Origin of the sequence: Alloalcanivorax gelatiniphagus (genome assembly GCF_005938655.1) — a bacterium.
GTDB lineage: Bacteria > Pseudomonadota > Gammaproteobacteria > Pseudomonadales > Alcanivoracaceae > Alloalcanivorax > Alloalcanivorax gelatiniphagus.
The window spans coordinates 1-57,671 of record NZ_VCQT01000029.1; the positions used below are offsets into that span (position 1 = coordinate 1).

General features: G+C 65.0%; 47 protein-coding genes (1 of these 47 running past the window's edge). 25 read left to right on the forward strand and 22 right to left on the reverse strand.

Annotated elements, in window-relative coordinates; all coding sequences use genetic code 11:
- The first annotated feature begins 190 nt into the window (after nt 1-190).
- Nucleotides 191-751, forward strand: a complete 561-nt coding sequence (locus FGS76_RS09065; RefSeq protein WP_138772317.1) for an acyloxyacyl hydrolase — start codon at nt 191-193, stop codon at nt 749-751.
- 30 nt (nt 752-781) lie between these two features.
- Here the strand turns inward: FGS76_RS09065 and FGS76_RS09070 are convergent, their stop codons facing one another.
- Nucleotides 782-2,662 carry a sigma-54-dependent Fis family transcriptional regulator gene (locus tag FGS76_RS09070; RefSeq protein ID WP_138772318.1) on the reverse strand — a complete coding sequence of 627 codons (1,881 nt, stop codon included), beginning with the start codon at nt 2,660-2,662 and terminating at the stop codon, nt 782-784.
- Between the two features lie 221 nt (nt 2,663-2,883).
- On the opposite strand from FGS76_RS09070, the gene FGS76_RS09075 reads away from it, so the two are divergent.
- The 5 genes from FGS76_RS09075 (at nt 2,884) to FGS76_RS09095 (ending at nt 12,207) form a co-directional block, all read left to right on the forward strand.
- A complete protein-coding gene (locus FGS76_RS09075; RefSeq protein WP_138772319.1) occupies nt 2,884-5,028 on the forward strand; it encodes a PQQ-dependent dehydrogenase, methanol/ethanol family in 2,145 nt (714 codons plus the stop codon).
- A 1-nt stretch (nt 5,029) separates the two neighbouring features.
- On the forward strand, nt 5,030-6,544 hold the full coding sequence (locus FGS76_RS09080; protein WP_138772320.1) for an aldehyde dehydrogenase family protein: 1,515 nt from the start codon (nt 5,030-5,032) through the stop codon (nt 6,542-6,544).
- A gap of 110 nt (nt 6,545-6,654) precedes the next feature.
- Nucleotides 6,655-8,349: an AMP-binding protein gene (locus FGS76_RS09085; RefSeq protein WP_138772321.1), complete on the forward strand. Its 1,695-nt coding sequence runs from the start codon at nt 6,655-6,657 to the stop codon at nt 8,347-8,349.
- Nucleotides 8,342-9,961, forward strand: coding sequence for an AMP-binding protein (locus tag FGS76_RS09090; protein WP_138772322.1), 1,620 nt, complete (start codon nt 8,342-8,344; stop codon nt 9,959-9,961). The genes FGS76_RS09085 and FGS76_RS09090 overlap by 8 nt, the downstream gene beginning before the upstream one ends.
- A 155-nt stretch (nt 9,962-10,116) precedes the next feature.
- Nucleotides 10,117-12,207 carry a TonB-dependent receptor family protein gene (locus tag FGS76_RS09095; RefSeq protein WP_138772323.1) on the forward strand — a complete coding sequence of 697 codons (2,091 nt, stop codon included), beginning with the start codon at nt 10,117-10,119 and terminating at the stop codon, nt 12,205-12,207.
- A gap of 194 nt (nt 12,208-12,401) precedes the next feature.
- Here FGS76_RS09095 and FGS76_RS09100 read toward each other — a convergent pair whose 3' ends face one another.
- The 4 genes from FGS76_RS09100 to FGS76_RS09115 form a co-directional block, all read right to left on the reverse strand.
- Nucleotides 12,402-12,830 carry a host attachment protein gene (locus FGS76_RS09100; protein ID WP_138772324.1) on the reverse strand — a complete coding sequence of 143 codons (429 nt, stop codon included), beginning with the start codon at nt 12,828-12,830 and terminating at the stop codon, nt 12,402-12,404.
- A 100-nt stretch (nt 12,831-12,930) separates the two neighbouring features.
- Nucleotides 12,931-13,419, reverse strand: coding sequence for a PaaI family thioesterase (locus FGS76_RS09105; RefSeq protein WP_240692484.1), 489 nt, complete (start codon nt 13,417-13,419; stop codon nt 12,931-12,933).
- A gap of 17 nt (nt 13,420-13,436) precedes the next feature.
- Entirely contained in the window at nt 13,437-14,243 is an 807-nt protein-coding gene (locus FGS76_RS09110; protein WP_138772325.1) for an IclR family transcriptional regulator, read from the reverse strand.
- A gap of 163 nt (nt 14,244-14,406) precedes the next feature.
- Nucleotides 14,407-15,195, reverse strand: a complete 789-nt coding sequence (locus tag FGS76_RS09115) for an SDR family NAD(P)-dependent oxidoreductase (protein ID WP_138772326.1) — start codon at nt 15,193-15,195, stop codon at nt 14,407-14,409.
- A gap of 320 nt (nt 15,196-15,515) precedes the next feature.
- On the opposite strand from FGS76_RS09115, the gene FGS76_RS09120 reads away from it, so the two are divergent.
- Together FGS76_RS09120 and FGS76_RS09125 are read left to right on the forward strand one after the other, a co-directional pair.
- Nucleotides 15,516-16,943, forward strand: a complete 1,428-nt coding sequence (locus tag FGS76_RS09120) for an aldehyde dehydrogenase family protein (protein WP_138772327.1) — start codon at nt 15,516-15,518, stop codon at nt 16,941-16,943.
- A 13-nt stretch (nt 16,944-16,956) separates the two neighbouring features.
- The gene (locus FGS76_RS09125) at nt 16,957-17,805 is read left to right on the forward strand and encodes a crotonase/enoyl-CoA hydratase family protein (RefSeq protein ID WP_138772328.1); all 849 of its coding nucleotides are present in this window, start codon (nt 16,957-16,959) and stop codon (nt 17,803-17,805) included.
- A gap of 36 nt (nt 17,806-17,841) precedes the next feature.
- Here FGS76_RS09125 and FGS76_RS09130 read toward each other — a convergent pair whose 3' ends face one another.
- From FGS76_RS09130 to FGS76_RS09160, 7 genes are all read right to left on the reverse strand, one after another.
- A complete protein-coding gene (locus tag FGS76_RS09130) occupies nt 17,842-18,762 on the reverse strand; it encodes an SMP-30/gluconolactonase/LRE family protein (RefSeq protein ID WP_138772329.1) in 921 nt (306 codons plus the stop codon).
- Between the two features lie 187 nt (nt 18,763-18,949).
- Nucleotides 18,950-19,750, reverse strand: coding sequence for an SDR family NAD(P)-dependent oxidoreductase (locus FGS76_RS09135; protein WP_138772330.1), 801 nt, complete (start codon nt 19,748-19,750; stop codon nt 18,950-18,952).
- A 123-nt stretch (nt 19,751-19,873) separates the two neighbouring features.
- Nucleotides 19,874-20,653, reverse strand: coding sequence for an SDR family NAD(P)-dependent oxidoreductase (locus FGS76_RS09140; RefSeq protein WP_138772331.1), 780 nt, complete (start codon nt 20,651-20,653; stop codon nt 19,874-19,876).
- A gap of 137 nt (nt 20,654-20,790) precedes the next feature.
- The gene (locus FGS76_RS09145) at nt 20,791-21,558 is read right to left on the reverse strand and encodes an SDR family oxidoreductase (RefSeq protein ID WP_138772332.1); all 768 of its coding nucleotides are present in this window, start codon (nt 21,556-21,558) and stop codon (nt 20,791-20,793) included.
- A gap of 104 nt (nt 21,559-21,662) precedes the next feature.
- The gene (locus tag FGS76_RS09150; RefSeq protein WP_138772333.1) at nt 21,663-22,694 is read right to left on the reverse strand and encodes a phosphotransferase; all 1,032 of its coding nucleotides are present in this window, start codon (nt 22,692-22,694) and stop codon (nt 21,663-21,665) included.
- 119 nt (nt 22,695-22,813) lie between these two features.
- On the reverse strand, nt 22,814-24,022 hold the full coding sequence (locus FGS76_RS09155) for an acyl-CoA dehydrogenase family protein (protein ID WP_138772334.1): 1,209 nt from the start codon (nt 24,020-24,022) through the stop codon (nt 22,814-22,816).
- Nucleotides 24,023-24,073: 51 nt separating this feature from the next.
- Nucleotides 24,074-24,751 carry a histidine phosphatase family protein gene (locus FGS76_RS09160; protein WP_138772335.1) on the reverse strand — a complete coding sequence of 226 codons (678 nt, stop codon included), beginning with the start codon at nt 24,749-24,751 and terminating at the stop codon, nt 24,074-24,076.
- A 175-nt stretch (nt 24,752-24,926) separates the two neighbouring features.
- On the opposite strand from FGS76_RS09160, the gene FGS76_RS09165 reads away from it, so the two are divergent.
- Nucleotides 24,927-25,706 carry an enoyl-CoA hydratase/isomerase family protein gene (locus FGS76_RS09165; RefSeq protein WP_138772336.1) on the forward strand — a complete coding sequence of 260 codons (780 nt, stop codon included), beginning with the start codon at nt 24,927-24,929 and terminating at the stop codon, nt 25,704-25,706.
- 91 nt (nt 25,707-25,797) lie between these two features.
- On the opposite strand, the gene FGS76_RS09170 is transcribed toward FGS76_RS09165, so the two are convergent.
- Nucleotides 25,798-26,424 carry a TetR/AcrR family transcriptional regulator gene (locus FGS76_RS09170; protein WP_138772337.1) on the reverse strand — a complete coding sequence of 209 codons (627 nt, stop codon included), beginning with the start codon at nt 26,422-26,424 and terminating at the stop codon, nt 25,798-25,800.
- A gap of 271 nt (nt 26,425-26,695) precedes the next feature.
- On the opposite strand from FGS76_RS09170, the gene FGS76_RS09175 reads away from it, so the two are divergent.
- The 7 genes from FGS76_RS09175 (at nt 26,696) to FGS76_RS09200 (ending at nt 35,985) form a co-directional block, all read left to right on the forward strand.
- Nucleotides 26,696-27,880, forward strand: a complete 1,185-nt coding sequence (locus FGS76_RS09175) for an acyl-CoA dehydrogenase family protein (protein ID WP_138772338.1) — start codon at nt 26,696-26,698, stop codon at nt 27,878-27,880.
- 10 nt (nt 27,881-27,890) lie between these two features.
- Complete coding sequence (locus FGS76_RS09180) at nt 27,891-28,976, forward strand: acyl-CoA dehydrogenase family protein (RefSeq protein WP_138772339.1); 1,086 nt, start codon at nt 27,891-27,893, stop codon at nt 28,974-28,976.
- A gap of 24 nt (nt 28,977-29,000) precedes the next feature.
- A complete protein-coding gene (locus FGS76_RS09185; RefSeq protein WP_138772340.1) occupies nt 29,001-29,468 on the forward strand; it encodes a MaoC family dehydratase in 468 nt (155 codons plus the stop codon).
- A gap of 96 nt (nt 29,469-29,564) precedes the next feature.
- The gene (locus tag FGS76_RS09190; RefSeq protein WP_138772341.1) at nt 29,565-30,485 is read left to right on the forward strand and encodes an SDR family oxidoreductase; all 921 of its coding nucleotides are present in this window, start codon (nt 29,565-29,567) and stop codon (nt 30,483-30,485) included.
- Nucleotides 30,486-30,503: 18 nt separating this feature from the next.
- Nucleotides 30,504-31,706, forward strand: a complete 1,203-nt coding sequence (locus FGS76_RS09195; RefSeq protein WP_138772342.1) for an acetyl-CoA C-acyltransferase — start codon at nt 30,504-30,506, stop codon at nt 31,704-31,706.
- Nucleotides 31,707-32,567: 861 nt separating this feature from the next.
- On the forward strand, nt 32,568-33,551 hold the full coding sequence (locus FGS76_RS19890) for an Ig-like domain-containing domain (protein ID WP_377899728.1): 984 nt from the start codon (nt 32,568-32,570) through the stop codon (nt 33,549-33,551).
- A gap of 241 nt (nt 33,552-33,792) precedes the next feature.
- Nucleotides 33,793-35,985, forward strand: a complete 2,193-nt coding sequence (locus tag FGS76_RS09200) for an Ig-like domain-containing domain (RefSeq protein WP_377899738.1) — start codon at nt 33,793-33,795, stop codon at nt 35,983-35,985.
- A gap of 72 nt (nt 35,986-36,057) precedes the next feature.
- On the opposite strand, the gene FGS76_RS09205 is transcribed toward FGS76_RS09200, so the two are convergent.
- A complete protein-coding gene (locus FGS76_RS09205) occupies nt 36,058-37,116 on the reverse strand; it encodes a sensor histidine kinase (RefSeq protein WP_240692485.1) in 1,059 nt (352 codons plus the stop codon).
- An 11-nt stretch (nt 37,117-37,127) separates the two neighbouring features.
- Nucleotides 37,128-37,892, reverse strand: a complete 765-nt coding sequence (locus FGS76_RS09210) for a response regulator (protein ID WP_240692486.1) — start codon at nt 37,890-37,892, stop codon at nt 37,128-37,130.
- A gap of 104 nt (nt 37,893-37,996) precedes the next feature.
- Between FGS76_RS09210 and FGS76_RS09215 the strand changes: the two genes are divergently transcribed.
- Genes FGS76_RS09215 through FGS76_RS09225 form a run of 3 tightly spaced genes read left to right on the forward strand, consistent with a single transcriptional unit; the run spans nt 37,997 to nt 43,730 of the window.
- Nucleotides 37,997-39,157, forward strand: a complete 1,161-nt coding sequence (locus FGS76_RS09215) for an efflux RND transporter periplasmic adaptor subunit (protein ID WP_138772346.1) — start codon at nt 37,997-37,999, stop codon at nt 39,155-39,157.
- Nucleotides 39,158-39,175: 18 nt separating this feature from the next.
- Nucleotides 39,176-42,322 (forward strand): multidrug efflux RND transporter permease subunit, encoded by a 3,147-nt coding sequence (locus FGS76_RS09220; protein ID WP_138772347.1) that lies wholly within the window; start codon nt 39,176-39,178, stop codon nt 42,320-42,322.
- Between the two features lie 4 nt (nt 42,323-42,326).
- Complete coding sequence (locus FGS76_RS09225) at nt 42,327-43,730, forward strand: efflux transporter outer membrane subunit (RefSeq protein WP_138772348.1); 1,404 nt, start codon at nt 42,327-42,329, stop codon at nt 43,728-43,730.
- 43 nt (nt 43,731-43,773) lie between these two features.
- Here the strand turns inward: FGS76_RS09225 and FGS76_RS09230 are convergent, their stop codons facing one another.
- The 6 genes from FGS76_RS09230 to FGS76_RS09255 all read right to left on the reverse strand — a co-directional run bounded on the left by FGS76_RS09230 (nt 43,774) and on the right by FGS76_RS09255 (nt 50,108).
- On the reverse strand, nt 43,774-44,997 hold the full coding sequence (locus FGS76_RS09230; RefSeq protein WP_138772349.1) for a branched-chain amino acid ABC transporter substrate-binding protein: 1,224 nt from the start codon (nt 44,995-44,997) through the stop codon (nt 43,774-43,776).
- 168 nt (nt 44,998-45,165) lie between these two features.
- Nucleotides 45,166-45,861 carry an ABC transporter ATP-binding protein gene (locus tag FGS76_RS09235; RefSeq protein ID WP_138772350.1) on the reverse strand — a complete coding sequence of 232 codons (696 nt, stop codon included), beginning with the start codon at nt 45,859-45,861 and terminating at the stop codon, nt 45,166-45,168.
- Complete coding sequence (locus FGS76_RS09240; RefSeq protein ID WP_138772351.1) at nt 45,861-46,607, reverse strand: ABC transporter ATP-binding protein; 747 nt, start codon at nt 46,605-46,607, stop codon at nt 45,861-45,863. Before FGS76_RS09240 ends, FGS76_RS09235 begins: the two co-directional genes overlap by 1 nt.
- A complete protein-coding gene (locus FGS76_RS09245) occupies nt 46,604-47,854 on the reverse strand; it encodes a branched-chain amino acid ABC transporter permease (RefSeq protein ID WP_240692487.1) in 1,251 nt (416 codons plus the stop codon). The genes FGS76_RS09240 and FGS76_RS09245 overlap by 4 nt, the downstream gene beginning before the upstream one ends.
- A gap of 20 nt (nt 47,855-47,874) precedes the next feature.
- Nucleotides 47,875-48,816 (reverse strand): branched-chain amino acid ABC transporter permease, encoded by a 942-nt coding sequence (locus tag FGS76_RS09250; RefSeq protein ID WP_138772353.1) that lies wholly within the window; start codon nt 48,814-48,816, stop codon nt 47,875-47,877.
- Nucleotides 48,817-48,887: 71 nt separating this feature from the next.
- Nucleotides 48,888-50,108 carry a branched-chain amino acid ABC transporter substrate-binding protein gene (locus tag FGS76_RS09255; protein ID WP_138772354.1) on the reverse strand — a complete coding sequence of 407 codons (1,221 nt, stop codon included), beginning with the start codon at nt 50,106-50,108 and terminating at the stop codon, nt 48,888-48,890.
- 790 nt (nt 50,109-50,898) lie between these two features.
- On the opposite strand from FGS76_RS09255, the gene FGS76_RS09260 reads away from it, so the two are divergent.
- Both FGS76_RS09260 and FGS76_RS09265 read left to right on the forward strand, forming a co-directional pair.
- On the forward strand, nt 50,899-52,530 hold the full coding sequence (locus FGS76_RS09260) for a long-chain fatty acid--CoA ligase (RefSeq protein WP_138772355.1): 1,632 nt from the start codon (nt 50,899-50,901) through the stop codon (nt 52,528-52,530).
- A gap of 17 nt (nt 52,531-52,547) precedes the next feature.
- The gene (locus tag FGS76_RS09265) at nt 52,548-53,522 is read left to right on the forward strand and encodes an alpha/beta fold hydrolase (RefSeq protein WP_138772356.1); all 975 of its coding nucleotides are present in this window, start codon (nt 52,548-52,550) and stop codon (nt 53,520-53,522) included.
- Between the two features lie 12 nt (nt 53,523-53,534).
- Here the strand turns inward: FGS76_RS09265 and FGS76_RS09270 are convergent, their stop codons facing one another.
- Complete coding sequence (locus tag FGS76_RS09270) at nt 53,535-54,506, reverse strand: OmpA family protein (RefSeq protein WP_138772357.1); 972 nt, start codon at nt 54,504-54,506, stop codon at nt 53,535-53,537.
- A gap of 448 nt (nt 54,507-54,954) precedes the next feature.
- On the opposite strand from FGS76_RS09270, the gene FGS76_RS09280 reads away from it, so the two are divergent.
- The 4 genes from FGS76_RS09280 to FGS76_RS09295 form a co-directional block, all read left to right on the forward strand.
- Entirely contained in the window at nt 54,955-55,923 is a 969-nt protein-coding gene (locus FGS76_RS09280; protein WP_240692488.1) for a formate/nitrite transporter family protein, read from the forward strand.
- Nucleotides 55,924-56,010: 87 nt separating this feature from the next.
- The gene (locus tag FGS76_RS09285; protein WP_138772358.1) at nt 56,011-56,520 is read left to right on the forward strand and encodes an RNA polymerase sigma factor; all 510 of its coding nucleotides are present in this window, start codon (nt 56,011-56,013) and stop codon (nt 56,518-56,520) included.
- A gap of 21 nt (nt 56,521-56,541) precedes the next feature.
- On the forward strand, nt 56,542-57,477 hold the full coding sequence (locus tag FGS76_RS09290; protein WP_170214443.1) for a FecR family protein: 936 nt from the start codon (nt 56,542-56,544) through the stop codon (nt 57,475-57,477).
- 150 nt (nt 57,478-57,627) lie between these two features.
- Nucleotides 57,628-57,671: the 5' portion of a TonB-dependent receptor gene (locus FGS76_RS09295; protein WP_240692489.1), read on the forward strand. It continues 2,344 nt past the right edge of the window; only the first 44 of its 2,388 coding nucleotides appear in the window; the start codon lies at nt 57,628-57,630; its stop codon lies beyond the right edge, outside the window.

The following is a 57,671-nucleotide window of genomic DNA, read 5'->3' on the forward strand; positions in this document are numbered from 1 at the left end:
GAGGATGCACAGCCACGACAGGCCTGCGCGTAAGGGGTCGGCGGCAGCAGCAGATGTAGATAAGAAACAGGCCTACGGCTACCGGGACAGCGACTACTTCTTCCTCAAGATCAAAGCCGCCTTTCCCGGGAATCCGCGATGAACCTTTTTTTTGCTTGTCCTTTGGATTGTTTGGTTAGGAATACGCACCATGCTGATGGCGATGCGCGGCTGGAAAAGCCGCTCCTTGCTGGTCCTGTCGGCCCTGCTCTGGCAGGCCCCGGCCAGCGCCTCCCCCAATGATTCCCGCGTCGGCGTGCGGATCGGCGGCGGCGAGGGACTCGATTACTACAGTCTGTTCATGCTCTGGCCGTCCGACTGGCTGCAAAGCCGGGTGGTGGACCGCTGGCTGGACGGTGACCTGATCCGCGCCTACTGGGACCTGTCCGTGGAGCGTTGGGAAGGCACCGGCGCGGATGGCCGGGACAACGCCACCGAGGTGTATATATTCGGCCCGGTGGCACGCATTAACTGGCCCAGCCAGCGCTTCCATCTGCTGCTCGGCGTGCAACCTTCGTACATGAGCCATGCCCATATCGACGACGACGACATGGGCGGCAATGTGCAGTTCACCAGCCACGCCGGGCTGGTGTTCGAGGTGACGCCCCGGCTGGCGGTGGGGTTCCGGGGCCAGCACACCTCCAACTCCCGGCTCTATCGGCCCAACCCGGGCATGAACCTGGCATCGGTGACCCTGGCTTACCGGTTCTGAAGGCCGGGCGGCTGACCCCGGCAGGGCCATCTAAACACGGTCCGGGAGACCATCCCCTGCCTGGCGGCTCAGGCCGAAGCGTCGCATCTTGCGATAAAAGGTAGCCCGGCCGATGCCCAACCGGCGGGCGGCGGCGGAGACGTTGCCGCCGCTGGCGGCCAGTGCCGCCAGCATGGCCTGCCGGGTCTGTCCGTCCAAGGTGCCGGCCGGCGGCTCGGCGGCGGTCTCGGCGGCGTCCTCATGCGGCACGGCGGGCAGGTGCTCCAGCTCGATCCAGCCGCCCTCCGCCAGCACCGCCCCCAACCTCAATGCCTGTTGCAGCTCGCGGATATTGCCCGGCCAGGAATGGGCCATCAGCGCCCGGCGCGCCGCCGGCGACAAGCGGGGCACCGGCGTGGAGGGCGATACCTCTTCAAGCAGCGAATCCATCAAGGCGGCCAGGTCGGCGCGCTCGCGCAGCGCCGGCAAGGCCACCCGCAGGCCATTGATGCGGTAAAACAGATCCTCTCGAAAACGGCCCTCGGCGATGGCCCGGTCCAGGGGCTGCAGGGTGGCGCACAGCAGCGAGAACGACACCGGCCGCACCCGGCCACCACCGAGACGGGTCACCTCCCGGTCCTGAAGCACTCGCAACAGGCGGGCCTGCAGGGTAAGCGGCATGTCGCCGATTTCATCCAGAAACAGAGTGCCACCGTCGGCCTGCTCGAACTTGCCGGCCATGCCGCCACGGCGGGCACCGGTAAAGGCCCCTTCCTCGTAGCCAAACAACTCGGACTCGATCAGCCCCTCGGGAATGGAGGCACAGTTGACCGCCACGAACGGGCCCTGGCCGGCGCCGCCCCGTTCGTGCAACCAGCGCGCCAGCCGGTCCTTGCCGGTGCCGGTTTCGCCGTTTATCAGCACCGGCACGCCACCCCGAAAGGCTTTCAGGGCCCGTTCATAAAGCGGCCCGGCAATCGCCTCCCCGGCGTCTCGACGGGGCATGGCCACCGTCGGGCGGGGAGCGCTTTCCACCCGCACATAGAGCTGCCCGCCGTCCTGGCAGGCCAGCGCCACCGGTTCCCCGGCGCCGCGCCGCAGTGACGGCAGCGCGCTGCCCCATAGCCGCTCCAGGGTCACCGGCCGGCCCTCGCCTTCCAGCCGCGCCAGATCCAGCAACTGGCGGGCAACCGGGTTGGCGCCCAGCAGGCGCCCGTCGCGGTCGAAATGGATCAGGCCACGCACCGGGGAGTCGGTCAGCTCGGAACGGTAATGGACGGCCAGGCGCAGGTCCCCGGCCAGGTTTTCCACCATGCGGTTTTCCACCTCCCGGGCGGCCAGCGCCAGGGGCTCAAGCACGCCCATGGCGCGCCCGTCGTGGCGCCGCGAGGCGTTGAGCACGCCGGCCAGCTCGCCATCCGGCGCGAACAGGGGGACGGCGGCGCAGATAAAACCGCCGGCCTCTTCCAGAAAATGCTCGCCACCGGTGACCACGCTGGGGCAGCGCTCGGTAAGCGCGCAGCCCGGCCCGGTGGTGCCGGCCACGGTTTCGTCCAGGTTGCCACCGGCGCGCAACGCCCGGCCCAGGTCCGGGCAGGCCCGGTCGCCGGTCATCGAGCGGACGATCCAGCCCTCCGCCTCCAGACAGGCCAGCACCCAGTCGGTGCCGCGCAACGCTTTGAACAGCCGCTCCATCTCCGGCTCCACATAGTGCAGGAGCTGGTCGCGGTATTCCTGGAGGCGACGCAACGCATGTCGGGAAACGGGAGAAAAAATACGGTGGTCATCCGGGGCCAGGCCGTACTCCCGGGAGCGCTGCCAGGAGCGGATCACCTCACCGCGCACCCAGCCCGAAGGCACTTCCCTGCCTTCTCGAAACAATCGCCGGGCTTCCAGCAATTGGCGGTCCATTTGCAAACCGGTCGCGTGCATCTTCGTCTCCGACAAAGTGTCTTGTTGTTATACAGCCGACCGGGGCAAAGCTGTCTCACTACGAGACAGAAGGTGTTACCCGAGCGCCCTCGGCCCTCTCTAATTAAGACTTAACTCTTTGTTTTTAAACGATTTTGTATCTTTTTTCCGGGTTTTCCAAAGTATGGCACGCCCCCTGCGAAGGCACAACCGACGTCAACTTTTCTAATAAGGACAACATCATGACGAATCACACCCTCCTCGCGGGCCGCGGCGCCCGTCTGTCGGCGGCACTGATCGGCGCCGCGCTGTTGCTGCCCGGCGGCGCCCAGGCCGCAAAGGCGGACCAGCACGCGGTCGCCACGGTGGACGCCCGCCACATCATCGACAACCGCGACAGCGGCCAGGACTGGCCGGCCCACGGCTTCGACTACCAGGAAACCCGCTTCAACCCCCTGGATCAGATCGACACCGGCAACGTGGACCAGCTGCGCCTGGCCTGGACCTACGACCTGAACAGCCGCCGTGGCATCGAATCCACGCCCATCGTGGTGGACGGCATCATGTACGTGACCGCCTCCTGGAGCGTGGTGCACGCGGTGGACGCCCGCACCGGCAAGGCGCTCTGGACCTTCGATCCCGAGGTACCCCGGGAAGTGGGCCAGTCGGCCTGCTGCGACGTGGTCAACCGGGGTGTCGCCGTTTATCAAGGCAAGGTCTACGTGGCCAGCCTGGACGGCCGCCTGATCGCCCTGGACGCGGCCACCGGCAAGCCGCTGTGGCGCCGCGACACCATCGTCGACCATGATCACGCCTACACCGTCACCGGCGCGCCCCGGGTCTTCAACGGCAAGGTGATCATCGGCAACGGCGGCGCAGAGCTGGGCGTGCGTGGCTATATCACCGCCTACGACGCGGACACCGGCAAGCAGGCCTGGCGCTGGTTCACGGTGCCCGGCGACCCGTCCAAACCGTTCGAGAACAAAGCCATGGAGCGGGCGGCGAAGACCTGGGACCCGAGCGGCAAGTACTGGGAAACCGGCGGTGGCGGCACGGTCTGGAACAGCATGGTGTTCGATCCGGAGCTGAACCTGATGTACATCGGCACCGGCAACGGCTCGCCCTGGGCCTACTCCAAGCGCAGCCCGGCGGGCGGCGACAACCTCTATGTGGCGTCCATCGTCGCCATTAACCCGGACACCGGCGAATACGTCTGGCACTACCAGGAAACCCCGGGGGACAGCTGGGACTACACCTCCACCCAGGACCTGATCCTGGCCGACCTGAAAATCGACGGCAAACTCCGCAAAGTCATCCTGCACGCTCCCAAGAACGGCTTCTTCTTCGTGATCGACCGCACCAACGGCAAATTCATCTCGGCGGAAAACTACGTGGATGTGAACTGGGCGGACGGCTACGACGAGAACGGCCGGCCCCGGGTGGTGCCCGAGGTGCGCAGCACCGACAAGGCGTTCGACATCATCCCCGGCCCCTTCGGCGGCCATAACTGGCATTCCATGTCATTCAACCCGAACACCGGGCTGGCCTATTTCCCGGCCCAGAACGTGCCCGTGAACCTGGCGGTGGACCCGGACTGGGACGGCTACGGCAGCAACAAACCGGGCCAGCCGATGAGCGGCGTGGGCTGGAATACCGCCTCACAGATCAACAGCGAGCCGCCGAAAAGCGCTCCCTTTGGCCGCCTGCTGGCCTGGGACCCGGTCAAGCAGAAGGAAGCCTGGCGCCATGAACTGCCGTCGCCCTGGAACGGCGGCACCCTGAGCACCGGCGGCAACCTGGTGTTCCAGGGCACCGCCGACGGTCGCCTGCTGGCGCTGAACGCGGAGAATGGCGACCTGCTGTGGGAGACACCGCTGGCCACCGGCGTGATCGCCGCGCCGGTCACCTACAGCATGGATGGTGTTCAGTATGTCTCCATCGCCGCCGGCTGGGGCGGGGTCTATGGCCAGACGCAAAGGGCCACCCCCAACCGCGCCAACCCGGGCATCGTTTACACCTTCGCCCTGAAGGGCAAGGCCAAGACCCCGCCACGGCCCGGGGCGGCGGACAAGACCCTGGTGCAGGGCGTCTCCTATGACCCGAAGCTGGTGGAGGAAGGCACCGGCCTGTTCGTCAGCAACTGCGTGTTCTGCCATGGCGTGCCCGCCGTGGATCCGGGCGGCAACCTGCCCAACCTGGGCTACTCCGACCAGAAGGTAATCGCCGATCTGGACAAGTTCGTGTTCGACGGCCCGTTCATGTCCCGGGGCATGCCGGACTTCACCGGCCGCCTGAAAAAAGAGGACGTGGAGAAACTCAAGGCCTTCATCCAGGCCACCGCCGACGCGGTGCGCGCCCAACAGCAGCAGCAACAAAAAGGAAAATAACATGAGCCTGAACAACGACCAGATGCGGATGCTCGACGAGCGCACCCGCCGCTTCCTGGAAAAAGGGCAACAGCAAATGCTGATCGGCGCCGAGTGGCGCGATGCCCGGGACGGCGGCCGCCTGCAAGTGATCAACCCGGCCGACGAACAATCCCTGGGCAGCGTGCCCGCCGCCGGCGAGGCGGATGTGGACGACGCGGTGATGGCGGCGCGGGCGGCGCTGGAAGACGGCCCCTGGGGCCGGGCCCGGCCCGCCGGCCGCGAGCGGCTGCTGCTGAAACTCGCCGACCTGATGGAGCGCGACGCCCGGGTGCTGGCGCAGCTGGACTCGGTGGACAACGGCAAGTCCGCGCAGATCGCCGAGGCGGTGGACATCACCCTGGCCATTGCCTTCTTCCGCTACATGGCCGGCTGGGCCACCAAGATCGAAGGCGGCACCCATGAAGTCTCGGCGCTGATGGCGGCACCGGAGGCGGAGTTCTCCGCCTTTACCCGCCGCGAGCCGGTGGGCGTGGTGGCGGCCATCGTGCCGTGGAATTTCCCGCTGCTGATGGCCGCCTGGAAGCTGGCCCCGGCCCTGGCCGCCGGCTGCACCGTGGTGCTCAAGCCCGCCGAGCAGACGCCGCTGTCCGCCCTGTACCTGGGCAGCCTGATTCAGGAAGCCGGCTTCCCCGCCGGCGTGGTCAACGTGATCACCGGCGACGGCCCGGGCACCGGGGCGCCGCTGACCCGCCACCCCGGCGTCAACAAGATCAGCTTCACCGGCTCCACCGAAGTGGGCCAGATGATCGGCCGCGCCGCCATGGACAACATGGCCCGCGTGACCCTGGAGCTGGGCGGCAAGTCGCCGATGATCGTGCTCGACGACTACGACCCGGAACAGGCCGCCCAGGGCGCCGCCCAGGCGATCTTCTTCAACCATGGCCAGGTGTGTTCCGCCGGGTCCCGGCTGTATGTGCACAAAAGCCGCTACGACCAGGTAGTGGAAGGGCTGGCCCGGCTGGCCGACGGCATGACCCTGGGCCACGGGCTGGACCCGAACCATCATATGGGGCCGCTGGTGTCCCGCGAGCAGATGGAGCGCGTGCTCGGCTATATCAACAGCGGCCGCGAACAGGGCGCCGAGGTGATGACGCGGGGCGACGACGCGCCCACCCAAGGCTATTTCGTGCGCCCCACCGTGTTCGCCGGCACCGACGACGCCCTGCGCGTGGCCCGCGAGGAGATTTTCGGGCCGGTGGTGGTGGCCCTGCCCTACGACGACATCGAGGAGGTGGCCCGGCGCGCCAACGACAGCGCCTATGGGCTGGCCGCCAGCATCTGGTCCAACGACCTGTCCCGGGTGCACCGGCTGATTCCCCGTATCAAGGCCGGCAGCGTCTGGGTCAACTGCCACAACATGCTGGACCCGACCATGCCGTTCGGCGGCTACAAGATGTCCGGCTTCGGCCGTGACATGGGTCGCGATTCCTTGAATGCCTATCTGGAAACAAAATCCGTGGTAATGGCATTGTAGCTTCAGGGCCCACCGGTTCGCCGGCGGCCCGAGCCGCCGGCGCTTAGGGAGCCTCTGAATAACGCAGATCCCAACAACGAAAATTCCAACAACAATGATGCGGAGGAAACATGCCCACTCCTTCCAGCCAGCCCTCCTACACCAAGGGCCCGGACGCCGGCACCCTGTTCGAGATTCCGATTGGCGATGCCTTCGACGCCACCGTCAGCCGTCATGGCGACCGGGAAGCCCTGGTGGTGCGCCACCAGGGGCTGCGCTATAGCTGGGCCGAGCTGAGCGACCAGGTGGAACGCCACGCCCGTGCCCTGATGGCCCTGGGCCTGGCCACCGGCGACCGGGTCGGCATCTGGTCACCGAACTGCGCCGAGTGGTGCATCGCCCAGTTCGCCACCGCCAAGATCGGTGCCATTCTGGTCAACATCAACCCGGCCTACCGCCTGGAGGACCTGCGCTACGCGCTCAATCAGTCCGGCTGCCAATGGCTGATCTGCGCGGACACCTTCAAGACCTCCGACTACCATCGCATGGTGCTGGATCTGGTGCCGACCCTGGCCAACAGCGAGCCCGGGCGGCTCAACGATCCCGGCGCCCCGGAGCTGCGCGGCGTGATCAGCCTGGCGCGGCAGCCACCGGCCGGTTTCCTGCCCTGGCGGCAACTGGACGACCACGCCACGCGGGTGTCCGCCCAGTCCCTGCACCAGCGCCAGAGCGACCTGGACGTTAACGACCCGATCAATATTCAGTACACCTCCGGCACCACCGGCTTCCCCAAGGGCGCCACCCTGAGCCACCGCAATATCCTCAACAACGGCCACCTGGTGGGTGAAAGCCTGGGCCTCAACGAACGGGACCGGCTGGTGATCCCGGTGCCCCTGTACCACTGCTTCGGCATGGTGATGGGCAACCTGGCCTGCGTCACCCACGGCACCACCATGATCTACCCCAACGACGGCTTCGACCCGGAAACCACGCTGCGCGCGGTGGCCGAGGAGAAAGCCACCGCCCTGTACGGCGTGCCCACCATGTTTATCGCCGAACTGGCCAGCCCGGTGCGCGACGAGATGGATCTGTCCAGCCTGCGCACCGGCATCATGGCCGGCGCCACCTGCCCGGTGGAGGTGATGCGCAAGGTCATCGACGAAATGCACATGAGCGAGGTGCAGATCGCCTACGGCATGACCGAGACCAGCCCGGTGTCCCTGCAGACCGGCGCCGACGATGAACTGGAGCGGCGCGTCAGCACCGTGGGCCGCACCCAGCCGCACCTGGAAACCAAACTGGTCGATGAACACGGCGCCACCGTCGGGCGCGGCGAGATCGGCGAGCTGTGCACGCGGGGTTACTCGGTGATGCTCGGTTACTGGAACAATCCGGAGGCCACCGCCGAGGCCATCGATGACCAGGGCTGGATGCACACCGGCGACCTGGCGCGGATGGACGATCAGGGTTACGTGCGCATCGTCGGCCGCGCCAAGGATCTGATCATCCGGGGCGGCGAAAACGTCTACCCCAGGGAAATCGAGGAATTCCTCTACAGCCATGAATCGGTGGAGGAAGTGCAGGTGATCGGCGTGGCCGACGACCGTTATGGCGAGGAGATCGTCGCCTGGATCAAGGTGCGCCCCGGCGTCGACATCGACGGCGACGAGCTGCGCGCCTTCTGCCAGGACCGCATCGCCCACTTCAAGGTGCCACGCTGGTTCCGGCTGGTGGACGATTTCCCGATGACCGTTACCGGAAAGATCCAGAAATTCCGCATGCGGGAAGTCAGTGAACAGAGCCTCAAGGAGCATGGCCATGCGTGACTACCACACCGCCGAGCGCCAGTTCGATTTGCGCCAGGCCGCCCGGCGCGACCTGCACGGCACCCTGGATGCCCTGAACGCCTGCGTGGAATGCTGCGACCGCCACCTGGGCCACGACCGGGTGGCGCTGTATCAGGAAAGCGAGGACGGCCAGGGCGAGCAGTTCACCTTCGAGCAACTGAGCGACGCCGCCGGGCGCTTCGCCACCGTGCTGGCGGAACGGGGCGTGGGCGCCGGCGACCGGGTTGCCGGCCTGCTGCCCCGGCGGGTGGAATTGCTGATCACGGTGCTCGCCACCTGGCGGCTGGGGGCGGTCTACCAGCCGCTGTTTACCGCCTTCGGGCCCAAGGCCATCGAGCACCGGGTACAGGCCGCGGACACCCGCCTGATCGTCACCGACCGGGCCAATCGGGAAAAACTCGACGAGGTGGAAACCGGGGCGGCGGTGATCACGGTGGACGCCGAGCGCGCCGGCGACGGCGACTTCCATGCCCTGCTGGAAGCCAGCCGGGACCATCATCCGCCGGTGATGCTCGATGCCCAATCGCCGTTTCTGATGATGTTCACCTCCGGCACCACCGGCCTGCCCAAGGCGGTGCCGGTGCCGCTCAAGGCGATCCTCGCCTTCCAGGGCTACCTGCGCGACGCGGTGGGCCTGCGCCAGGACGACCGGTTCTGGAACCTGGCCGATCCGGGCTGGGCCTATGGCTTGTACTACGCCATCACCGGCCCGCTGGCCCTGGGCCACTCCACCACCTTCTACGCCGGTGGCTTCACCGTCGAAAGCACCTGCCAGGTGATCGAGAAATACGGCATCACCAACCTGGCCGGCTCGCCCACCGCCTTCCGCCTGATGATGGCCGGCGGCGCGCCGGTGGTGGCAGCGCTGCGCGGCCGCCTGCGCGCCGTCAGCAGTGCCGGCGAACCGCTCACCCCGGCGGTGATCCGCTGGTTCGCCGAGGAACTGGGCGTCACCATCCACGACCACTACGGCCAGACCGAGCTGGGCATGGTGCTGTGCAACCACCACGCGCTGCGCCACCCGGTCCGCCAAGGCGCCGCCGGCATGGCGGTGCCCGGCCATCGGGTGGTGGTGGTGAACGACCAGGGCCAGGAGCTGCCCGCCGGGGAACCGGGGATTCTGGCGGTGGACCGAAGCCAGTCGCCGTTGTTCTGGTTCGACGGTTATCCATCCGCGCCGGGCAAATCCTTCCTCGGCGATTACTATCTCAGCGGCGACACCGTGGAAGGCAACGAGGATGGCACCATCAGCTTCGTGGGCCGCGACGATGACATCATCACCACCTCCGGCTACCGGGTCGGCCCGTTCGACGTGGAGAGTGCCCTGATCGAGCATCCGGCGGTGGTGGAGGCGGCGGTGGTGGGCGTGCCGGACCCGGAGCGCACCGAGATCGTCAAAGCCTTCGTGGTCACCGGCGCCGGCCACGGCGGCGACGAAGCGTTGGCCCGGGAGCTGCAGGAACATGTGCGGCATCGGCTTTCGGCCCACGCCTATCCGCGCCGGATCGAATTCGTGGACAGCCTGCCGAAGACGCCGAGCGGCAAGATCCAGCGTTTCCTGCTGCGCCGACAGGAAGACCCGGGGCGCTGAGACCCGCCATTGGCGCGACCGGTGCGCTATCACGCAGGGACGTGCCCGCCATCAGGCACCGGTGGTCAGTGCGGTTGGCACGCAGTGCATTGAGGCGCCGGCGGTAAACCGCTAGCGTGCCGATTACATCGAAAAAGATCATACCGAGGACCTTCATGCATCGTCGCCTGCTCGCCTGGCTGGGCGGGGCCGCTCTTGCCCTGCCCGGCACCGCGCTCCCTGCCACCGCCCCTGACACCGGCCTGGCCACCGCCCCGGCCCACGAACTGGAGGCGGTGACCGTCACCGGCACCCGGCTGGAGCGGGACCTGGCCGATCTGCCCGGCGCCGCCACGGTGGTGGACGCCGCCCGGGTGCAAACCGGGCAGCCCGGGCTGCAGCTCGACGAAAGCTTGAGCCGGGTGCCCGGCCTGTACCTTCAGAACCGCTATAACTTTGCCCAGGGCCTGCGGCTTTCCAGCCGCGGGTTCGGCGCCCGGGCGCCGTTCGGGGTGCGCGGTTTGCGGCTCAATGTGGATGGCTTCCCGGAGACCCTGCCGGACGGCCAGTCCCAGGTGGACGCCATCGACCTGGACGCCCTGGAATCAATCACGGTACTGCGCGGCCCGTCCTCGGTGCTGTACGGCAACGCCACCGGCGGCGTGGTGGATATGACCACCCGCAGCGGCCGGGATCTGCAATACGACCGGCGCTTCAGCGTCGCCGGCGGCGCCGACGGTTACCGCAAGGCGCGCCTGGAACTGGGGGGCGCCGACCGCGACGGCCACCATTACCTGAGCCTCACCGGGGTGCGCCACGACGGCCAGCGCCAGCAAAGCGACCTGGAGAAATACCTGCTCAACGCCCGGGTCGGCCGGGCCCTGGCCCCGGAGCGGGATGTGGAGCTGTTCTTCACCGCCCTGGACACGCCGGTGGCCCAGGACCCGGGTGGCCTGACCCGCGCCCAGGTCGACGAGGACCGGGACCAGGCGGCGCGCTTTGCAAACCTGCTGGACGCCGGCCAGGAGGTCACCCAGCAACGGCTGGGCGTGCTCTACCGCGAGCGCGGCCTGGGCGGCGAACTGCGCCTGCGCGGCTTCGTCACCCGGCGGGACTTCCGCCAGCAACTGCCGTTCCCCGGCAGCAGCCTGATCGACTACCAGCGGCTGTTCTACGGGCTGCGCCTGGAATACACCAACCAGGCACATCTGCTCGGCCTGGACCATCGTTTCCTGGTCGGCGTGGACGCGGACCGTCAGCGCGACGACCGGGGCCGGCGCAGCGTCAACGCCGCCGGCCAGGTCACCGGCGAAACCGCCAATGAGGACCAGACCGCCACCGCCAGCGGCCTGTTCGTGCAGACCGACACCGACCTTACCGACTCCCTGGTGCTGGCCCTGGGCGCCCGCGCCGACCGGGTGCGCCTGGACATTGACGACCACCGGCTGGTGGACGGCGACCAGAGCGGCCAGCAGACCTTCAACCAGGGCAGCTACAGCGCCGGCCTCACCTGGCACCTGAATCCCCGCCACAGCGTCTACGCCACCGTGAGCAACGCCTTCGAGACCCCCACCTTCACCGAACTGGCCAACCCCTCCGGCGCCGGCGGCTTCAACCCGGACCTGGACCCGCAGAAAGCGGTGAACCGGGAAATCGGCGGGCGCGGCCAGATCGGTGAGCGGCTGTTCTACGACCTGGCCCTGTTCAGCGTGCGGGTGCGCGACGAGATCACCCCCTACCAACTGGACGGGCGCACCTTCTATGACAACGCCGCCCGCACCCGCCGCGACGGCCTGGAGCTGCTGCTTGAGCACCAGACCACGGAACGGCTCACCCTGACCCTGGCGTACACCTACTCGGACTTTGAATTCGAGGACTTCTTTGATGATCAGCAGAACCGGGACGTGAGCGGCAACCGGCTGCCCGGCCTGCCCCGCCATCACCTGTTCGCGGAAGCGGCCTGGCGCTGGTCCAACGGCGCCTTCCTGGTGGTCGACGGCGACTACAGCGGCTCCGTCTACGCGGAAAACACCAACCGGACCAAAGTGGATGACTACCTGGTGGCCGGCCTGCGCGGCGGCCGGGAATGGCGCCTGGGCAGACGATCCCTGACGCTCTATAGCGGGGTGAAAAACCTGTTCGACGAGGACTACATCGCCAACCTGCGCATCAACGCCAACAGCGACCGCCCCAACCCGGCGGACCGGGGATATTACGAACCGGCGCCCGGGAGGCAGTGGTACGCCGGGGCGTCCTATGCGTGGTAGCTGCAAGCTGCAAGCTGCAAGCTGCAAGCTGCAAGCTGCAAGCCGGGACAGGGTGGCGGTTGGGTTGTGCCGGTCAACGGGCGGTTGACAGTTGAAAGTTAAAAGTTGAAAGGTCGCGGCCGCGGGGTTTCCCCGCGGCCTTCGGCCGGGTGGGGTTGGTTGCGGCTTGTAGCTTGGGGCTTGTAGCTTGCTGCTCAGACTATTCCCGCCGCCTTCTTGATGTCCTTGACGTTCTGCTTGGTCAGATCCTTGTCCACTTCACGGATCACGGCGCGGCGGGTGGGGTCGTCGAGTTTGTCGCGCAGGGCGCCCAGGAAGCGGGGTTCGGCGATCACGATAAAGTCGTCCACGCCACCCTGGTCGTGGGCCGCTTTCATGTATTCCGCCAGTTCCTTGGCGAAGAAGGCGGCGTGCTTGTCGGAGGTGGCCTGTTGGTTGCCGGTGGCGCGGGGGTTGCCGTGCATGGCGCCGCTGCCTTCCTTACCGCCCTCGCCGGTACGCAGGTCGCCGGCGTGGGCCTGGCTTTCCGGGTGATCCAGCTGTTCAACCTCGCGCACGCGGCCCACCTGGTGGGCGAACACACGGGCGTGGGCGGCGTTACTGGCGATGATGTAGGTGGTCATAGTGGCTCCTTTCCATTGGCTGTGTCCTGTTACCCAGCCTTGAGCCAAACGCGCCTCGCTTCAACCCATCAACGCGCGGAACCGGTAAAAAGCCTTTAAATCAGCGGGTATCCAGCGGCTGACCGCGAACATCCTCCGAGCCGCTGCGCAGCCGGAAGGTGCCTTCGCCAATGATCAGAAGCCGTTCCTCGGCGTCGTACACATCCACGGTGGAGTTGAAAATGCGGCTGCCGCCGGCCCGTCGGGTGCCGATGGCGCGGATATAGCCCTTGCCGCTCTGGCCGGTGAAGGTGGTGGTCATGGACAGGGTGATGGCCTTGCGGATGCGGTCCGGGTAAGGGCACCAGGTGCCGGCACAGGCGCCGGCCACGTCCAGCAGGGTGGCCAGCACGCCACCGTGGATCAGCCCCGCCAGATTGAGGTGCCGGTCGGTGACTTCCAGGCCGAGCACCGCCCGGCCTTCCTCCCATTCCAGAAACTCAAAGCCCAACAGGGCCGGGAAGCCGTGGCTGAACTTGCGGGTGGCCGCCTCCATGGTCAGCGTTAACCCCCGGTCGCTATCGGGGCTCATCGGGTCTTGCTCATGCATTGGGTCTCTTTATGGATTCAGACTTCCCGGCCCTGCACCATCTGGCGAACCTGATCCACCACTTCCTTCAGGCGCGGGCCGAGATTCTCGATCAGTATCCGGCGGCTCAACCGGAGGGACGAGCCACCACAATTAAACGGCACCACCTGGCCACCGTTATCCAGGATCAGCGGCACGCCCACGGCGCTCACGTCCCGGTTCCATTCTCCGTCGGAGGTGACGAAGCCGTATTGCTGGTATTCCTTGATCGCCCGTTGCAGGCCCCGTTGCACCTCCGGCCAGGCGTCCGGGTTCTGGGCGCGGATCGCCTCGTAGTAAGGCTCCCGCTCGTTCTCCGGCAGTGCCGCCAGCAGCGCGCGCCCCACCGCCGAGGTACCGGTGGCCACCCGCGAACCCACGGACAGACGCAATACCAGCGGACCGGAGCCCTGGCACACCTGAATGTAGGTCATGGAGGCGCCGTCCGGCGCGCCGATGGACACCATGCAATCGGTGGCATCGGCCAGTTCCTGCATGAACGGGCGGGCGATATCACGCACGCCTTCGCTGGCCAGGTAGCGGTAACCCAGGTCCAACACCCCCGGGCCCAGGCGATACTTCTCCAGATTCTCCGCGTAGCGCAGATAGCCCAGCTGGGTCAGGGTGGCGGTCATCCGCGACACCGTGGGGCGCGGAATATTGGTGCGTTTGGCCAGTTCGGCGTTACCCAGATACTCATCGGAGGGACCAAAACAGCGCAGAATATCCAGACCGCGGGCCAGGGCGGTGACAAAATTACGGTCTTTCTCCGCGGATCCGTCTTTGCCAAGAGCGGCTCGTCGCATGGTGTTGCTTCCTTAATCAGGCTTCGGGATCGGGGTCGGGGCCCCGTTTGCTTATCAGTGTTTTTTCTTATTCGTGCTATTTATGGTTGTGTATAAAGCGGGCAAATATATCAAAAAGGCGTTTCACCGAGGAGCCCGAAAGCCCCGGCGGTGCGCCGCCCGGTCAGTGTTTCATGCCGGGCAGGTTCAGTGAGGCGGTGTTGCCGCCGTCCACCGCCAGCGCCTGGCCGGTGACATAGCTGGCGTCATCGCTGGCCAGGAACGCCATGGCGGCGGCGATCTCATGGGGGCGGCCATAGCGGCGCAGCTCGCAGCGGCTGCCCAGCTTTTCTTCCTTGTTGCGCTCCCGGGCGAAGTCGAACACCGGCTTGGTCATGCCGGTTTCAATCAGCCCCGGGCAGATGGCGTTAACGCGCACGTTGTACTGGCCCAGATCGCAAGCAGCGGTCTTGGTCAGGTTGATCACCGCCGCCTTGGAGGCACTGTAGGCGTTGCCGCCGGCGCCGGAGCGGATACCGGCCACCGAGGCGGTATTGACGATGGCGCCGCCGCCCTGCTCGCGCATATGCCGGCCCACCGCCCGGGTGAAGAACACCGGCCCCAGCAGATTCACGTTGAGGATATTGCGCCAGGTGTCGGTGTTGGTCTCGGTGATGCCGGTATAATCGCCGCCGGCGATACCGGCGTTGTTGCACAGGGCATGAATACGGCCCCGGGCCTCGATCACCTCGGCCACCAGGGCGTCCACCGCCTGCTCATCGGACACGTCCACGGTGCGCAGCATGGCCTCGCTGCCCGCCGGCAGGGCCTCGCGGGTTTCCGCCAGCCCGGCCTCGTTACGGTCCACCAGCACCAGGAAGGCGCCCTCTTCCGCGAACCGGCACGCGGCCGCCCGGCCAATACCGCTCGCCGCGCCGGTGATCAACACGGTACGCTCCTGGAATCGCTGCATGGTGCTCTCCTCGAATCACTATTGTCATTTTTAACGGCGTAATGCCTTTCCCAGGCAAGATGCCTTTTTCAAGGAAGATGACATGGGCGCGGGGGGCGGTCAAGATTTTGGAATGCCATTCCAAAAATGAGCTAGGCAGAATCGTCAGGATGTGGCACGTTGGACGGTCTTTAAAGAAGTTGAAAGTTTAAAGTTAAAACGCGAACCAGGGCCCGGTTGAACGGAACCGTCCCGCCCGCGTTCAAAGGAAAGCGTCCGACGAAAGCGCCCTTTCAACGTTTAACTTTCATCTTTCAACTCGTTTCCCAGGGAGAGCATTCATGAGTCATCTGGCACAGTTCTATATCAATGGCGGTTGGGTCGCGCCCAGCGCCGACGCCAAACCCTTCGAAGTGATCAACCCGGCCACCGAGGCCAGCGAAGGCACCGTTTATCTGGCCGGCCGTGGCGACGTGGACGCCGCCATCCAGGCCGCCCGCGATGCCTTCGAGGGCTTTGCCGCCCTGCCGCTGGAAGAGCGGCTGGGCATGCTGGAACGGCTGCTGGCCGCCTACCAGGCCCGCCTGGACGACATGGCCGACGCCATCAGCCGGGAAATGGGCGCGCCGCGCCACAGCCTGGCCGCCAAGGTGCAGGCGCCCATGGGCCTGGGCCACATCAAATCGACCCTGGAAGCCGCCCGCGACTTCCAGTTCGAGGAAACCCTGGGCCGCGCCACCGTGCGCCGCGAGCCCGCCGGCGTGGCCGCGCTGATCACGCCCTGGAACTGGCCCATGAACCAGGTGCTGTGCAAGGTGGCCCCGGCCATCGCCGCCGGCTGCACCATGGTGCTCAAGCCCAGTGAGTTCGCGCCGCTGTCCGCCATGGTACTGGCCGAGATTATCGATGAAGCCGGCCTGCCCGCCGGGGTCTTCAATATGATCTACGGCGACGGCGCCGAGGTGGGCCCGATGCTGTCCTCCGACCCGCGCGTGGACATGGTGTCGCTGACCGGCTCCACCCGCGCCGGCGCATCCGTAAGCAAGGAAGCCGCCGACACCTTCAAGCGCGTCTCCCTGGAACTGGGCGGCAAATCCGCCAATATCATTCTCGCCGACGCGGACTTCCAGAAAGCGGTGGGCCACGGTGTGCAATCCATGATGGGCAACACCGGGCAAAGCTGTAACGCCCCCTCGCGGATGCTGGTGCCGGCGGACAAGCTGGCCGAGGCGGAAGCCATCGCCGCCCAGGTGTGCGAGAAACTGGCGGTGGGTGATCCCCGGGACGAGAGCACCCGGATCGGGCCAATCGCCAACGAGCGCCAGTTCAAGCGTGTGCAATCGCTGATCGAGAAAGGCATCGAGGAAGGCGCCAAGCTGGTGAGCGGCGGCCCGGGCAAACCGGAAGGCCTGGACAAGGGCTTTTATGCCCGGCCCACGGTGTTCAGCGAGGTCAACAACCAGATGCTGATCGCCCGCGAGGAAATCTTCGGCCCGGTGCTGGTGATGATCCCCTACCAGGACCTGGACGAGGCGGTGGCCATCGCCAACGACTCCGACTACGGCCTGTCCGGTTATGTCTACGGCGCCACCGTGGAGGACGCCGCCAAGGTGGCCGCCCGGCTGCGTACCGGCATGGTGCATCTGAACGGGGCCCAGCTGGACCTGCCGGCACCGTTCGGCGGCTATAAGCACTCCGGCGTGGGTCGGGAATGGGGCGTGTACGGCCTGGAGGAATTCCTGGAAGTGAAATCCGTTTTCCATCCCTGAGCGGGAGGTCGCCATGACCTATGAAACGCTGAGCGTGTCCGTGGACGACCGGGTGGCGCTGATCACCCTGGATCGTCCCGATCAGCTCAACGCCATGAACGCGGCATTCTGGAACGAGCTGCCGGCGGCGGTGCGAGCCCTGGACGCGGACGGTGGCGTACGCGCCATCGTCATCAACGCCAACGGCAAGCACTTCACCGCCGGCCTAGACCTGGGCATGTTCGGCGCCCCGCCGGACCCGGCGGACCGCACCGCCCGGGTGCAGAAAGCGGCGCGCTTCCGCCAGCACACCGCGCTGATGCAACAGAGCTTCAGCGCCCTGGAGGAATGCCGGGTGCCGGTGATCGCCGCCGTGCACGGTGGCTGCATCGGCGGCGGCGTGGACCTGATCAGTGCCTGCGACCTGCGCTATGCCAGTGCCGACGCCTTTCTCACCATCTATGAAGTCAATGTGGGGCTGACCGCCGACGTGGGCACCTTTCCCCGGCTGTGCAAGCTGCTGCCGGAGGGCATCGTGCGCGAGCTGGCCTATACCGGCCGACGCATGGGCGCCGAGGAGGCGGAGTACCGGGGTCTGTTCAACGCGGTACTGGACGGCCGCGAAGCCACCCTCGGGAAAGCCATGGAGGTGGCCCGGGAGATCGCCGGCAAATCACCGCTGGCGGTGCACGGCTGCAAGCGCATGATCACCTACGCCCGGGATCACAACACCGCCGACGCCCTCGACTATGTGGTGACCTGGAACGCCGGCATGCTGCATGTGGAAGAAGTTCAGGCCGCCATCGAAGCGGGCAAGCAAGGTGGCGAAGGCGATTTCACGCCGCTGCCACCGCTGGCCGGTGAAGTGAAAGGCGGCGTCTGACAGGGCATCGCGGCCACCGCCGCGATGCTCCCTATTTCAAACGTTGAGAAAGTTCAGCGGCAGCCCGGGGCGCTCCCAGGGCATGGATACCAGTTTGCCGGCGCTGGACAGCGTGATGTAGGCGGTGCGCAGATCCGCGCCACCGAAACAGATATTGGTGGTCACCAGATCGTCAGTGGGCACATGGCGGATACTGGCGCCGTCCGGCGAAAAGATGGTGATGCCCGAGTGGTAGATGGTGGCCACGCAGATGTTGCCGTCGGCGTCCACCGCCAGGGAATCGAAGTAGCAGAACTCCGAGGGTTGCCCCACCAGGCGACCCGGCCGGCGCGGCCCCGGCGGTCGCGCCACCTCCCCTTCACCGATGATGTCCATGGCCCACAACCGGCCCGGCAGGGTGTCGGCCACGTAAACGGTTTTCTCGTCCGGTGACAGGCCCACGCCGTTGGCGGTGGGAATGGGGAACACCGCCTCGCGGATAAAGGAACCATCGATACGCGCGTAATACAGGCCGCCCCGGTCCTGGCTGCGCCCCCGTCCCTTGCCCAGGTCGGTAAACCAGAAACCGCCCTGCCTGTCGAACACGATGTCGTTGGGGCCCTTCAGTGGTTCGCCGTTCACTTCCGTGTACAGCACCTCCACCTTGCCGGTCTCCAGGTCGATACGCTCGATGCGCCCGCCGGAATAATCCTCCGGCATGTCCCCGGGCAACAGCAGCCCGTCCTTCTCGTGAAACTGCATGCCACCGTTGTTGCACACATAACAGGCCCCATCCGGGCCGATGGCCGCGCCATTGGGCCCGCCGCCGGGCTCGGCGATGGTCTCCTTGCGACCATCCGGATGCACGCGGGTCAAACGCCCGGCGGCGATCTCCACCACGATGACCGTACCGTCCGGCATGGCGATGGGCCCCTCGGGGAAAAGGAGCCCGTCGGTGATGACTGTGTAGTTGGACATTTTGTTCTCCTTATAAGCTGCAAGCTGCAAGCTGCAAGCTGCAAGCTGCAAGCTGCAAGCTGCAAGCTGCAAGCTGCAAGCTGCAAGCTGCAAGCCAGAACAGCGTGACGCCCTCTCAAAGCCCGTCAAACCTTAATGGAGGTGTTTCGCCTGTAGCTTGAAGCTTGAAGCTTGAAACTAACACCCCTCAACCCTTCTCGTTGAACATGGCGATACGCCCGCCATCCACCACCAGATCATGGCTGTTGATGAAGCTACCTTCGTCGCTGGCCAGGAACACCGCCGCGAAGGCGATATCGTCGGCCAGGCCGGAGCGCGGGAGGGGGGTGGCCTTGGCCAGGTTGGCCTGCAGCTTTTCCATCTTGCGTTGGTTTTCCTCGTCGCTGAGGCCCTGGGCGCGTTGGGAGCCGCCCCAGAAGATCGGCGTGGCCACGGCGCCGGGGGAGATGGCGTTGACGCGGATATTGAACTCGCCCAGTTCGGCGCCGGCCAGGCGGGTCATGTGGGCCACCGCCGCCTTGGCGCCGGAATACAGGTAGCCGCCCTGGTTCAGGCGGTGGCCGGCGATGCTGGCGTTATTGATGATGCTGCCGCCGCCATTTTCCTTCATCGCCCGGGCGGCGTGCTTGATGCCGAACGCCGGAGCGCCAACCAGCAGGCGCATGATGCGGGCGAATTCCTGCTCGTCAAAGGAGTCCACGGTGGTGCGGTCGCCGGCGCCAGCGTTGTTGAACAGGCAGTCCAGGCGGCCGAACCGGTCCACGGTAAAATCCACCAGCGCGGCGATGTCGTCCTCGCTCATGATGTCGGTACGCTTGAACACGGCGCGCTCGCCCAGCTCGGCGGCCAGCGCCTCGCCCTTGTCCTCGGAACGCCCGGCCAGTACCACGGTGGCGCCCTCTTCAATGAAACGCCGCGCGGTGGCCTCGCCAATGCCGGAGGTGGCACCGGTGATCACGGTAATCTTGTCCGCCAAACGATTGCTCATTTCTCTCTCCCGATATTGACGTTGCAGGAGCGGCTTCAGCCGCGATTTGTAGCCGAGATAGTGCCACGGACGGGCATTGCTTTTAAAAACATCGCGGCTGAAGCCGCTCCTACGGGGTGGGGCTTAAAACGCCGAGACGCCGCCGTCCACGGCGATGGCCTGCCCATTCATATAGGTATTCGCCGGCGACAGCAGCATCAGCATCACGGCGACGATTTCCTCGGGCTCGCCGATGCGTTTCATGGGGCTGCCGGCGGCCATCATCGCCAGGGTCTGGTCCGCCTGGTCACCGGCGGCCAGCCCGTCGCCCTCCAGCATGGGGGTGCGGGTGTAATAGGGGCAGATGGCGTTGACGCGAATGTTCTTGCGGCCGCATTCCACCGCGGCGGTGCGGGTCAGACCGATCACCGCGTGCTTGGAGGCGGCATAGGCACCGATCTTGGGACCGCCGCCGATGCCGGCCATGGAACTGGTATTGAGGATGGCGCCGCCACCGCTTTTGCGCAGGGCCGGAATCTGATACTTCATGCCGAACATCACGCCTTTCACGTTGACGTTCATCTGCTGGTCCAGCAGTTCACCGGTCAATTCTTCCATGCCCAGAAAACCGTGGGCGATGCCGGCGTTGTTGGCGGCCAGATCCAGGCGGCCGAAACGTTCCAGGGCGGTGTCCACCAGGGCCGCGCAGTCCGCTTCGCTGGACACATCGCAACGCCGCGCCACCGCTTCCACGCCCTCCGCTTCCAGATCCGCGGCCAGCCGGTCCAACGCCGCCATGTTGAGGTCACCCAACACCAACCGCGCCCCGCGCCGCCCCAACTCCCGGGCCAACAAAGCACCAAAACCACTGGCGGCGCCGGTGATCAGCCCCACCTTGCCGGTGAAATCCAGCATTGGGTCCATAGGAATCTCCATCAGGCGCCGGTGCGCGCGGCCGGGGCCGCTGCCTCACCGGACGCGGGTGCGCAGTTAAAAGTGACAAGTTAAAAGTTGAAGGCGGCTACGTAGCCGCCCTTTTCACTTTCAACTTTCAACTGCTTTTAAATGGTGAACCCGCCATCCACCACCACACACTCGCCGGTCACGTAACTGGACGCATCCGACACCAGATACAGCACCGTGCCGGCCATCTCGCGGGGTTCGGCGTGGCGGTGCATGGGGATCTGGGCGATGGCGCTCTTGTAGATGGCTTCCTGTTCGAACAGGGCACCGGCGAATTTGGTTTTGGTCAGGCCGGGCAGCAGCGCGTTGACGCGGATGTTGAACTCGGCGCATTCCTGGGCGAAGGACTTGGTCATGCTGATCACCGCCGCCTTGGAGATGGAATAGATGCCCTGCATGTTGCCCGGCGACAGGCCGTTGATGGAGGCGGTGTTGACGATGGCGCCGCCGCCCTGCTCGCGCATCAGCTTGGCGCCTTCCACGGACATGTAGAAGTAGCCGCGCAGGTTCACGTCCACGGTTTTATCGAAGGCCGCCACCGGGGTATCCAGGATATGCCCGAAGTAGGGGTTGGCGGCGGCGTTGTTGACCAGGATGTCCAGCTTGCCGCCGTGGGCGCTCTTGATGTGCTCGAAGATCGCTTCCACCTGCGCCATCTCACCGATGTGGCAGGCGAATGCCTCGGCGCTGCCGCCGGCCTCGTTGATGGCGTCCGCCACCGCCTGGCAGCCGTCGATTTTGCGGCTGGAAACGATCACGTGGGCGCCCTGCTCCGCCAGCAGCTTGGCGATCTCCTCACCGATGCCCCGGCTGGCGCCGGTCACGAGGGCCAGCTTGCCGGTCAGATCAAACAATTTAGTACTCATTCTTTCTCTCCCGAAAGATGTAATAGCTACAAGCTTCAAGCCTCAAGCTTCAAGCCGATCGGGCGGCTTAGCCCAGCTTGCAGCTTGCAGCTTGTGACTGTGTTTTAGGCCCCTTCGCGGGCAATCTTCATGGCCATGGCGGCCAGTGGCTCCACCACCTGGGCGGCCCAGCTGGCGCGTTTGCTGGAGGCATTGCCTTCCTGGGCCCGTTTGGCCACGCCCTGGGCGATGGCGGCCAGGCGGAAGAAGCTGAATGCCAGATAGAATTCCCAATGGTCGATGTGGTCGATGCCGCGCCGCTGGCAGTACATGGCCACGTATTCCTGCTCGGTGGGGATGCCCAGGGCGTGCCGGTCCTTGCCTTGCAGGCCGGACAGGTTGCCGCCTTCCGGGGGCATGCGCAGCTGCATGCACTGGTAGGCCAGATCCGCCAGCGGATGGCCCAGGGTGGACAGTTCCCAGTCCAGCACCGCGATCACCCGCGCTTCGTCCGGGTGCCACATCATGTTGTCGAGGCGGTAGTCACCGTGCACCAGGGACACCTGGCCGTCGTCGGCGGGCTGATGCTGCTCCAGCCACACCATCAGGTCTTCCATGGCCTGGATAGGGTTGATCTCGGAGGCGCGGTATTGCTTGGTCCAGCGACCCAGCTGCCGTTCAAAATAGCTGCCCGGTTTACCGTAGTCGGTGAGGCCCACCGCCTCCAGGTCCACGTCGTGCAGCGCCGCCAGCACCCGGTTCATTTCCGTGTACATGGCGGTGCGGGTGTCGTTGTCCACTTCCGGAATCGCCGCGTCCCAGAAGATCCGGCCCTGACAGAACTCCATCAGATAGAACATGGAGCCGATCACGTCCGGGTCCTCGCACAGGTGGTACATGCGCGGCACCGGCACGTCGCTGTCGCGCAGCGCGTTCATCACCCGGAATTCCCGGTCCACCGCGTGGGCGGATTTGAGCAGCTTGCCCGGCGGCTGCCGGCGCAACACGTACTCGCCGGAGGACGCCTTGATGCGGAACGTGGGGTTGGACTGGCCGCCCTCGAATTTTTCCGCGCTCATCGGCCCCTTGAAGCCGGGCACATGCTCTTCCAGATACGCCGTGAGACGCTCGGTATCCAGAGTATCCACCTGGGACATGACTCTCCTCCTTAAAAATGGCTGTAGGAGCGGCTTCAGCCGCGAATCGCCGGCGCCATGATCGCCCCGGCCTTCGCGGCTGAAGCCGCTCCTACGGTTTGTTCCTGTCAACGCCGCGTTTATTCGAACCGCTTCGCCAGGTTACGGCCCAGCTGGGACATGTGCACCTGGTCCGGACCGTCGGCCAGACGCACGGTCCGGGCGTAGGCGAAGAAGCCGGCCAGCGGGGTATCCTGGCTGAGGCCCACGGCGCCGTGGATCTGAATGGCGCGGTCAACCACCCGGAACGCCATGCTCGGCGCCACGATCTTGATCATGGCGATCAGGTCCTTGGCTTCCTTGTTGCCGTAGCGGTCCATGTGATCGGCGGCCTTCAGGGTCATCAGCCGGGCCTGTTCGATCTCGCAGTAGCTCTTGGCGATATCCTCGCGCACGGAACCCTGCTTGATCAGCGGCTGGCCGAAGGCGATACGGGTGTTGGCGCGCTCACACATCAATTCCAGGGCGCGCTGGGCGGCGCCGATCAGACGCATGCAGTGGTGAATGCGGCCCGGGCCGAGGCGACCTTGAGCGATTTCGAAGCCACGACCTTCACCGAGGATAATGTTCCCGGCGGGTACCCGTACATTGTCAAAAATGACTTCCGCATGGCCTTCCGGGGCGTCCGGGGAGCCGAGCACGTACATCGGCCGTTTGACGGTGACACCGGGGGTGTTCACCGGCACCAGAATCTGCGACTGCTGTTGATGGCGATTGGGGTTGTCCGGGTCGGTCTTGCCCATCACGATCATGATTTCGCAGCTCTTACGCATGGCGCCGGAAATATAGAACTTGCGGCCATTGATCACGTAGTCGTCGCCGTCGCGCTTGATCGAGGTTTCGATGTTGGTGGCGTCGGAGGAAGCCACTTCCGGCTCGGTCATGGCGAAGGCGGAGCGGATCTTGCCTTCCAGCAGCGGCTTGAGCCATTGCTCTTTCTGCTGCTCGTTGCCGTACTTGGCCAGCACTTCCATGTTGCCGGTGTCCGGGGCCGAGCAGTTGAACACCTCGGCGGCGAAATGGTTACGGCCCATTTCCTCGGCCAGGGGCGCGTATTCCAGGTTGCTCAGGCCCGGGCTCCACTCACCGTGCTCCTTGGGCAGGAACAGGTTCCAGAGACCCTTGGCGCGGGCTTTTTCCTTGAGCTCGTGGACCACCGCCGGGGTTTCCCAGGGGCTCTTTTGCAGTTGCTCGTGGAAGGTGTGCTCGGCGGGCAGCACTTCGTTGTTGATGAAGGTGCGAACCTGGTTGATCAGGTCCTGGGTTTTTTCCGAGTACTGAAAATCCATTGTCGTCTCCGTTGGGAACCCGCGGGCTCCTCTGGCTGTGGATGATCGGGATCAGCTGTAAGTGATGGAATCGCTGCGGTCTTGCCGGTCCAGGTGAGGCACCTGGTTGAACACCGAAAGGCGGAACACCTTGTCGTTGAAGAAGCCCTGGGTCACGCCGGTGTTCCGAATCTGCAAATTAAGCTCCACCACGGTGTCGTCCGCGGTGTTCAGCATATGGCGCATCCACATGGCGATGGCGCCGCCGGAGCTGACCACCAGCACCCGCCGGCGGTCCGCGTAGCGGGCCTGGATATGGGCCATGGCACCGCCCACCCGGTTATGGAAGCCGAGCCAGCTTTCCGGCAGGGCGCCTTCCAGGCCATCCTCCCGCCAGTGCTGCATGGCGCGCTTGAGCACCCGGTAGAAGGCGGCCACCGGCGCGCCTTCCGGCGGCGCCTGGTCCGGATGGGCGCTCAGATAGGCCCGGACGATGCTGTGAAAATCAAATTCGTTGAGGCCGGGCTGCACATCCGCGTCCAGGCGCGTGCCCAACCCTTCCAGAAGCCCTTCGCCGGTTTCCACATGGCGTACCAGGTCGCCGGTGACCAGGGCGTCGAACTCCAGACCCCGCTCGCGGTAGTACTCGCCCAGCCAGCGTGCCTGCTGGTGACCCAGGTCGGACAGCTTGTCGTAGTTATCGGCCCCGAAGGAGGCCTGCCCGTGACGGACCAGGTAAAACTCGGCCATGGATACTGTGCCCTCGCAATGTTGGGACCAGCCTAGAGCAGGGCCCGAAGTTAGTGAAATTGATATTTTGCATCCGGGAGAATAAATGAGACTTATGGGGAAAAGCCTTTATCGTGGAACCCTATTCCGATATTTTCGTGGCTTTATCGTTGGCGAGACTGGGAGAACAACACCAATGAGCAGCCTGGATCTGAAAAGCGGCTTCGTGGCCGTCACCGAGCACGACGCCCTGCTGGAGGTCACCCTTGACCGGCCGGACAAGCTGAATGCCCTGAGCACCGAGATGTACCTGGACCTGGGCCGCGCGGTGGACCACTTCCGCGACCGCGACGACCTCAATGCCCTGCTGTTGAACGCCAATGGCCGCGCCTTCACCGCCGGCAACGACATCGGCGATTTTCTTAACGCCGACCCGGAAGCGCGCCGCAACGGTGAGCTGAGCGCCGCCATGCAGCTGGTGCACCGGCTGCTGGAACTGGACAAGCCGGTGCTGGCCGCGGTGCACGGCAACGCCACCGGCATCGGCACCACCCTGCTGCTGCACTGCGACCTGGTGATCGCCGCCGACAGCGCCCGCTTCTACACCGCCTTCATCAACCTGGGCCTGGTGCCGGAAGCCGGCTCCAGCCTGATCCTGCCCGGCCTGCTGGGTCGCCAGAACGCCAACCGGCTGCTGCTGGCCGGCGACAGCCTGGACGCCGACGAGGCCCTGCGCATGGGCCTGGTGGCCTACCGCTGTGGCGACCAGGAACTGCGCGACAAGGCCCTGGAACTGGGCGCCAAGCTGGCCGCCAAACCGCCCCAGGCGATGCGCTACACCAAGCAGCTCACCCGCCACGGCGCCGACGCCATCCGCGAGCAGATCAAGAAAGAGTCGGTCCTGTTTGGCGAGCGCATGTTCAGCGACGAAACCCGGGCGATCTTCGACACCTTCTTGCACAAGAAAAAGTCTTGAACAAGAAATAGGCTGCGGTGCCGCCCTGCTCCGCCGCCGGGCCATCGCGGCTGAAATCGCGGCTGAAGCCGCTCCTACGGCGGCCGGGCGGTCAGCGCACGGTCAGGCCGCGCAGGGCCACGGTGGTGACCTCCTCCACCAGGGCGTCCAGGGCGCCGGGGCCGGTGTCATAGCGCGGGTGATACCAGTTGATCACCGAATTGAGGGCGCCCAGCACCGGCTTGATGGCCAGGCGCGGGTCGCCGGCGTGCAGGTCGCCCTGGCGGATACCCTCGCACAGCACCTCCAGAAACACCTGCTCGTAGCGCCGGCGCCGGTTCTGCAGGCGGGTCAGCTCGCGGCGCTGGGCCTCGGTGGTGCTCAGCCGCAGGTGCATTTGCACCCCCTCCGCCACCGCGCGCTGGAAGTGCTGGGTCTCGATCAGGGTGGCCACGTGGCGGCGGGCCATGGCGTGCAGCCGCTCGGCGGCGGGCAGGTCGCGCTTGAGTTCCGGCTCGATGGCCTCGAACAGAGCGTCCATGCCGCGCTGATGGATGTCGAAGAACAGATCGGTCTTGGAATCAAAGTAGTGATAGACCATGCCCTTGGTGGCGCCGAGCCGGCGGGCGATGTCGTCGATGCTGGTGGCCTTGAAACCTCGCTCCATAAAGGCGCGTGCCGCCGCGTCCAGAATGGTGTCGCGGGGGCTGGTGTCCAGCCCGGCCCGGTGGGATGTCATGGAAAGTCCTCTTCTGCCACGCGCTCGGGGCGCCGCCCGTCGGGTCGGGCGGCGCCCCATCTGGGGTAAGGCGCAAATGTAGCACGGGCGCGCCGTTTTCCGATGCCTCCCGGGTTAGCCGTTTTTGCACACGGCATGGTCAATAATGTCATTACCGCCGCGATCCGTGCCGCTTTTCACACTGGACGCACCGGGACGGGGCAAACATACTTTGGGCGCGATTTGCCTAATAAATGAAAAGCTGTTTCACAACAGCTCGGGAGGACCCAAGATGTCGGATCTCGAACAGTTCCGCGCGGAAACCCGGGCCTGGCTGGATGCCAATTGCCCCGAGGAAATGCGCCAACCCCTTAAAAGCCAGGCCGACCACTGCTGGGGCGGCCGCAAATGGCAGTTCCAGTCCGAGGCTCAGAAAGTCTGGATGGAACGCATGGCGGAGAAGGGCTGGACCGCCCCCCAATGGCCCAAGGAATACGGCGGCGGCGGCCTGAGCCAGGAACAGGCCGAGATTCTGGCCGAGGAAATGAAGCGCATCAACGCGCGCACCCCGGTGAGCAATTTCGGTTTCTGGATGCTCGGCCCGGCGCTGCTCAAGTTCGGCAGCGAGGAACTCAAGCGCGAGCACCTGCCGCCGATCTGCCGGGGCGAGATCCGCTGGTGCCAGGGCTATTCCGAGCCCAACGCCGGCTCCGACCTGGCCAGCCTGCAAACCCGCGCCGAGGACAAAGGCGACCACTTCGTGGTCAACGGCCAGAAGATCTGGACCTCCTACGCGGACAAGGCCGACTGGATTTTCTGTCTGGTGCGCACCGACCCGCAGGCCACCAAGCACAACGGCATTTCCTTCGTGCTGTTCGACATGGAAAACGAAGGCGTTTCCACCCGCCCCATCGAGCTGATTTCCGGCGAATCCCCGTTCTGCGAGACCTTCTTCGACGACGTCAAGGTGGACAAGCACCAGGTGGTCGGCGAGCTGAACCGTGGCTGGGACGTGGCCAAATACCTGCTCACCCATGAGCGCAACAACATCGGTGGCGAACCGCCGGGCTTCCTCAAGGGCCGTGCCCTGGGCCCGCTGGCCGCGGAATACGTGGGCACCGAGCACGGCAAACTGGCCGACGCCGGCCTGCGCGCCGACATCGCCAACCTGGAAATCGACCATATGGCGTTCCAGGCATTGGTGGGCAAGATCCGCGCCGAAGCGGAAGCCGGCCAGGGCGTGGGCGCCCAGTCCGCGGTGCTCAAGTACTACGGCACCGAGCTGAACAAGCGCCGCTACGAACTGATGATGGACGCCCTGGGCAGCGAAGGCCTGGAGTGGGACAGCGAGCGCACCCTGGGCGGCCTGTTCGCCCGCGAGTGGCTGCGTTCCAAGGGCAATTCCATCGAAGGCGGCACCTCCGAGGTGATGCTGGGCATCGTTTCCAAACGCCTGCTGGGCCTGCCGGACGCATAAGGAGTCGACTATGAAGCTCAACGACGAACAACAGATGCTGCAGGACTCCGTGGCCCGGCTGATGGCCGACAAGGGCCCGGTGTCCCACCTGCGCCAACTGCGCGACGAACACAATGACAAGGGTTACGATGAGCCGCTGTGGCAGGCCATGGTGGAAGCCGGCCTGACCGGTATCCTGGTGCCCGAGGAACACGGCGGCATCGGCTTCGGCCTGGTGGGCGCCGGCCTGGTGGCCCGCGAGATCGGCCGCAACCTGTCGGTGACCCCGTTCCTGTCCACCGCCGTGCTGGGCGCCGCCGCCCTGAGCGCCGGCGGCAGCGACGAGCAGAAAGCGAAATGGCTGCCGGCCATCGCCGAAGGTACCTCGATCATCGCCCTGGCGGTGGACGACGGCGCCAAGCACCGTCCGGAACGCCTGCGGGCCCGCGTTGAAGGCGGCACCCTGAGCGGCGAGAAACGTCTGGTACTGGACGGCCATGTGGCCGACCTGCTGCTGGTGGCCGCCGGTGAAGGCGACCAGGCCGCCCTGTACCTGGTGGACCCCAAGGCCGACGGCGTGACCATCGAGCGCACGGTGATGGCGGACAGCCGCAACGCGGCGCGGGTCCGTTTCGACCAGGTGCCCGCCGAAGCCATGGCCGATGGCGCCGCCGCCCTGGCCGCCGCCCTGCGCGCCGGCCGCGCGGTTCTGGCCGCGGAACTGTCCGGGCTGGCACTGGAAGCCTTTGAGCGTACCCTGGGCTACCTCAAGGAGCGCAAGCAGTTCGGCCGCCTGATCGGCACCTTCCAGGCGCTGCAACACCGCGCCGCCCAGCTCAGCGGCGAAGTGGCGATGAGCGAGGCACTGGCCCTGCAGGCGCTGAACGCCTGCGACCAGGACGCCGAGGACGCCGACCAGCAGGTGCTGGCCGCCAAGGCCAAGGCCTCCCGGGTGGCGCTGCTGGCCGGCCAGGAAGCGGTGCAGATGCACGGCGGCATCGGCATGACCGATGAATTCGACATCGGCTTCTTCCTCAAGCGCGCCCGCGCCGGGGGCGAAACCCTGGGCGACGCCAACTACTGCGCCGACCGCTTCGCGGCCCTGCGCGGTTATTGATTCACGGATTCGGAGAGCACCACAATGTCCAACAACACGCTCAGCATCGAACAACTGAAAGCCAAGGTCGGCGAGGACCTGGGTACCTCCCGCTGGTTCCCGGTGGATCAGGCGCGCATCGACGCGTTCGCCGACCTCACCGAGGACCCGCAGTGGATTCACGTGGACCCGGAGCGGGCCGCCAAGGAAACCCCGTTCGGCGGCACCATCGCCCACGGCTTCCTGAGCCTGTCCCTGCTGTCCGCCATGTCCATGGACGTGGTGCCGCGCCTGGAAGGCGCGGTGATGGGCATCAACTACGGTTTCGACAAGGTCCGTTTTCTCAACCCGGTACGTTCCGGCTCGAAAGTGCGCGGCCACTTCAAACTGGCAAGCGTGGAACCCCGTGGCGACAATCAGTTCCTGGTCCGCTACGCCATCAGCGTGGAGATCGATGGCGTCGACAAACCGGCCATCGCCTGCGAATGGCTGGGTCTGACGATTCTGGGTTGAAACCAGCCACAAGCCACAAGCTTCAAGCTGCAAGCGGCGCCATGCCTGCTTGCGGCTTGAAGCCTGTAGCTTGTGGCTCTCCAACGGAGAGTTTTTATGAGCATCAATTTCGAAGGTCGGGTGGCCATTGTCACCGGCGCCGGCAACGGGCTGGGTAAATGTCACGCCCTGGAACTGGCCCGGCTGGGCGCCAAGGTGGTGGTCAATGACTTTGGCGGTGCCCGGGACGGCAGCGGCGGTTCCAGCGAGGCCGCCGAGAAAGTGGTGGCGGAAATCACCGCCGCCGGTGGCGAAGCGATGGCCGATGGCGCCGACGTGGCCAACCGCGAACAGGTCCAGGCCATGGTCCAGGCGGTGATGGATAAGTGGGGCCGCATTGACGTCCTGATCAACAACGCCGGCATCCTGCGCGACAAAAGCTTCGTCAAAATGAGCGACGACGAATGGGATAAGGTGGTGGCCGTGCACCTGACCGGCTCCGCCAACTGCAGCCGTGCGGTATGGCCGATCATGCGCGACCAGGGCTACGGCCGCATCGTCATGACCACCTCCACCTCCGGCCTGTACGGCAACTTTGGCCAGGCCAACTACGGCGCCGCCAAAATGGCCGTGGCCGGCCTGATGAACACCCTGTGTCTGGAAGGGGGCAAGTACGACATCAAGATCAACTGCATCGCCCCCACCGCCGCCACCCGCATGACCGAGGACCTGATGCCCAAGGAAGTGCTGGCGCTGCTGGAACCCTCGGAAATCACCCCGGCGGTACTGTTCCTGGCCAGCGACCAGGCGCCCAACCGCCGCATCGTGCTGGCCGGCGCCGGCTGCTATGCCATGGTGCGCCTGATGGAAAGTGACGGCATCTACCTGGACGAAGGCGAACGCACGCCGGACGCCATCGCCGCCCACTTCGACCAACTGAGTGACATGAGCGACGCCAAGGAAATGCAGAACGGCGGCGATCACGTGTCCAAGATTCTTACCAAAGCCGCCCACGCCAAGGGCATTAAACTGAATTAAGAGAGAGCGAGGCCCATCATGAGAGAAGCCGTCATTGTTTCCACCGCCCGTACCCCGATCGGCAAGGCCTATCGCGGTGCCTTCAACGACACCCAGGCCCAGGAGCTGGGTGGCCACGTCATCAAGCACGCCGTGGAGCGCGCCAAGATCGATCCGGAGACCATCCAGGACGTGATCATGGGCGCCGCCATGCAACAGGGCTCCACCAGCGGCAACGTGGCTCGCCAGTGCGCCCTGCGCGGCGGCCTGCCGACCTCCGTGGCCGGCATGACCATGGACCGCCAATGTGCCTCCGGCCTGATGGCGATCGCCACCGCCGCCAAGGAAATCATCGTCGACAACATGGATGTGGCGGTGGCCGGCGGCCTGGAGTCCATCTCCCTGGTGCAGAACGACAAGATGAACACCTTCCGTGCCCGTGACCCCTGGCTCAAGGAACACCGTCCGGACATCTACATGAGCATGCTGGAAACCGCGGAAATCGTGGCCGACCGCTACAACGTGTCCCGCGATGCCCAGGACGAGTACGCGTTCCAGTCCCAGATGCGCACCGCCAAGGCTCAGCAGGAAGGCAAGTTCGACGACGAAATCGTGCCGCTGACCACCAACATGAAGGTGATGAACAAAGAGACCAAGGAAATTTCCGATAAGGAAGTGACCCTGGCCAAGGACGAAGGCAACCGCCCGGAGACCACCCTGGAAGGCCTGCAGAGCCTGAAGCCGGTGTTCAAGGACGGCCTGTCCCTGTCCGAAGGCAAGTTCATCACCGCCGGCAACGCTTCCCAGCTGTCCGACGGCGCCAGCGCCTGCGTGCTGATGGAAGCCAAGGAAGCCGAGCGTCTGGGCCTGGCCCCGCTGGGCGCCTACCGCGGCATGGCCGTGGCCGGTTGTGATCCCGACGAAATGGGCATCGGCCCGGTGTTCGCGGTACCCAAGCTGCTCAAGCGTTTCGGCCTGACCGTCGACGACATCGGCCTGTGGGAGCTGAACGAAGCCTTCGCCAGCCAGTGCCTGTACAGCCGTGACAAGCTGGGCATCGACCCGGACAAATACAACGTCAACGGCGGCGCCATCTCCATCGGCCACCCCTACGGCATGTCCGGCGCGCGGATGACCGGCCACGCCCTGATCGAAGGCAAGCGTCGCGGCGTCAAGTACGTGGTGGTAACCATGTGCGTGGGCGGCGGCATCGGCGCCGCCGGTCTGTTCGAAGTCTTCTAAGACGGCTTCACCGAATCGCCGGGGCCGTCTCCTTTCGGCCCCGGCAACGTTTTGCCGCGTCAGCAGGCCGGCGTGCCCCAAACACGCCGGCCATTATCGTGGTGACGATCGCGCCAACCGGCGCCCCTTCCCAAGAATCATCACCGCACGAGGGCCGCTGACGCGGCCTTTTTGTTGGTTTTTTTCTGGTTTTGAAATCCCCGAAGCCCGCATCAATCCTGGCCCTACCCATCGCCGGCACCGTCTTTATGCCGTCCGCCATCCGGCGATCACTTGTTCACTTTCAAGGCCCGTTACAAAGAAATACTCTCCCATGACACATGGATGACTTGAACAAAAATTTTGTTTGCACTTGTACACTATTGGAGAAGTGCTGCTAGAATAACTCGGTCGCCGGCAGGAAGCTTCGGTCGAGCAAAGCGTATGGATTCGAGCGACTCGGTCGATGTCTCAGGATAAAAATAATGAACGCCAGATCACTGCACGGCATGAATCTTCTGTCAGGCATTCGTCCGGGCGCACCGCCCTCTTAGCATCGCCGCGGCGCGATCCATGCCGATGGCATGGGTGTCACCCCACCGCCGCCTCCCTACTTCCCTGATACCTGTTTCTGAGTGGCCCTCCGCCACGGGCTGAGTGCGTCCACGGGAAAGGTATCCATGAAAAAAGCCATTGTATCCAATGGTTTCGTACCTCCCTGCACAACCGAAAAGTAAGAAGAAAAAAATGAAAATGAGCCATTTCAAAATCGCCAGTACAGCAAGGCGGGTACTCGCGGCTCTCGCGGATGGCGTCTCCGCGAGAACCACGGCCCCCCGCCCGCGCCCCATGGCCTGCTACCCTTTCGAGAAGCGAGAACCCATGAACAAATTGATTATCGCCGGCTTCACGCTGGCTCTCTCAGCCTGCGGCGGCGGCGGTGGCAGTGACGCCACCGGCGGCGGCGACACCCGGCCACAGAGCCTGATCTATGCCTTCCCCGCCGATCAGCAGCAGCAGGTAGTCCTGCCCTCGCCGGTGGTTCTGCGCTTTTCATCCGCCATTACCGACCCGGCCCCGCAGCATGCGGTAACGGTACGCGATGCCGACGATAACCTGGTGGATGTCACCGCCAGCCTGAGCGCGGATCGGCGCAGCCTGATCCTGACGTCGGCGGACGATTTCGCGCCGCGCAGCCACTACCAGGTCCACCAGGACAGCCTGGCCCTGGAAAAAGGCGCCGCGCCGGCCCGCACCCTGTCGTTTGATACCCGGGCCCGGGAAGAAGGTCCCGCCAACGAGGTCGCCGCCGACACCTTTACCCTGTTGCGCCGTATTCCCGACGGCACGCGGCTTCAGATCGTGGATTTTTCCAGCTTCCGGCTTCAGTTCAGCCAGCCTCTGGCCACGGACGCCATCGCCTACGGCGACAACGTTCGACTGGTGGACAGCGACAACACCCTGGTGGATGCGGTGGTGCTGAGCCACGGCCCTTACCTGACCGTGGACCCGGTCGAGGACCTCTCCCCCGGCGAGCAGTACACACTGGAACTGACCCCCCGGCGTGACCAGCACCCTGGGCCAATCCCTGTCAGCGGACGGCCTCAGCCTGCGCACCCGGTTCACGCCGCTGGACACCCGCCCGCCGGGCGGTGGCGACAGAGCCGTGATGGTGCAGGACATCCTCGCCGATGGCTCGGTCTCGCCGCTGACCGGTGCGCCGGTCAATCTGGTGCCGATGGCCTCGGTTCTGCTCGGCCAGGATACCGTCACCCAGGCCAGCGGCCTGTTGCAGGCGGAACTGGCTTTCGTGCCGAACTTTCCCGACACCACGCCGCTGCGCATCGCCCGTGGCTCGCTGATTGACTCCGCGTCCATCGACGTCATGATCGGCGGCGAAGTGCCGGCGGGCTTCACCTCCGGCGACGTGCGCATCCATTTCCTTTCCGACGCCAGCGGCTACCTGTCGCCGAACCCGTACAGCAAGGCACCGGATGCGCCGCGCCAGGTGACCCTGTTCATGGATCTGGCGATCAGCACCGGCGATGCACGGGCCAATGGGGCCATCACCCAGGACCTGATGCACGTTGAACTGCAAGGCACCGCGATGGTGGAAAATGGTGTTCTGACAGTGAACGCCATTGGCGTGGTACAGCCCAAAGTGCTCGGTACTGAACGGGCAAAAGGGGTGTTGAGCTTCAGCCTCCGTTCCCTGTCGGACCAACTCAATCCGCCGCCGGCGAACACCGACACCAGCGTCGCCACGCTGCAGAGCTGGTCCCACGCCGACACCACCGTGGTCAACCCCAACGCCCCGGTGGTACTGACCTTCAGCAAGCCGATTGATAACCGCACTCTGGACAGCATCACCCTGCTGGCCACCCGCAATGGCACCACCGGACCGGTGGAAACCAGCGCCCGCACCGACGGCAGCACCGTGATCCTGCAGCCGGCGACGGCCCTGGAAAGCCCCACCGATGGCGACGAGGTTTCCTATCAGGTAACCCTGGGCAACACCCTTGCCGACCTCCAGGGCATACCGGTGGCACCGGCCACGCAGCCTCTGGAGTTCGCCTTCCCCTGGCTTGTTTCCGACTATCAGTGGCTGGCGCGCTATCCGGCCTCTAGGGACGAAGGCTCGGCGGAGGAGAACCGCATCTACAGCGAGCTGATCATGGACCACGCCCCGGTGGTGCTGATGGCCTACCCGGGCTTCCCCTGTGTGATCGACGAGTCCACCCAGGATCTGGGCGCCGGCATCGCCGGTCGTTGTCAGGGGGCACTGGATACCGAGTACCACAACCTTATCGACGCCCCTGGTCTTTTCCACACCATCACCAAGCACGCCGACGATCTACTGCCGATCAGCACCCTGGCCGCCAACGGGTCCATCCATGTGCATACCACCCGCGACCTTGATCCCGGCACCGTGCTGCTTGGCCGTACCTTTCTGGTGGAAGCGCTGGATGAACAGGGCGCGCCCACCGGCGCGGTGGCGGGGACCCTCCAGGTGAGCGGCCCCGATATCCGCTTTACCCCGGACGCCCCCTGGCAGCCGGGCACCCTGTATCGTTACAGCCTGGTCGGCAACGGTGACGGCCTGACCGTGGAGCGGCGACAGGATAGTACTCCGATTATGCCCGCTCCCCCGCTTTGCGACGGCTCCGATGGTATCTGCGACCGGCAAGGCCGGCCGCTGCAGACCCAGCTCTACGACACCGACATCGTGCAGGACAACAACGGCCTCAAGTACATGAAGACCCAGGCCGCCGACAGCCCGTTGGGCGGCCCCACCATGCGCCATGTATTCCGAGCCACCGTGCCCTCCGGCAATGTGCTGCAACTGCTGACCACCGCTTCGGTGGACAGCAACGCCAACTTCTACCACGACATCAACCCCTTCGTGGATGTGCCGCTGGACCAGGTGCTCAGCGTCGCGTACCTGGGCATGGAGATAAACCATCGAAAATACCAACATGAGGAGCGACGCCTGGAAGGCTCACCGCTGGACGAGGCCCCGGACGTTCACGATCCGGATGGCATCCAGCCGCCGCCCAACAGCGCCAAGATGCTGTCTCTTTCACCCTGGATCCAACCAGGGGAATTCACCGAGATGTTCTACTTCAACGGCCTCAGTATCGGTTGCCCCTATGATATAGACGTGCTCATGCAAACCGGGGTGCCGACGCCGATGACCTGTCCGGAGCGGAAATTCACCTTCATGCATTCCGGCCTGGCGGTGGAAGTCACCGATCACTACGTGGAGGGGCAAGGCATCGAGGTGCTGATCTGGCCCAGTCAGATCGTCAGTACCGCCCTGTCCGTGGTCACCCTGTTGTCCAACTCCATGCCGATTCAGATCGACAGCGGCTACCACCTGATGCGTATGCGCTATGCCAAAGCGGATCCGCAGTGTGATGAAACGCTGCAACCGTGCCTGCGCAACCGTCCGATCAGTGCCTGGATCAGCAGCGACCAGGAAGGCAATCCGATGCTCAACGCCACGGTGGATCTGTACATCGATGCTCCGGATCTGCGACGCAACATGAACTTCCCGCAGGTGGGTGACCTGAGCCACAACCTGACCAGCATCCCGGTGACCCTGAATCTGGAAGGCCCGGTCCACTTTGACGACACCGGCCGTATGATCGCCGACCAGATCAATACCAACCCGGTGGCGCTGACTTTTGACGTGGAAGTGTACGACGCCCCCGGCGAGATCGACCACGCGGGTCAGTTTGATATGCTGCTGCCGGCACGGGGCGCGTTCCTGCAATACATCAGTGCGCCCAACAAGTAATCCGTCCCCGGCACACTGACCCCAGCCCTTGTTCCGGCCCGCGCCGGAGCAAGGGCCCGGGGCTTTCGGCGGCTAATCCGCTGCCTGCGCCACGGGCCAGGACAATTCGAAACAAGCCCCACCCTCCGAGGACGGTCGGCAGGTCGCCTGCCCGCCGTGGGCATGGGCAATCGCGGCGACCACCGCCAGCCCCAACCCGCTGCCACCATCCCGGACGCTGCTCCGGGCGGGGTTGGCCCGCCGGAAGGCGGTGAACACCTGCGAAGCAAGTGCCTCGGGAATACCCGGTCCGTTGTCCTCTACCCGCAGAAAGTAACGTCCACCTTCCTGGCCATTGTGAATCCTGATCGTTCCGGGGACCGCGTGGCGGCGCGCATTGTCCAGCAGCGCCAGCAGGGCTTGCCGTATGCGCATGGGATCGCAATGCACGGGCCCGGCGTGCAGATCCAGAACCGGCCGCTGGCCTGCTGCTTCCAGAGCTTCTTTGTATAACTCCACCACATCCCGAATTTCGGCGGACAGGTCCGTGTTTTGAACGTGGAGATTCAGATGGCCGCTTTCGGTCAAACTGACCGTGCGCAGATCCTCGATCAGCCGGGACAGGCCGTCGACCTGGGTCAACAACCCACGAAACTGGCTTTCATCGGCGGGAAATACGCCCTCCGACAGGCCCTGCAGGCGTCCTTTTAAAATGGTAACCGGGGTTCGAAGCTCATGGGCGATGGCCGAGTTCCAGAAGGCCAGCTCCTCACTGACCCGTTGCAATTGACCAGCCAGGGCGTTGAAGTCATCGGCCAGCTCCGCGGCTTCGCCCAGCGAACGATCTCCAGCGGTGGCGCGCACGCTCAGATCCCCCTGGGCCACGCGGCGCAGGCTGTCCGCCACCGAATTCAACGGCACCAGGATACGGCGGGAGAGTTTCACCGCCACCATGACCGCGAGCCCCAGAGCGGCGACGGTGGTCGCCGCCAACCACAGCCATTCCGGTGCCGATGGCCACCAGGCCGTTTCATCGATCTGTTCAGGAAAATAGCGGAGCGCCAGGAAATAGAAGACATAGGACGTCAACACCACAAGCACTGTGATGCCCAGCGCCATGGCCATCATGGTGCGCGCGATCTGACGGCTCAAACCACTCAGTCTCATTCCGATCCCCACAGCCGGTAGCCGACCCCGCGGATGCTCACCGGAACACCGCGCACGCCCAGTTCCTCCAGCTTTTTGCGCAGTTTACTGATGTGGCTGTCGACGGTGCGCTCAAGGGCATCGCCCTCCGGCAGGCAAGCGACCAACAGCTCCGCGCGGGTGCACACCTTCCTCGGCGACCGGGCCAGGTGCGTCAACAACTTAAACTCGGTGAGCGTCAGGGCAAGAGTGTGCAAACGCCCCTCCACCCGCACAGCGGCTTCATGCTGGTCCAGGTCGATAACAAAGGGGTCGACCCGGAGAACCCGCTGCTCGTCGTCGGCCAGGGTGCGCCTCAGCACCGCCTGGGTGCGGGCCACCACCTCGGCCGGGTTGAACGGCTTTACCACATAGTCGTCGGCACCACAGCGCAGCCCCATGAGCTTGTCGATGTCCTGGTCCATGGCGGTGAGCATGATGACCGGCGTCGCGCCCCGGTGGCGAAGCTCCGACAGCACCTTCCAGCCATCCAGCTTCGGCATCATCACATCCAGCAGCACGATATCCGGCTTCATCGACCGGTGCATGTCCAGGGCCCGGCGGCCGTCCCCCGCGTGCACGGTGCGCAGGCCCGCCCGCCTCAGGTAGGCCTGCAGAATGTCGGCGATGTCGGGCTCGTCCTCGGCGATAAGAACCAGGGCCTGGGAGTCGGAAGAAGGGCCGGCGGGCCCGGGCGCGGTGGTCATGAAAAGCCCTGGTGGCAGGTTCGTTGTGCTCTCCATGCTATCTCCACATAACATCAACGTAAACGCCATTGCGCTTGGATACAGTCCCTCCGATGCCATTTGCCGGCGGATCTCCGCCCGCTTCTGAAGGAACCTTATCCATGAACGTCGCGCCCCTGCGCCGCCACCGTTGCGTCGGTGCATTGCTGGTGGCCCTGTTGGCGGGTTGCGGGCCCGCCACCCAGGAGGAAACGCCGCCGCCCGCCCGCGTCACCGTGGTTACCCTGGCGGCGGTGAACCTGCAGCTGGCCGAGGATTTTCCGGCCCGGGTGGCGCCTTTTCGCGTCGCCGAGATCCGGCCTCAGGTGAGCGGCATCGTGCAGCGCCGTCTTTTTGACCAGGGCGCAAACGTTAAGGCGGGGCAGCCCCTGTTCGAAATCAATCCGGCGCCGTTCCGCGCCGAGGTGGCCACGGCGGAAGCCGCCTTGCAAAAAGCGCGGGCGGAGCTGAATCACGCCCGGGCCCAGGCGGAGCGGCTGAAGCCTCTGGTCGAGGCCGAGGCGATCAGCCGGCAGGTTTTCGACGATGCCGTCTCCAAACGTGACATGGCCGCCGCCGAGGTGGCCCAGGCCCGCGCCATTCTGTCGCGCCGCCGTCTGGACCTGGAATTTTCCACCGTGAGATCCCCCATCGCCGGCCGCATCGACCAGGAACTGGTCACCGAGGGCGCCCTGGTCGCCAGCGGCGACAGCACGCCCATGGCCCGGGTCCAGCAGATCGACAAGGTCTATGTGGACATTCGACGCCCGGCGGCCTCGCTGGCAACACTGCAGGATGCGATGGCGGACAACGTCTCGCTCGAAAAAGGCCTGCCGGTGCCGATTCTGCGTGGCGACGGCAGCCCATACGAGGTTACCGGCCGCATCCTCTTTTCCGGCGTCAGCGTGGACGCCAGCACCGGGGGCGTGCTGCTCCGCGTGGTGGTGGAGAACCCGGGACACCGGCTTCTGCCCGGCATGTTCGTGCGCGCCCGGGTGCCCGCCGCCCGCTATGACGATGCGCTGACCGTGCCCCAGCAGTCGGTGGTGCGCATCGGCGGTAACCCATACGTGTGGCGGGTCGGCGAAGGAGACCAGGTGGAAATGGTGGCGGTACGGCTGGGCGAACTCACCGACGGCGCCTACCGGGTACGCCACGGACTGAAACAAGGCCAGAAGATCGTGGTGGAAGGTATCGAGCGACTTGCCGATGGCGTCCGCGTCAACGCCCACGACGGGCTCCCCTCGCCGCCGGCGAATGCCTCCACCGCCTCTTCTCACTAAGCCCCAGGAGTCGCCGAAATGCCCCGCTTCTTCATCCAGCGCCCGGTGTTCGCATGGGTGATCGCGCTGTTCATCATCCTGCTGGGCGTCACGGCGATTCCGAAATTGCCGGTCGCCCACTACCCGTCGGTGGCACCGCCGTCGGTGACCATCAGCGCCACCTACCCCGGCGCCACGCCGCAGACCATGAACGATGCGGTGGTCACGCTGATCGAGCGGGAGTTATCCGGTGTCCGGCATCTGCTGTATTTCGAGTCTTCGTCGGACTCTTCCGGGTCGGCGTCGGTTACCGCCACCTTCAAGCCCGGCACCGACCCGGAGCTGGCCCAGGTGGATGTGCAGAACCGGCTCAAGGCCATCGAGCCCCGGTTACCGCAAGCGGTGCGCCAGGACGGCCTGAGCGTCGAGTCCGCCTCGTCCAGCTTCCTGATGATCGTGGGCCTGAATTCCGATGACGGGCGTTTTGATGAACTGGCGCTGAACGATTACATGGCGCGCAATATCGTGGAAGAGCTGCGGCGCATCGATGGGGTCGGCCGTGTGCAGCTGTTCGGCGCAGAGCAGGCCATGCGGATCTGGATCGACCCGGACAAGCTGATCGCCCACGATCTGTCCGTCAACGACCTCTCCACCGCCATCACCGAGCAGAACGCACAGATCGTTCCCGGCAGCGTGGGCGCGTCTCCGGCCCTCCCCGGCCAGAAGGTCACCACGGTGTTGACGGCCCGGGGACAACTGAGCACGCCGGAGCAATTCGCCGCCATCGTGCTGCGCGCCAATGTGGACGGTTCCAGCGTGGTGCTCGGCGACGTGGCGCGGGTGGAACTGGGCGCCCAATCCTATGGATTCTCCAACCGGGAGAATGGCCAGCCGGCCACAGCGGCGGCGATACAACTGGCGCCCGGTGCCAATGCGGTCCGTACCGCCGAGGCCGTGCGCGCACGAATGGCCAGCTTGAGTCACAGCCTGCCGGCGGGCATGAACTACTCGATTCCCTTCGATACGGCGCCATTCGTGAAGGCCTCCATCGAGAAGGTCATCCATACGCTGATCGAGGCGATGGTGCTGGTGTTCCTGGTGATGCTGCTATTCCTGCAGAAAATCCGTTACACCCTGATTCCCGCTCTGGTGGCGCCGGTGGCACTGCTCGGCACCTTCACGGTCATGTTGCTGGCCGGCTTTTCCATCAACGTCCTGACCATGTTCGGCATGGTGCTGGCCATCGGCATCATCGTCGACGACGCCATCGTGGTGGTGGAGAACGTGGAGCGCATTATGGCCAGGGAGGGACTGTCGCCCAAGGACGCCACCATCAAGGCGATGAGCGAAATCACCGGCGCGGTGGTGGGCATCACTCTGGTACTGACCGTGGTGTTCATTCCCATGGCTTTTTCAAGCGGTTCGGTGGGCGTGATCTATAAGCAGTTTGCGCTGGCCATGGTGGTCTCGATTCTGTTTTCCGCGTTCCTGGCCCTGACGCTGACGCCGGCGCTGTGCGCCAGCCTGCTCGCTCCCGTGCGGCCGGGACACCAGGCGCGGCGTGGTTTCTTCGGCGGCTTCAACAGCGCCTTCGAACGCCTCACCGGTCGCTATCAAGGACAGGTCACCGGGGTGGTCGCCCGCAGTGGCCGCATGATGCTGATTTTCCTGTTGCTGGTGGGCGTGCTGATGCTGGCCTTCCGGCAGTTGCCGTCGTCTTTTCTGCCGGAAGAAGACCAGGGCTATTTCATGGCGAGTATCCAGTTACCCGCCAACGCCACCAGCGAGCGCACGCTTGATGTGGTCAAGGCCTATGAAGCTTACGTCATGTCGCGGCCGGCGGTGGACGGCAACATGTCGATTCTCGGCTTCGGCTTCTCCGGCTCCGGCGGCAATGCGGCACAGACGTTCACCATGCTCAAGGATTGGGGTCAACGCCAGGGTGTCACGGCGGCCAGCGAGGCGGACGCCGCGCAGCAGGCCATGAACGCACTGAACGAAGGCACGGTGATGATCGTGCTGCCGCCGGCCATTGATGAACTCGGCACCAAGTCCGGCTTCACCCTGTTCCTGCAGGATCGACGCAATCAGGGACCGGCGGCGTTGCAGGCCGCCGAGGACAGGCTGGTTGAGCTGGCCGCGCAAAGCAAGGTGGTGAGCAATGTCCTTGCCGATGGCCTGCCGGAGGGCGCCAGCCTTCGTCTGGACATTGATCGACAGAAGGCCGAGGCGTTGGGCGTATCGTTCGCCAACATCAGTGAGATCCTGTCCACCGCCATGGGGTCGTCCTACATCAACGATTTTCCCAACCAGGGCCGCATGCAGCAGGTCATCATGCAAGCGGACGCCGCCGCGCGCATGCAGGTCGACGACGTGCTCAAGCTGCAGGTAAGGAATGTGCGCGGAGGCATGGTGCCACTGTCGGAGGTGGTCACCCCGGTGTGGGATCAAACACCGCTACAGATGATGCGCTACCTGGGCTATCCGGCCACCAGCCTTTCCGGCAGAGCCGCCAGCGGCGCCTCCACCGGCGAGGCGATGGCGGAGATGGAACGTATGGCGCGGCAACTGCCGCCGGGCTTCGCCGTGGCCTGGACCGGCCAGTCCCTTCAGGAGCGCCAGTCCGCCGCCCAGGCGCCGATGTTGGTCGGCCTGTCCATTCTGGCGGTGTTTCTGGTATTGGCCGCGCTCTATGAAAGCTGGTCCATTCCGCTGTCGGTGATCCTGGTGGTGCCGCTGGGACTGCTGGGCGCGGTGGCCGCCATGCTGCTGCGCGATTTGCCCAACGATGTCTTCTTCAAGGTCGGCATGGTCACCGTGATCGGGTTATCCGCCAAGAATGCCATTCTGATCGTGGAGTTCGCCAAGCAATTGCATGACCAGGGCCGGGGGCTGAGGGAGGCCGCCGTGGAGGCGGCCAGACTGCGCCTGCGGCCCATTCTGATGACCTCCCTGGCCTTCGGCCTGGGCGTGGGGCCACTGATGGTGGCGTTCGGCGCCAGCGCCAAGACCCAGCATGCCATCGGCACCGGGGTATTCGGCGGCATGGTCAGCGGCACCGTGCTGGTCATTCTCTTTGTCCCGGCATTCTTTGTTTTCGTGATGGACCTGAGAGAACGCTTGCGGGGCTGGCATAGCACCCGTGGTGCCTCCTCGTCGCTATCCGATCATGACCAGGAGCCTTGATGTCATGCGGCGAATCATTCTGCCCATCATGCTGACCCTGTGCGGGTGCACTCTGACACCGGAGCTGATCAAGCCCGCGCCCCCGGTACCGACTGCATTTCCCGGCGAGCCATCGGAAAGCCACGCCGCCACCGCTGGCGATATTGCATGGCGGGCCATGTTCCGGGACCCGCGCCTGCGGCGTCTGATCGAGTTGGCCATGGAAAATAACCGTGACCTGCGCGTGGCGATGCTCAACGTCCAGGCGGTACAGGCCCAGTACCGTATCCAGAACGCCGCCCTTTTACCGGGCATCGAGGCCAGCGGCGGCATAACGCGCCAGCGCACCGCCGCCAATAACGAGACGACGCCGGCGCAACCGTCCACGGTGAACGAACAGGTCGGCGTGAACATCGGCCTGAGCGCTTTCGAGGTGGACCTGTTCGGGCGGGTGCGAGCCCTGTCGCAAGCCGCCCTGGCCCGCTATTTCGCCAGTGAAGAAGGGTATCGCGCGGCGCGCATCTCGCTGGTGGCGGCGGTGGCCGACGCCTACCTGGGCGAAAGGCTGGCCCGGGAACAGACGGATCTGGCCGAACAAACCCTTGAGGACTGGCGGCAATCGCTGCAACTGGCCCGCTTGCTGAAACAAGCCCGGCAGAGCGGAGAACTGGAGGTGGTACAGGCGGAGAGCCAGGTGGCCACCGCGGAGGCAGACCTTGAGGCCCGGCAACGGGAATGGCTGCGGGCTCAAAACGCGCTGCGGTTACTGGTCGGTGTGGGGCCTCCCTCGGATCTTCCCGATGGCTTGCCGCTGGACCAGCAGCCCGTGATGACGCAACTGCCCGCCGGCCTGCCCTCGGACCTGCTGACGCACCGGCCGGATATCCGCCGGGCGGAACAACTGATGAGGGCCGCCAACGCGGACATCGGGGCCGCGCGGGCGGCGTTCTTTCCACGCCTGTCGCTGACCGCGTCGTTCGGCTATGCCAGCCCGGCCATGGGCAACCTGTTCGACGGCCAGCAGCGGGTTTGGAGTTTTTCACCACAAATCACGCAGCCGTTATTCCAGCATGGCCGACTGCGCGCCGAGCGGCGCCTGTCCGAAGTGCGTAAATCAAGCGCGGTGGCGGACTATGAACGCACCATTCAGGTCGCCTTCCGGGAGGTGGCCGACGGTCTCGCCGGGCGAGAAACGTTCAGCCGCCAGATCGAGGCGCAGAAACGAGTGGTGGCCGGCGCCACTCGCCGGGTGGAACTGTCCACTCTGCGTTACCGGTCCGGTGTCGATAGCCGGCTCGAACTGCTCGACGCCCAACGCCAGCTGTACGCCGCCCGGCAAACTCTGCTGGACCTGCGCCGTGGTGAGTTCAGCAACGCGGTGGCGCTGTACAAAGCGCTTGGCGGAGGCCTGAGCGATGCGGCCCGATGAGGCCTTTATCGCTCGGCCCCCACGGGCCAGCGCTGGCCGGCGATCAGGCGTTATCCGGCCGGCGCATCTTGCAGGTGCTCGGCAGAGACACTTCGTCGCGGCTGATTTCCGCGATCTTGTGGAAATTGAAGTCGGTGCCTTCGGCGCCGTATTTCATATCGTCCTTGAGCACGGAGATGAACAGCGGCATCTGCATCTGATGGTCTTGCTTGCGCATCATCACTTTGCCGGTGGGAGTATCCACCTCGAGCCCTTCCATGGCGAAGGCCACCTTCACCGGGTCCGTGCTGCCCGCTTTATCGGCGGCTTTCTGCAGCATGTCGAGCATGGTGGAAAGACGCAGCCAGTAGTAGTCCCAGCCGGTCTGTTCGTACATGGCCACTTGCTGGTCGGCCATGTCCGGGTCATCAAAATCACCGTAGTACTCGTTGACCTGATAGATACGGTCCACCCCGGCTTCGCCGACCTGGGTGACAACACCGGCCATGGCGCCGTAGTAGGTCAGGAACGGCAAATCCACGCCGTAGTCGGCGGCGGCCTTGACCAGCAAGGTGATGTCCTGGCCCCAGTTACCGGTGATCACGGCGTCGGCGCCGGAGGACTGGATCTTGGATACATAAGGCGTGAAATCCTTCACCTTGGCCAACGGATGGAAATCCTGTCCGACGATTTCGATGTCCGGGCGCTTTTCCTTGAGCATCTTGGTGGCGGCCTCGGCCACCGCCCGACCAAAGCTGTAGTCCTGGTTGATCAGGTAGACCTTCTTGATGTCGTCACGACCTTGAATCCAGCTGGTCATGGCGTTCATTTTCATGTCCACGTGGGCATCGAACCGGAAATGCCAGAACGAACAGCGCTCGTTGGTGAAGGCCGGGTCCACCGCCGCCATGTTCAGGTAGAGCACTTCCTTGCCCGGGTTGCGGGCGTTGTGTTTGTTCACCGCGGTCAGCAAGGCGGAGCCAACGGATGAACCCATGCCCTGGGTCACATAGCGGATGCCGTTATCCACGGCTTTCTGGAACTGGACCAGGGTTTCCTGGGGGTTGACCTTGTTGTCCATGCCGACGATTTCGATCTTATCGCCATTGATGCCGCCATTGGCATTGATGGTCTTGGCGTGAAAATTGAGATGGTCGATCGCCGACTGGCCGGCGGCGGCCATGGGCCCGGTGAGCGGATCAATCAGAGCAATACGGACGGTGTCCGCGCTGGCCGTGCCGGCCAGCAAAACGGTGGTGGTGAATATGGATACAAGCGCTTTCAACATGGAGCTCTCCTGATTGTTGTTATCTATCGTATGTTCAGTGCCCAGCGTGACGTCGCCGCCGTCGCCCGAGCGTGAACAGACACTACGGCAACCGGTGCCGGCCGCCAGGGCAATAAAAAAGGCCCGCCGAAGCGGGCCAGCCCATTGACGATGGAACCAAAAACTCTCTTATACTTCCAGCCACTCCTTGCGCGTGGCCTCGTCGGCGCGTAGCTCCTCGGGAGTACCTTCAAATACGATCTGACCATGCCCCATCACCAGTACCCGATGGGAGATATCCATGGCGATGGACAGCTTCTGTTCCACCAGCAGAATCGACACCCCGGCCCGGGCGATCTCGGAAATCAGCTCGCCGATCTGCTTGACGATCAACGGCGCCAGCCCTTCGGTGGGCTCGTCGATCATGATCAGTTCCGGATCACCCATCAGAGTACGGCTGATGGTCAGCATCTGTTTCTCGCCACCGGACAGCACGCCCGCCGGCGAATCCGCCCGCCGCGCCAGGTTGGGGAACATCTCCATAAACTGCTCCACCTTCCATTTGCCCGGCCGGCGGGTGCTTTTGATGCCCAGTTCCAGGTTCTGACGTACCGTCAGAGTCGGGAAGATATCCCGGTTCTCCGGCACATAGCCCAGGCCCTTGCGGGCAATCCGATGGTTCGGCAGACCGGCGATTTCCTCGCCGTGGAAACGGATCGAACCCTGCGGCGGCACTTCGCCCATGATCGCCTTGACGGTGGTGGAGCGGCCCACGCCATTACGGCCCAGCAGCGCCACCACTTCGCCTTCCTTCATGGAAAAGTTGACCCCGTTGAGGATGTGGCTCTTCCCGTAGTATGCGTGCAAATCGTTGACTTCCAGCATTACGCCGCCTCCTCGCCGAGATAAGCTTCCTTCACCCGCGGGTCGTTGCGGATTTCCTCCGGCTTACCGGTGGCGATGATCTTGCCGTACACCAGCACCGAGATGCGGTCCGCCAGCTCGAACACCACGCCCATGTCGTGTTCCACGATCATCAGGGTGCGGCCCTCGGCCACCTGACGAATCAGGTTGATGGCCTGGGTGGTTTCGGTGTTGCTCATACCGGCGGTGGGCTCGTCGAGCAGCACCACGCTGGCGTCGCAGGCGATGGTCATGCCGATCTCCAGGGCGCGCTGGCTGGCATAGGGCAACGCCCCCGCCGGCACGTCACGCAGCTCCTGCAGACCAATCATTTCAAGTACCTCCTCGGCACGCTGGTTGGCGGCCCGCACCTTGGACGCGGGACGCCAGAACACGTAACCGGAGTGAGCCTGCTTGAAACAGGCACAGCGCAGGTTCTCGTACACCGACAGATTGCCGAACACGTTGCTGACCTGGAACGACCGGGACAGCCCGCGCTGCTGGATCTTGTCCGGGCTCAGACCATTGATGCGGTCGCCGTGCAGATAGATTTCGCCATCGGTGGGCGCGAACGCGCCGGACAGCAGGTTGAAAAAGGTGGATTTGCCGGCCCCGTTGGGGCCGATCACCGCGTGTACTTCATTGTCCGCCACGTCCAGGTCGACGCCGCAGATCACTTCGGCGGGACCGAAACTCTTGGTCAGCCCCTTGATCGACAGTGCGCTCATTCCTGGCCCTCCCGCAGCTTATTGGTGGCGCGTTTGATCAGACCGCCGGCAACCAGCAACACCACCACGGTGAGCCAGCCCCACAGGGAAGCGGCGTCGAAATCCACACCGAACACATGGGCGAATTCGTCATCGCCGTGGGTGATCTGGAACGTCAACTCCACCAGCACCACCAGACCGACGATGATCATGCCCACCGCCAGGGCACCGCTCAGCCAGCCCGGCAGGCGCTGGCCCAGCTCGCCCTCGCGCCAGGCCACGCGTACCTGTTCGATGCCACCGCCGAGACCGCGCGGCGCAAACATCACGATGGCCAGGAACACCAGCCCCACGTAGAGAATGGAAGCATCGGTGTAATCACTGAGCATGGAGTTCATCAGGGTCACCACCACGGCGCCGACGATCGGGCCGTAGAACACCCCGAGCCCACCCACGGCGGCCATCAGCAGCGCCAGACCGGACGGAATCAGACCCAGGGCTTCCGGTGTGATGATCTCGTAGTTCACCGCCGCCATGCCGCCGGCCAGGCCACCAAAGGCACCGGAGGCGATAAAGATCATGAAGCGGACATTGCGCGGCGGGTAGCCGATGAACTGCAGACGGTCCGGGTTATCACGCACGGCGTTGGACAGCCGGCCCAGCGGCGTGCGGGTGAACGCCCACATGGCGAACACGGCGGCGAAGGTCCAGAACGCGATAAACCAGTACACGTCCGAGGACTGCGCCAGCTCCAGACCAAACCATTGCGGCCCGACCATACGGTTGCCGTAGATGCCCGCCTCACCGCCGAACAGGGAGGGGAACATCTGCCCGGCGGCGGCCACCATCTCGCCCAGACCCAGGGTGATCATGGCGAAGGCGGTGCCGGCCCGGCGGCAGAACGGCCAGCCCAGCACCAGCGCCACCAGGCCACCGGCGATCATGCCCACCAGCGGCATGCCCAGCACCGGCACATGGGCCCAGAAGCCCTCGCCGGCATAGGACGCCTCGTCGATGGCGATCATGGCGTGCATGGCGGCGTAGCTGCCCAGCCCGAAAAACACCGCGTGGCCGAAGGACAGCATGCCGCCCTGACCGAGCAGCATGTTGTAGGACAACGCGAAGACGATATTGATGCCGATCACGTTGAGCAGGGTAAAGGCGGTACTGTTGCCGGAGAAAAACACCGGCAGCAGCAGCAACGCCGCGGCGAACACCACCCAGGGCACCAGGCCACGCAGGGAGGTGCGGGATTTTGGACGTTGCATGGGTGCGATTATGTCCTGGCTCATGGTTCAAGTTCCCCCATCAGACCGCGGGGCCGGAAGATCAGGATCAGCACCAGCAGGATGAACGGCGTCATCGGCGCCAGGGTGGCCAGGGAAATACGGCCCACCTCGCCATAGGGGTCCAGGTTGGCGCCCAGGGCGTTGAAGACATCCGCCAGGGAGGCGTTGATGGCGACGAAGAACGTCTGCAGCAGGCCGATCAGCAAGGACGCGTAGAAAGCCCCCTGCAGTGAGCCCATGCCACCCACCACCACCACCACGAACACGATCGGGCCCAGGGTGGCGGCCATGCCCGGCTCGGTGGCCAGCAGCGGACCGCCGATCACCCCGGCCAGCGCCGCCAGCGCGCAGCCGAAACCGAACACGCCCATGAACAGCCGCGGCACGTTGTGGCCAAGGTGGCCCACCATTTCGCCGTGGGTCAGAGCGGCACGGATCATCATGCCAACGCGGGTCTTCTTGAGCAGGTACCACAGCGCGATGAACATCAGGATGGAGATCAGAATCACCACGCCCCGGAAAATCGAATAATCGGTGCCGAACAGGGTGAACAGCGGCTCGCGCATATAGGACGGTTCACGGTAGGCCACCGCCACGGTGCCCCAAATCATCTGCACCAGCTCGTCGATAACGTAGGCCAGGCCGAAGGTAAACAGCAGCTCCGCCACGTGGCCATTGGCGTGCACCCGGCGCAGGCCGAAGCGCTCCACCAGCGCACCAAGCGCGCCAACCAACAGCGGCGCGAGAATCAATGCCGGCCAGAAGCCGGTGTACATCCCCAGGGTGTAGGCGAAATACGCGCCCAACATGTAGAAGCTGGCATGGGCAAAGTTAAGCACGCCCATCATGGAGAAAATCAGGGTAAGACCGCTGGACAGCATGAACAGCAAAAGGCCGTACAACACACCATTCAGGGCCGAAAAAATCACAAGTTCGAGCATGACAAGGCTCCCGGAGCAGCGGCTTGCGCCGCTGCCCCTACTGCACGATCACGGAGAGTCGCGGGGCCGTGTTACTTGGGACGGCGCATGCGACAGGTGGTGGGCAGGGTGACTTCATCACGGTCGATGCGTGCCACCTTGTGGAAGTTGTAGTCGGTGCCTTCGGCGCCGTACTTCATGTCATCCTGCATTACGGAGATGAACATGGGCAGCTGGATCTGGTGATCCTCGGCGCGCATCACCACTTCACCGGTGGGGGTTTCCAGGCTCATGCCTTCCATTGCCTTGGCCACGGCCACGGGATCGGTGGAACCGGCCTTGTCGGCGGCTTTCTTGAACATGTCGAGCATGGTGCTCAAACGCAGGTAGTAGAAGTCCCAGCCGGTCTCTTTGTACATGTTGACCTGACGCTTGGCCATTTCCTCGTCATCGAAGTCACCGTAGTACTCGTTGATCTGGTAGATCCGACCCACGCCCTTGTCGCCCAGTTGGGTGACCACGCCGGAGCTGGCGCCGTAGTAGGTGTAGAAAGGTGCATCCAGGCCGAATTCGGCGGCGGCTTTCACCAGCAGGGTGATGTCCTGGCCCCAGTTACCGCTGATCACCGCGTCGGCGCCGGAGGACTGGATCTTGGAGATGTAGGGGGTGAAGTCCTTCACCTTGGCCAGGGGGTGGAAGTCGTTACCGACGATTTCGATGTCCGGGCGTTTCTCGGCGAGCATCTTGCGCGCCGCATCGGAAACCGCGTGACCGAAGCTGTAGTCCTGGTTGATCAGGTACACCTTCTTGATGTCCTTGTTCTCGGCGATGTAGGTGGTCAGCGCGTTCATTTTCATGTCCGCGTTGGCATCGAACCGGAAATGCCAGAACGAGCAGCGATCGTTGGTGAAGGACGGGTCCACCGCGGCGTAGTTCATGTACAGAACTTCCTTGCCGGGGTTGCGCTGATTGTGTTTTTCCACCGCGCCGATCAGCGCGGAAGCCACCGAGGAGCCGTTGCCCTGGGTGATGTACTGGATGCCACCGTCGATGGCTTTCTGCAGCTGAATCAGGCTCTCCTGCGGGTTCACCTTGTTGTCCAGGCCAACGATTTCCAGCTGTTTGCCGGCGATGCCGCCGTTGGCGTTGATGCGTTTGGCTTCAAACTTGAGGTGCTCCAGAGCCGGCTGGCCGGCGCCGGCCATGGGGCCGGTGAGCGGATCGATCAGGGCAAGTTTCACGGTCTCGGCGGCGCTGGCGGTACCTACCAGCAGCAGCGAGGCGGCGATAAGGGTGAAAAAGGATTTCAACATGACGCTCTCCACGATTGTTGTTGTACTGCCGGCGCCCGAGTGTCACGAAGCGGACCGGCATTTCACCTTGGTGGCCGCCATTGAGCGGGACACCTTAATGCGTTTTTGTTTACTGTCCGTGTCAGCGCCGATCTGCTCGTTCCAGCGCCCACGTTATGGTTCTTAAAGCCCGCGCGTTGATTGTTTTTTTTGCGCTTCAGTTCCGTCATCAAAGAATCGCCGGCAAGCCTCTCAAAGGTCCCGGCGCCGACATACCTTTTAGTATGTGCGCACGAAAATAATCCTGTCCAGTGCCATTTCCGGTCTTTTCCGAGCGCCTTCTTCAGGGTCGAAAAAGGGGCACTGAACGGCGCCCACTTAGGTCAATACGGTGCTCCTTAATCCGCCTGAATCCCAAGCGTGGTGCTGCTTTCAGCATGAACGCCCGGGCCCGACACGGCAATGTTCGATTGCGACGGGCAACCGGACAATCACGCCAGCGCGGTGAATCAAAGCGCGGAACACGCGCTGGCCTCGAAAAATCGGCTTTCCAGGCCCTGTATGGCCCGATGGATGGCGCCGCGGGACGTTTGCCCATGGCCCCGAGACCGGAAAAACATGACAACTTATTCCCTGATTATGCGTTTCTTCGTGGCGGGCCCCGGACCGTGCTGTTACCCGAGGTAACACCGCGTGTGAAATTTTCCCGAACCTCCTTGACCCTCTTTCGAGGCCCCGGTATGAATTGCTCCAAACCAATTTTCAAAATGGTTGTTTAAAAAAACAAACAGAACCGATTCGGGAGAGAACCATGCACAACGGGCTGATGATGGACGCACCTCTGACGCTGATCGACGTATTGGAGTACGCCGCCCAGGTGCACCCCAAGGCGGAGGTGGTGTCCGCCACCGTGGAAGGTGGCATTCACCGCCAGACCTACCGCCAGACCCGCCGGCGGGTGGCGCAACTGGCCCACGCCCTGGTGGCGTTGGGGGTCAAACCCGGCGACCGGGTGGCCACCATCGCCTGGAACGGCTACCGCCATCTGGAGCTTTACTACGCCATCGCCGCTATCGGCGCCGTCTGCCATACCATCAATCCACGGCTGCCGGCGGATCAGATGGCGTACATCGTCAACCATGCCGACGACAGCCTGATGTTCTTCGATACCACCTTCACGCCGCTGATCACCGGCCTGCGCGACCAGTTCCCGGCACACACCCGCTATGTGGCGATGACCGACCGGCAACACATGCCGGAGGGTGACGACCTGCTCTGCTACGAAGAGCAACTGGACGGCCAGCCGGAAACCTATGACTGGCCGGAACTGGACGAGAACACCGCCTGCGCGCTGTGTTACACCTCCGGCACCACCGGCAACCCCAAGGGGGCGCTCTATTCCCACCGCTCCTGCCTGCTGCAGGCGCTGTTTACCATGGCCGGCTCCAACGGCGTGTTCCGCGTCGGCGACCGTCTGCTGCCGGTGGTGCCCATGTTCCATGTCAACGCCTGGGGCCTGCCCTACGCGGCACCGCTCACCGGCTGTTCGCTGATCATGCCCGGCGCCGCCCTGGACGGCGCCAGCCTGTTCGAGCTGATGGATCAGGAGGACGTCACCGGCGCCTGGGGCGTGCCCACGGTCTGGATGGGCCTGCTCGCCGAGATGAAGCAGCGCGGCCGCAAACCCGGCGACCTGCGCCAGATTTTGATTGGCGGTTCGGCACCGCCGCGCAGCATGCTGCGTGCGTTCGAGCAGGACTATGGCATCCAGGCCATGCAGGGCTGGGGGATGACCGAAATGAACCCCACCGGCAGCATGGGCGTGCTGGTGGAAGGCGAGGATCAGCTGCCCCTGGAGCAGCGGCTGGACATCAAGAGCAGCGCCGGCCGCCGCCTGTTCGGGGTGCGCATGAAGCTGGTCGGCGACGATGGCCAGGAAGTGGCCCAGGACGGCGAGGCGGTGGGCGAGCTGTATGTGAAAGGCCCCACCGTGATCAGCGCCTACTTCAACAACGAGGAAGCCACCGCCAAGGCGTTCGACAAGGACGGCTGGTTCGCCACCGGCGACATGGCGTCGCTCACCGAGGACGGCGTGCTGCATATCGTCGACCGGGCCAAGGACCTGATCAAATCCGGCGGCGAGTGGATCAGTTCCATCGACCTGGAGAACCTGGCCGCCGCCCATCCGGACGTGGCCGAATGCGCGGTGATCGGCGTGCCCCATCCGAAGTGGGATGAACGGCCGCTGCTGATCGTGGTGCCACGCCCCGGCAGCCAGCCGGACAAACAGGCGCTGCTCGACCACATGGCCACGGAGATCGCCAAATGGCAGTTGCCCGACGACGTACTGTTCGTGGATGAACTGCCGCACACCGCCACCGGCAAGGTCTCCAAACGCCACCTGCGCGACCGCTTCGGCGGCCACCTGGCCGACGCCGGCTAAGCACTCAAGGAATCTTTATGACCCCCATCAAGGAACAACGGGTGCAGGCCAATGGCCTGGACTTTCTGGTACGCAGCGCCGGCGATCCCTCCGCGCCGGTGGTGATCATGCTGCACGGCTTTCCCGAGTGCGGCTATTCCTGGCGCTATCAAATGCCCTATCTGGCCGACCAGGGTTTCCATGTGCTGGCCCCGGACCTGCGCGGTTACGGGCGCAGCGCCGCCCCCAAGGAAGCCGACGCCTACCGCCAGGACATTCTGGTCAGCGATGTGCTGGCCATTCTCGATGCCTTCGGCGCGCCGCGGGCCCGGGTGGTGGGCCATGACTGGGGCTGCGCCCTGGCCTGGCAGGTGGCCCGGCAGGCGCCGGAACGGGTACTGGCGGTGGCCGGTCTGTCCGTGCCCTACCCGGGCATCGGCCCCAAACCGCCCACCGAGCAGATGCGCGCCGCCTTCGGCGACCGCTTCTTCTATCAGCTGTATTTTCAGCAACCCGAGGTGCCGGAGCGCGAGCTGGAAGCGGATCTGCGCGACTTCCTGCGCCGCATGTACCATGCGCTCTCCGGCCCGGGCATGAAGGAGAAACACCGCACCCACGGCAACGCCACCGGCCTGCTGGATATCCTTCAGCGGCCCCAGGGCCCGCAGCCCTCCTGGATGACGGAAGCGGATCTGGATGTGTACGTGGACAGTTTCGAGCGCAGCGGGATGACCGGCCCGATCAACTGGTACCGGGCCATGGATCTGTCCTGGGAGCAGCAACGGGCGGACGGCCGCGAACGCATCCATCCACCGGCATTCTTTCTGGCCGGCAAGGAAGATCCGGTGATCCAGTTCGCCGGCCGTGCCCTCAAGCGTATGCCCGAGTTGATGGACAACCTCACCGACATCGTGCTGCTGGACGATGTAGGGCACTGGATACAGATGGAAGCCGCCGACACCGTCAACGACTATCTGGGCCGCTTTCTCGGCGGCATCGAGGAGACCGACTGAGCCGCCGCCGGCTCAGTTCATGCGCCGCATCTCGATGCGGCGGTTACGCTCCCGGCCCTGCTCGGTGCGGTTGTCGTCCACCGGCCGGGTGGCGCCATACCCCACCGCCGTGAGGCGGCCCGGGTCCACGCCCTGGTCAATCAGAAAGTCGCGCACGGAGGCGGCGCGCCGCTCCGACAGGGACTGGTTGTAACTCGCCGAACCGGTGGAGTCGGTGTGCCCGCCGATTTCCACCTCACTGTTGGGGTAGGCCCGCAGCCGCTCGGCCACTTCCCGCAGCACGGTCCTGGCGTTGGGCGTGAGACGGGCGGAATCAAACTCGAAGTTCACCCCCTGCAGCACTTCCGGCGGCGCCATCGGCACCGGCTTCACCACCACCCGCTCGCGTTCGATCACACGGGTTTCGTAATTGCCGCCACCGAACAGCGGAAAGGTCAGCCCCACCAGGGCGCGCACGTCGTGAAACGGCTCGTTGCCGCTGCCATCGTCGGAGAAGTCGAGCACGTAGCGCAGTTCCATGCGCAGGCCCATGCTGCCCCAGATATCACGGAAGTGCAGGCCGGCGCCGGCGTTGACGAAGGCGTTGGTGTCGGTGCCCCGGTTGGAGTCGGTATAGACCCCGCCGCCGCCCACCAGCAGATAGGGAGACGGCCCCTCCCGATACATATAGCGCAGCGCATCGGCGCCCAGCCCGTACTGCCAGTGCTGGCCGGAGGCGCGGTCGCGCTCCAGGGAATTGCCGAAGCCCTGCCACTCCAGATCCCAATGCTCGCTGATCTGCCGCCCCAGCCCGAAACGCAGGCCGGTGCCGTAATCCACGTCGTTGCGGTCCTGGTCCTCGAACACATAGACCCCCATGGCGGAGGCGTTCCAGCCGCGCGGATCGGCGCGCTCATCGGCGGCGTGGGCCACCGGAGAGGTCAACACCGCCAGGCCCGCCCCGATCGCGGCACCCAGCAAACAGCACAGTTTCACCGAGGGCATGTCCTGTCCTCTTGCTCATAAAATTAATTGCTGTAAATGATGCCCACAGCGAGGGCGGCGAACTGTAGAAAGCGTGTAGAAAAAGTGTAAACCCGCTGTATGTGTTGCCCCCGCCCGTGTCGCTAGACTGGCCACTCCCGGAACCCGACGAGGGAGGTGTGCATCCAGTTTTTACAGCAATCCCCGCTGCTCAGCCTGGCGGTGGGCGGCATCATCGGCGGCAACGCCTTCGACACCCTGTTCACTGCCGCCTCCGACATCGCCTAACGGGACGGCAGCATCTACGCGCACATGGACCAGGACCTGCTGCTGTACGTCCTGGGCATCGGGCTGGTGGTGCACGGCGGCTGATTTTACCTGCCTTTTATGACCCGGCCGGCGTGCCCGGTTTATAGTCGGCAGGAATACCGGACCGCCGTCCGGTCACCATTGCCCGCGGGAGGCCACCTTGAATAGGGACGACGATCCGGAACGCAAACAGGACGAGGAAAGCACCCCCTGGGAGGACGCGGTGGAGCGCGAGCGCCAGGACGCGGCCCGGGACGATGACCACGGCGACGAGGAAAAGGAAGAGGACAAGCAGGAAAGCTATCTGCCCTCCAAGGCGGCGGCGGTGCACGAGCGGCTGCGCGTGTCCGGCGAGAAAGAACTGGAGCGCGACGCCATGGCGCTGCTGTGGTCGGCGATCGCCGCCGGCATCTCCATGAGCGCCTCGTTCATGGCCCGGGGCCTGTTCGACGCCCACCTTCCGGACAGCGATGCCGGCTTCCTGGTGGGCAGCATCGGCTACACCTTCGGCTTTCTGATCGTGATTCTGGCCCGCCAGCAGCTGTTCACCGAAAACACGGTGACCGCGGTGCTGCCGTTCATGAGCCACCCCAGCGCCGCCAATCTGTGGTGTCTGATGCGCCTGTGGGGCGTGGTGCTGGCCGGCAACATCGCCGGCGCCGGCCTCGCCGCCTTCACTTTTCTGCACCTGCCCATGTTCTCCCCGGAAGTGCACGAGTCGTTCCTGTCACTGGGCCACAAGGTGATGGAGAACAGCCCCTTTGAAATGTTCTCCAAGGGCATCGTCGCCGGCTGGCTGATCGCCACCATGGTGTGGGTCATGCCCTCCGCCGACCAGGCCAAGGCCTGGGTGATCCTGATCATGACCTACGCGGTGGCCATCGGTGAGTTTCCCCACATCATCGTCGGCGCCAGCGAGATTCTGTACCTGGTGTTCGCCGGCGAAACCAGCTGGGCGGATTTCTTGCTGCGCTTCGGCCTGCCCACCCTGGCCGGCAACATCGCCGGCGGCACCTTCATCTTCGCCCTGATAAGCCACGCCCAGATCCGCAACGACATGGACATCCAGCGCCAGGGCCGGCGCGGCGCCTGGGGCTTTGCCCGCAAACACGACCCGCGCCGGCGCTGATCGGCGCCGGGGCGGGGTGGCGCTAAAAAGTGGACACAAAAATAAGAATCAATAACAATTGCGACTCATTTCCTTGCCGCGCCCGCCATGAGCTCGCAATCGCCCACACCGGCCCTGTACGCGGAGTACACCCGCAAAATTCACCGCTACCTGTGGCTGCGCACCGGCGACACGGAACTGGCGGCGGATCTGACCCAGGAGTGCTTCACCCGCCTGCTCGCCCATGACGGCGAAGTCCCCATCGAACGCCCGCTGCCCTATCTCTATACCCTGGCCGGCCGCCTGCTCACCGACCACCGGCGCCGCCACGAAACCTGGCGCACCGGCACCCTGCCGCCGGCGGACCTGGACGGCCTGCTGGACGACCGGGCCGGGCCGGCCACACTCTATGAAACACACCGTCAGGTTGACGACATCGAGGCCGCGCTGCGGCGGCTGCCGGCCCGTTCCCGCAACGTGTTTCAACTGTGCCGGGTGGAGGGCCACACCTACCGGGAAGCGGCCCGGGAGCTGCGCCTGTCGGTGAGCGCCGTGCAAAAACACCTGACCCTGGCGATGCGCTATATTCTCGACCAGACCCACACCGATGACGACTGAAGCCGCAACGGAATGCCACCCATGACCCACTCCCGCCGCTCCCGACATGCCCAGGCCGTGCGGTGGTGGCTGCGTAGCCAGGACGGCCCCCTGAGCGCCGCCGAACAACAGGCGCTGGATCGCTGGCTGGCCCGCGACCCGGCCCACGGCGAGGCCCTGGCGGCGGTGGAGAAGCAATGGGCACTGGCCGGGGAACTGGCCCACCGCCCACCCCATCAGCGGCACCAGCCGGCGGCCCGGCGGGCGACGATGGCGCCCTGGCTGGCCGCCGCCACCGTGCTGTTGGCGGTGCTGCTGTGGCGCGGCCCGCACTGGTGGCTGCAGGCCCGGGCGGATCGCATCACCGGCGCCGCCGTGGAAACCCTGACCCTGGACGACGGCAGCCGCGTGACCCTGGCCGGCCATTCCGCCCTGCGTCTGGACTACGACCAGAACCACCGGGCGGTGACGCTGCTGCGCGGCCAGGCGGTGTTCCATCCCGCGCCGGTGAACGCTGGCGAGCCCCGGCCGTTCACCGTGCAGGCCGGCGATGCCCGCCTCACCGCCCTGGGCACGGTATTCTGGGTGCGCCGCCTGGACGCCCATGAACAGCGGGTGGCGGTACTCGAACACCGGGTGCTGGCGCGCCTGCCCGGCCACCCTGAGCAGCGCCTGGCCACCGGCCAAAGTGCCCGGCTCAGCGACCGGGCCGGCATCCGCCTGCTGGCGCTTGATCCGACCCGGGCCACCGACTGGAGCCGCGGGGTACTGGTGTTTGACGGCGAACCCCTGAGCGACGCCCTGGCGCGCATCAATCCCTTCCGCCAGCGGCCGCTGGTGCTGCTCGACCGGGCCCGCGCCGGCACCCCGGTGCGGGCGGTGCTGCACCTGGACAATCTGGACGGCGGCGTGCCCGCCCTGGCCGATAGCCTGGGCCTGCGTACCCTGGAAGTGCCCGGCCTGACGCTGCTGTACTGAGTCCGCCCCACACCTTGGCGATGTCTTGATGGCCGCCGCCGATGGCGGCAGCCCGGAGTCCACCGGAAAATTTACTCGCTTTGCCCGCCCAAACGTCATAGCCCTCAACCACAACGCTTCTCATTTTCAACGGATAAGGATTGATCGGTTATGGCTCGGACCCTTTCTCACCGCCTGGGCGGTGCCTGGCTTGC

What these genes read in the sequence shown, in the direction of transcription:
- FGS76_RS09225 (WP_138772348.1), top strand. Translation starts at nt 42,327, where the DNA reads ATGCGGCGAATCATTCTGCCCATCATGCTGACCCTGTGCGGGTGCACT.
- FGS76_RS09265 (WP_138772356.1), top strand. Translation starts at nt 52,548, where the DNA reads ATGACCCCCATCAAGGAACAACGGGTGCAGGCCAATGGCCTGGACTTT.
- FGS76_RS09110 (WP_138772325.1), bottom strand. Translation starts at nt 14,243, where the DNA reads ATGCGACGAGCCGCTCTTGGCAAAGACGGATCCGCGGAGAAAGACCGT.
- FGS76_RS09215 (WP_138772346.1), top strand. Translation starts at nt 37,997, where the DNA reads ATGAACGTCGCGCCCCTGCGCCGCCACCGTTGCGTCGGTGCATTGCTG.
- FGS76_RS09100 (WP_138772324.1), bottom strand. Translation starts at nt 12,830, where the DNA reads ATGACCACCTACATCATCGCCAGTAACGCCGCCCACGCCCGTGTGTTC.
- FGS76_RS09185 (WP_138772340.1), top strand. Translation starts at nt 29,001, where the DNA reads ATGTCCAACAACACGCTCAGCATCGAACAACTGAAAGCCAAGGTCGGC.
- FGS76_RS09080 (WP_138772320.1), top strand. Translation starts at nt 5,030, where the DNA reads ATGAGCCTGAACAACGACCAGATGCGGATGCTCGACGAGCGCACCCGC.
- FGS76_RS09250 (WP_138772353.1), bottom strand. Translation starts at nt 48,816, where the DNA reads ATGCTCGAACTTGTGATTTTTTCGGCCCTGAATGGTGTGTTGTACGGC.
- FGS76_RS09135 (WP_138772330.1), bottom strand. Translation starts at nt 19,750, where the DNA reads ATGAGCAATCGTTTGGCGGACAAGATTACCGTGATCACCGGTGCCACC.
- FGS76_RS09245 (WP_240692487.1), bottom strand. Translation starts at nt 47,854, where the DNA reads ATGCAACGTCCAAAATCCCGCACCTCCCTGCGTGGCCTGGTGCCCTGG.
- FGS76_RS09090 (WP_138772322.1), top strand. Translation starts at nt 8,342, where the DNA reads ATGCGTGACTACCACACCGCCGAGCGCCAGTTCGATTTGCGCCAGGCC.
- FGS76_RS09210 (WP_240692486.1), bottom strand. Translation starts at nt 37,892, where the DNA reads ATGGAGAGCACAACGAACCTGCCACCAGGGCTTTTCATGACCACCGCG.
- FGS76_RS09255 (WP_138772354.1), bottom strand. Translation starts at nt 50,108, where the DNA reads ATGTTGAAATCCTTTTTCACCCTTATCGCCGCCTCGCTGCTGCTGGTA.
- FGS76_RS09260 (WP_138772355.1), top strand. Translation starts at nt 50,899, where the DNA reads ATGCACAACGGGCTGATGATGGACGCACCTCTGACGCTGATCGACGTA.
- FGS76_RS09200 (WP_377899738.1), top strand. Translation starts at nt 33,793, where the DNA reads ATGGTGGAAAATGGTGTTCTGACAGTGAACGCCATTGGCGTGGTACAG.
- FGS76_RS09160 (WP_138772335.1), bottom strand. Translation starts at nt 24,751, where the DNA reads ATGGCCGAGTTTTACCTGGTCCGTCACGGGCAGGCCTCCTTCGGGGCC.
- FGS76_RS09290 (WP_170214443.1), top strand. Translation starts at nt 56,542, where the DNA reads ATGACCCACTCCCGCCGCTCCCGACATGCCCAGGCCGTGCGGTGGTGG.
- FGS76_RS09070 (WP_138772318.1), bottom strand. Translation starts at nt 2,662, where the DNA reads ATGCACGCGACCGGTTTGCAAATGGACCGCCAATTGCTGGAAGCCCGG.
- FGS76_RS09165 (WP_138772336.1), top strand. Translation starts at nt 24,927, where the DNA reads ATGAGCAGCCTGGATCTGAAAAGCGGCTTCGTGGCCGTCACCGAGCAC.
- FGS76_RS09190 (WP_138772341.1), top strand. Translation starts at nt 29,565, where the DNA reads ATGAGCATCAATTTCGAAGGTCGGGTGGCCATTGTCACCGGCGCCGGC.
- FGS76_RS09075 (WP_138772319.1), top strand. Translation starts at nt 2,884, where the DNA reads ATGACGAATCACACCCTCCTCGCGGGCCGCGGCGCCCGTCTGTCGGCG.
- FGS76_RS09145 (WP_138772332.1), bottom strand. Translation starts at nt 21,558, where the DNA reads ATGAGTACTAAATTGTTTGATCTGACCGGCAAGCTGGCCCTCGTGACC.
- FGS76_RS09155 (WP_138772334.1), bottom strand. Translation starts at nt 24,022, where the DNA reads ATGGATTTTCAGTACTCGGAAAAAACCCAGGACCTGATCAACCAGGTT.
- FGS76_RS09240 (WP_138772351.1), bottom strand. Translation starts at nt 46,607, where the DNA reads ATGAGCGCACTGTCGATCAAGGGGCTGACCAAGAGTTTCGGTCCCGCC.
- FGS76_RS09150 (WP_138772333.1), bottom strand. Translation starts at nt 22,694, where the DNA reads ATGTCCCAGGTGGATACTCTGGATACCGAGCGTCTCACGGCGTATCTG.
- FGS76_RS09125 (WP_138772328.1), top strand. Translation starts at nt 16,957, where the DNA reads ATGACCTATGAAACGCTGAGCGTGTCCGTGGACGACCGGGTGGCGCTG.
- FGS76_RS09085 (WP_138772321.1), top strand. Translation starts at nt 6,655, where the DNA reads ATGCCCACTCCTTCCAGCCAGCCCTCCTACACCAAGGGCCCGGACGCC.
- FGS76_RS09140 (WP_138772331.1), bottom strand. Translation starts at nt 20,653, where the DNA reads ATGGACCCAATGCTGGATTTCACCGGCAAGGTGGGGCTGATCACCGGC.
- FGS76_RS09065 (WP_138772317.1), top strand. Translation starts at nt 191, where the DNA reads ATGCTGATGGCGATGCGCGGCTGGAAAAGCCGCTCCTTGCTGGTCCTG.
- FGS76_RS09175 (WP_138772338.1), top strand. Translation starts at nt 26,696, where the DNA reads ATGTCGGATCTCGAACAGTTCCGCGCGGAAACCCGGGCCTGGCTGGAT.
- FGS76_RS09095 (WP_138772323.1), top strand. Translation starts at nt 10,117, where the DNA reads ATGCATCGTCGCCTGCTCGCCTGGCTGGGCGGGGCCGCTCTTGCCCTG.
- FGS76_RS09130 (WP_138772329.1), bottom strand. Translation starts at nt 18,762, where the DNA reads ATGTCCAACTACACAGTCATCACCGACGGGCTCCTTTTCCCCGAGGGG.
- FGS76_RS09235 (WP_138772350.1), bottom strand. Translation starts at nt 45,861, where the DNA reads ATGCTGGAAGTCAACGATTTGCACGCATACTACGGGAAGAGCCACATC.
- FGS76_RS09180 (WP_138772339.1), top strand. Translation starts at nt 27,891, where the DNA reads ATGAAGCTCAACGACGAACAACAGATGCTGCAGGACTCCGTGGCCCGG.
- FGS76_RS19890 (WP_377899728.1), top strand. Translation starts at nt 32,568, where the DNA reads ATGAACAAATTGATTATCGCCGGCTTCACGCTGGCTCTCTCAGCCTGC.
- FGS76_RS09230 (WP_138772349.1), bottom strand. Translation starts at nt 44,997, where the DNA reads ATGTTGAAAGCGCTTGTATCCATATTCACCACCACCGTTTTGCTGGCC.
- FGS76_RS09105 (WP_240692484.1), bottom strand. Translation starts at nt 13,419, where the DNA reads ATGCATGAGCAAGACCCGATGAGCCCCGATAGCGACCGGGGGTTAACG.
- FGS76_RS09195 (WP_138772342.1), top strand. Translation starts at nt 30,504, where the DNA reads ATGAGAGAAGCCGTCATTGTTTCCACCGCCCGTACCCCGATCGGCAAG.
- FGS76_RS09170 (WP_138772337.1), bottom strand. Translation starts at nt 26,424, where the DNA reads ATGACATCCCACCGGGCCGGGCTGGACACCAGCCCCCGCGACACCATT.
- FGS76_RS09270 (WP_138772357.1), bottom strand. Translation starts at nt 54,506, where the DNA reads ATGCCCTCGGTGAAACTGTGCTGTTTGCTGGGTGCCGCGATCGGGGCG.
- FGS76_RS09220 (WP_138772347.1), top strand. Translation starts at nt 39,176, where the DNA reads ATGCCCCGCTTCTTCATCCAGCGCCCGGTGTTCGCATGGGTGATCGCG.
- FGS76_RS09285 (WP_138772358.1), top strand. Translation starts at nt 56,011, where the DNA reads ATGAGCTCGCAATCGCCCACACCGGCCCTGTACGCGGAGTACACCCGC.
- FGS76_RS09115 (WP_138772326.1), bottom strand. Translation starts at nt 15,195, where the DNA reads ATGCAGCGATTCCAGGAGCGTACCGTGTTGATCACCGGCGCGGCGAGC.
- FGS76_RS09120 (WP_138772327.1), top strand. Translation starts at nt 15,516, where the DNA reads ATGAGTCATCTGGCACAGTTCTATATCAATGGCGGTTGGGTCGCGCCC.